The sequence below is a fragment of the Vibrio sp. 1CM23M genome (genome assembly GCF_023161755.1).
Lineage (GTDB): Bacteria > Pseudomonadota > Gammaproteobacteria > Enterobacterales > Vibrionaceae > Vibrio > Vibrio coralliirubri.
Genome location: NZ_JALNTR010000008.1, coordinates 1 through 57,671 on the forward strand (window position 1 = coordinate 1; position 57,671 = coordinate 57,671).

Sequence of the window (57,671 nt, forward strand, 5' to 3'; positions counted from 1 at the left end):
GGTGAATAGCGCAGCTTGGTAGCGCATCTGGTTTGGGACCAGAGGGTCGGGGGTTCGAATCCCTCTTCACCGACCACCTTAAGAAGCCCTAGTCGAAAGACTAGGGCTTTTTTTACATCTGAAATTTAGATAACTTGAACAGAGTGGGGTTCGCCTGATGTTCAAAGAATGCCTCTTCACCGATCACTTAAGAAGCCTCAGTCGAAAGATTGGGGCTTTTTTACATCTGTCGTTTTAGTTTTTATCGATTTTGAATGTTGAGATCTTACCGGCTTCGGCACTTTGTCTGGTGTCGCCTCTGTCTCCCCCCTTCTTATATAAGACAGATTAATATCGATCTGCTTGATTATGGTGCTGATACGGAGTTGCTTTCTTTATCAAATGTGCAGATCTATATCTAATTTTATATAAATTACACGCTCAATAATTCGACATATTAATGGGTTTGGTCTAAAGACTTTTATGAAAAGTGAAATCTAACCCTAAATTTGCTCACTAAGGCCTGAATTTGACAGCTTTCTACGCATTTGGTCGTTCAAAAACTCCTCTGATTTATTAGGCCTTTTGTTTATCTGTTTTGTATTTACCAAAATAATAAAGATGGTTAAATGTATGGTTAATTAACGTGTATCTGGTTGTTTTATTTGTTCAAATTAACAAAATTAGCATTTGTTTCTATAGTGTTAATTGTTTTTTAGAATAATTATTTGTTTTTAGTGACTGGTAGTGAGATCTGCTTTGAAGCACGGCTTTAACTCTACAAGTAAGTAGTGGTAAGGAGTTTGTGAGTATTTATTGCCGATAATATAATGTTGATTTTTCTTACTATATGCTCTTTTGGTGAATAGTTATGTGGCACTTTTGCTTGCTAAGCGTTTAATGTCGACTTTTTATCCTATTTTTGTTGCTTTTCTGTGAATTATTTGCCAAATTGTCAACCGTATAAAATATCAGAACAATATTCTGGTAAGAATGGATTCAATTTTGCAGACAGGGCAGAAAGCTGCCAAAGCAGTAGAGGTCTGGTAATGTCACTTTTAGAAGTAAAAAATCTTCGTATCGAATACCCATCTCGTCATGGAGTTCACGCCGCAGTTAAATCACTTTCGTTCAACATTGAACGTGGTGAGATTGTTGGTGTTGTAGGCGAGTCTGGTGCAGGTAAATCAACAGTAGGTAATGCTGTGATCGATTTGCTGAGCCCTCCTGGCCGCATTGCTAGCGGCGAGGTATTTCTGGATGGCGAAAAAGTCTCTGGTTTATCTCCTGAACAGATGCGTTCTGTTCGCGGCTCAAAGATTGGTTTTATCTTCCAAGACCCAATGACTTCTCTTAACCCTCTATTCACAGTAGAACAGCAGTTAAAAGAGACGATTCATGCCAACATGAAGGTTTCGGATCAAGATGCCTACCAGCGCTCATTAGACTTGATGAACCAAGTGGGTATCCCACAACCAGAAAACCGTTTAAAGCAGTACCCACACCAATTCTCTGGCGGTATGCGTCAGCGTGTGGTTATCGCGATCGCATTGGCAGGTGAACCTGATCTAATCATCGCAGATGAACCAACAACAGCACTGGATGTTTCTATCCAAGACCAGATCTTGGGTTTGATTCGCGACCTATGTATCAAGAAGAACGTAGGTTGTATGTTGGTCACGCACGACATGGGCGTTGTATCAAATGTTACCGACCGCGTAGCCGTTATGTATCGTGGTGATTTAGTTGAGTTTGGCCCAACAGCGAAAGTTCTGGGTACTCCTGAACACCCATACACACACAGTCTTATCTCTGCGGTTCCTCGTTCAGACCGCAAACTCGATCGTTTCCCTCTTGTTAGCTACATCGAAGAAGCACAAGAGATGGAACCACTGGATGTGAAAAACCACTGGTTAGGTCAAAGCCAAGATCACCGTGATTACACAGGTCCACTGTTGAACGTTGAAAACGTAAACTTGCGCTTCACCACTAAAGATTCTTTCTTTGAGAGCCGTCGTGAGTACGTTCAAGCATCCAACAACGTGAGCTTTGAAGTGCATGAAGGTGAGACGTTTGGTTTAGTAGGTGAATCAGGTTCAGGTAAATCAACGATTGCTCGTGTGATTGCTGGCTTGTACGCACCGAATTCAGGCAAGGTAACGTTTGAAGGCGTTGATCTTACTGGTCTTAAATCTGAAAAAGAACGTCGCCCAATGCGCCGCCAAATGCAGATGGTTTTCCAAAACCCTTACACATCAATGAACCCTCGAATGAAGATATTCGACATCATTGCTGAGCCTATCCGATTCCATAAACTTACGCGTAACGAGAATGAAACTCGTCAGATCGTGAACGATCTACTAGAGCACGTTGGTTTGGGCGTAATGGCCGGGGTTAAGTACCCACACGAATTCTCAGGTGGCCAACGTCAGCGTATTTCTATCGCTCGCGCCTTGGCAACTCGCCCTCGTCTTTTGATTTGTGATGAACCTACGTCGGCACTGGATGTGTCGGTACAGGCTCAGATCCTCAACCTATTAAAAGACTTACAAGACGAGCTAAACCTAACCATGCTGTTCATCAGTCACGATTTACCGGTTATTCGCCAAATGTGTGATCGTGTTGGTGTGATGCAAATGGGAGAGCTATTGGAAGTTGCGCCAACCGAGCAGCTATTCCAATCGCCTCAGCATGAATACAGCAAACACCTAATTTCTTTAATGCCTGAATTTACAGGTTTAAGAGAAGAAAAAGCAGTGGCACAAGCCGCGGTATAAAAATCAGCAGGCTGGAGTTTAGCTTGCTAAAAACAATAAACAGACGCAAATACAACAACTAGGGATCTGGATTCCCGCATGAAGGAGTTATGCAATGAAAACCATGAAAAGCAAATTAGCAGTAGCTTTAATGGCAGCTGGCCTAAGCTTTAGTGCAGCAGCAGCAGATATTACCGTTGGCTACGCAGCTGACCCTGTATCACTTGACCCGCACGAGCAGCTGTCTGGTGGCACACTGCAAATGTCTCACATGGTGTTTGACCCTCTAGTACGTTTCACAAAAGAGATGGATTTTGAAGGCCGCCTAGCATCGAGCTGGGAGCGTGTTGATGAAACGACTTTCCGCTTCAACCTACGTAAAGGTGTGAAATTCCACTCTGGTAACGAACTGACTGCTGATGATGTTGTGTGGACTTTTGAACGTCTACAAGCTTCTCCAGACTTTAAGTCTATCTTCACGCCATACGAAAAAATGGTAAAAGTGGATGACTACACAGTTGAGCTTATTTCTAAAGCGGCTTACCCACTAGTACTACAAACAGCAACGTACATCTTCCCTATGGACAGCAAGTTCTACTCTGGCCAAACAGCGGAAGGTAAAGACAAGTCTGAGCTAGTTAAGCACGGTAACTCGTTTGCTTCGACTAACGTTTCAGGTACTGGTCCGTTCATCGTAACGCAGCGTGAGCAGGGCGTTAAAGTAACGTTCGAACGTTTCAACGATTACTGGGATACAGAAACTGAAGGCAACGTAGACAAGCTAACACTTGTGCCAATCAAAGAAGACGCAACACGTGTTGCAGCACTTCTTTCTGGTGACGTAGATATGATTCACCCAGTAGCACCAAACGATCACAAGCGCGTTAAAAACGCTAAGAACATCGATCTAGTAACGCTACCTGGTACTCGTATCATCACGTTCCAAATGAACCAAAACAGCAACGAAGCTCTTAAAGATGTTCGCGTTCGTCAGGCGATTGTTCACGCAATCAACAACGAAGGCATCGTTAAGAAGATCATGAAAGGCTTCGCAACAGCCGCTGGTCAGCAAAGCCCAACAGGCTACGCGGGTCACAACGAAGACCTAGTTCCTCGTTACGATCTGAAAAAAGCGAAAGAGCTGATGAAAGAAGCGGGCTACGAAGATGGCTTTACACTAACTATGATGGCACCAAACAACCGTTACGTGAACGATGCGAAAGTAGCGCAAGCGTCTGCGGCAATGCTATCTAAGATTGGTATCAAAGTTGATCTTAAGACTATGCCTAAAGCACAGTACTGGCCTGAGTTTGACCTATGTTCAGCAGACATGATGATGATCGGCTGGCACTCAGATACAGAAGATTCAGCTAACTTCAACGAGTTCCTAACTATGACTCGTAACGAAGAAACTGGCCGTGGTCAATACAACTGTTCTGGTTACTCAAACCCAGAAATGGATGCGATTGTAGAAGCTTCTAACACTGAAACTGACCCAGTTAAGCGTGCTGAAATGCTGAAAGGCGTTGAAGCAACACTTTACAACGACGCAGCATTCGTACCTCTACACTGGCAGAGTGAAGCGTGGGGCGCGAAGTCTAACGTAGGTGCAGCAGACGTAGTAAACCCAATGGTTATGCCTTACTTCGGCGACCTAGTTGTAAAATAATCTAGCTTGCTAGAATTGAGAGCCTGAAGCTTTTCAGGCTCTCAAATTATTAAGAAATAGATTTAAGTTTCGGTATTTGGTCTTCCTTCAGTCTGGCTAAATACCTTTTTTAAGACTGAATTTTGTTATCTAGTCGCGGATTTCGATTAGATAGTCATGGATAGATAAGGGGCAAGGAATGGTTACGTTTCTGGTCAAGCGCCTGTTTCAGGCACTGATAGTGATGTTTGTGATCAGTTTGGTGGCGTTTGCCATTCAGGATAACCTGGGCGACCCGTTGCGTGAGTTAGTCGGTCAATCTGTTTCAGAATCGGAGCGTCAAGCGCTGCGTGATGAACTCGGCTTAAATGATCCCTTCATTACAAAATACACTCGCTTTGTGGGCGCAGCTCTACAAGGTGATCTTGGTACTTCATATTTCTTTAAACGCCCTGCTGTGGACGTAATCTTAGACAAATTGGTCGCGACGCTTGAACTTGTGTTTGGCGCTTCTCTGATCATTGTTTGTCTGTCGATTCCACTCGGCGTTTATTCTGCAATACACCCAAAAAGCTTCTTCACTAAACTGGTGATGGCGGGCAGTAGTATCGGTATCTCGGTACCTGTTTTCTTAACCGCAATCATGCTGATGTATGTGTTCTCTATTGAGCTCGGTTGGCTGCCGTCATTCGGACGTGGTGATACCGCAAACTGGTTTGGTTGGGAGTCTGGCTTCTTAACGCTAGATGGTCTTGCGCACTTAGTGCTGCCGAGTATTGCTCTGGCATCTATCATGCTGCCGCTGTTCATTCGTCTAGTACGTTCTGAAATGCTCGAGGTTCTTAGCTCTGAGTACATCAAGTTTGGTAAAGCAAAAGGCCTCGCGCTGAACAAGATTTACTACCAACACGCTTTGAAGAACACAATGCTACCTGTACTAACGGTAGGTGGTGTTCAAATCGGTACTATGGTGGCATACACCATTCTGACTGAAACTGTATTCCAGTGGCCGGGGACCGGCTTCCTATTCCTTGAAGCGATTAACCGAGTGGATACTCCACTGATTACCGCATACGTTATTTTCGTTGGCCTGATCTTCGTAGTAACAAACACCATTGTTGACCTGCTTTACGGCATCATTAACCCAACAGTGAACATTACAGGGAAAGGAGCATAACCATGGAACACACAACAACAGCTCCATCTCGTTGGGAGCGATTCAAGCAGTCAGACATTCTGTACTACTTCTTACGTGATAAAGTGGCAATGGTGAGCTTCGCTATCTTTGCAGCTTTCCTTGTTATGGCATTAGCGGCACCGATTCTAGCGCCAACAGACCCGTATGACGTGACGTCTATCGACATCATGGATTCTGAGTTGCCACCATCTTGGATGGAAGACGGCGAAGAACGCTTCCTACTGGGTACTGATGAGCAAGGTCGTGACATCTTATCTACGATGCTTTACGGCTCGCGTCTGTCATTGACGATCGGTTTCCTAGCGGTAGGTCTTCAGCTGACTCTCGGTATCATCATTGGCTTGTCTGCAGGTTACTTCGGTGGTCGTATTGATAGCTTCCTGATGCGTTTTGCCGATGTTCAGCTTTCGTTCTCAACCATGATGGTTGCGATCATTGTCTCGGCCATCTTTAAGGCGAGTTTCGGTAGTGACTTCTACGCGCAATATGCGGTTGTTATGCTGGTGGTGATCATCGGTATTGCTGAATGGCCGCAGTATGCTCGTACGATTCGTGCATCTGTATTGGCAGAGAAGAAGAAAGAGTACGTAGAAGCGGCACGTGTGATGGGCTTTAGAGCGCCTCGAATCATGTTCCGTCATATTCTGCCTAACTGTTTATCACCGATTTTGGTTATCTCTACGGTACAGGTGGCAAATGCCATCATGTCAGAAGCGGCACTTTCTTTCCTAGGTTTAGGTCTTCCGGTAGACCAACCGTCACTCGGTGCCCTGATCAGTACTGGTTTTAACTACATTTTCTCAGGAGCATGGTGGATCACAGCATTCCCAGGTGTGCTTTTGGTAACATTGGTTCTCGTTATTAACCTATTAGGCGACTGGTTACGCGACGTGTTTAACCCGAAAATTTATAAAGGGTGATAGCCCGGTTTGATTTTTAGTAAAAAAAGTCACTAAATTAAGAGCCGTAAGCAATTACGGCTCTTTTTTTGCTTAATGGATCTGGAACTTAGTATCATTGATAGTGTCAATAATACTTAAAATGGAATTCATGTTTTATCGACATAGATTCGGTAATAATTAGCCCGCAAGGGTTTAAGTGGTGGTTATGAAATTGACAATGAATGCTGTATGTCGTGCTGTGACGAGAAATTATCGTATGGGGCTTATCGCTGCATCTCTTTTGGTATCGAGCCAAGTGAATGCAGAGTCGGTTCTATGTGATGCAACTCAGGCAAGCACCAACCAATTACCACAGCTAGAGCAATCATGTCCGATCGGCAAGGGTGTATGGGGCAGTAAAGCGCCTAAACGTCATTCAGATAACGAACTGTTTTGGGTTCAATGTGGCCTGCTGAACAAGCCTTTGTCACTGAGCCGAGCAAAACCTCTGTATGAGAAGATCTCGACCAATGTTTGGATGAAGCCGGAAGGCGGAGACTACCGTTGCTTAATCGGACCTTACTCTACCTTCTCGGATGCGAGAAAAGACCTAACTCAGGTACGTAAGGTTCCTGGTTACGGTGAAGCCTTTATTCGAATGGTTGATAAGTCGAAAACTTCATCACAGCCTATTGTGGCAAAACCAGCAGAGCCAAAAATGGTTAAGCCTAAGGCTCCTGCAAAAGTAGAAGCTAAGCCTGCCCCGAAACCTGTGGCTGCTAAGCAAGCGGCGGCGGTAACGAGTGCGGCAGCTATTCAGACGCTACCAAGCGGTAATGCGAGTTCAGACAATGATCTAGAGATCGAGATTCGCGTGAAAGCAGACGTTGCGGGTAGCCAATATGCGATTCCTTACCTTTTAGACCATCAACAACAGTTCTACATGGAGCAAGGTAAGCCTTGGAGCCGCCTAGACTATGACAGCGCTGAATTGGTGTGTAATCAGGTCAACATGAAGCTGATGAGTGAAAAGCAATGGCAGAGCATCTTGAACTCAAAGGTTATGGAAAAACAGAACTGGCCAATGCATCTCCCTTATTGGGGCGCAGATAAGAAAGGTCTGTTTACCAACGGTAACGTCAATCAATTGAAAGGTTCTTCGCTGCTTAACGTGATGTGCGTTAAGTAGCGACGACCGTTGTTATACCAAATAAGCCTCAGCCATTGCTGGGGCTTTGTTGTTTATACACCCTTCTTTTTCAACATAGGTTTGACTTATAGACTCTCGTTCTTCAAGACGAATTTGATTAAAAGTCGCTAAAAATTGTTCAAATAGCGCGGTTGATGCGTAGAAAACCATAACTCAAGCAATAAGGTGATTGAGATTATGAGTTTAAAAAAACGATTAGAAGACGTGGCTCCACGCTTTGAAGCCGGAGGTAAGTACGAAAAACTCTACCCAGTGTATGAAGCTTTCGCGACAATATTCTATACACCCGGAAACGTAAACCACGGCATAACCCATGTTCGTGACAGCATTGACCTAAAGCGCATCATGATTCTGGTGTGGTTAGCGACCTTTCCTGCGATGTTCTGGGGGATGTATAACGTCGGACACCAGAGTGTCTCGGCACTCACATCCAGTTATCAATTAAATGAGCTTGCCTCTGTTATTGAAAGCAGCTGGCGTCTGTCGTGGGCATTTGGTGATGCGCAGTCATTGATGGCAAGTGGCTGGGCAAGTCAGATGTTGCTTGGTGCACTCTATTTTCTACCCGTTTATGCCACGGTGTTTGTGGTCGGTGGTTTTTGGGAGGTGTTGTTTGCCGTTGTACGTAAGCACGAAGTTAATGAAGGCTTCTTTGTTAGCTCTGTGCTGTTTGCACTCATCCTCCCGCCAACCATCCCGCTTTGGCAAGCCGCTTTAGGTATCACCTTTGGTATCGTTGTCGCCAAAGAGCTGTTCGGTGGTACAGGACGAAACTTCTTGAATCCAGCCCTTGCAGGCCGCGCGTTTCTCTATTTCGCCTATCCAGCCAACATGTCGGGTGGGCTTGTGTGGGTTGCCGCTGACGGCTATTCAGGCGCGACACCGCTGAGTCAATGGTATGAAGGTGGCAGTTCGTCACTGATCAACAACATGACTGGTGAGGCGATCACTTGGATGGATGCCTTTATCGGTAATATTCCAGGTTCGATGGGTGAGGTGTCGTCACTGCTTATCATGCTGACGGGGTTGATTCTGATAGCGATGAAGATAGCTTCTTGGCGCATTGTCGCCGGTGTGATTGTTGGTCTCGTCGTGACATCTAGCTTGATGAATTGGATAGGGTCAGAGACTAACTCGATGTTTTCGATGCCTTTCTATTGGCACTTCGTGTTAGGTGGTGTCGCGTTTGGTACTTTCTTTATGGCGACAGACCCGGTTTCCGCGGCGTTCACTAATCAGAGTAAGTGGGCCTATGGTATTTTGATCGGCGTGATGACAGTCGGTATTCGAGTGCTTAATCCAGCCTACCCAGAGGGCATTATGCTGGCTATCTTGTTCGCCAACCTGTTTGCTCCGCTATTCGACTTTGTAGTGAAAGAGCAGAACATTAAACGAAGACTTAAACGGACATCGCGCTAATCTAAGTGGTTAAAAGTGAAAGTGACTCCCATAAGAAAGGCTTGCATTGATGCAAGCCTTTCAATTTTTATCGCGATCGATTTGAGGTTGATTTAACTCCACTTCAAATCAATCTCGAAAGGCTGTGTGCTACCACAATGCTCACCGCACATCTCGTCGTAAGCACTGTTATGAACCAGCATTGCTGATGCGACACCTTGGTCGCTAAAGTGATCACGAGCTTGGTTAACACTCAAAAACTTCATAGGATGCTGGTGGTCATCTTTGATTAATTGCTTTTGCTCGCCAATAACTTGGTAAGCCAAGTAGATCCCGCCTTCGAATGATTCAATTAGTAGATTCATAACAAACTCCATTTTTGTTCTAGATAGGTCTTTGTTGTGGTATCTACGTTGATAGTTGTTTGAAGGTTCATGTGGAGTAAGAATGAAAAAACCAGAAGCACGGCTTCTGGTTTTTGATTAAGTCATCAAACTAATTCAGTGATTAGTTGATTTTCTGCATGATGCTAACACGACCATCGGTGTTACCTGTGTTATCCATCTTGCGACGGATAAGTAGGCCTTCATCCCAGTTGGTGCCAGCTGGTTGGTATTCCCACTTTACGAAGTACTCATTATCGCTATCACAAGTATTGTCCTCAGGAATGCTTGAATCTGGGTCAAAATCATCTTGGTCGCAGAAACGAACTACTGTGTTCAGTTCTGTTAGTGTTGCTTTTGAAGCTCGGTCTGTTTGACCAAACCACCAGTAATCGATAGCGCCTAACTCCGCGTAGGTTGCATCAAACTGCCCCATATCTTCTGGTGAAGATTGGCCGCCGTTTTCGCTGCCACACTCAAAACCTGATGTAGTTACTTTTGTTGTGCCGAACACCATGGTACTTACGGCAACTTCGCCATTGTCACAGTACTCTGTCGTTTGCCATGTACCTGTGAAATCCACGTAACGTTCAGAATCTTTTGCTGGAATTTCGTAGTAGTACGCAACACGCTCTGTTACGCGAGATGGGTTATTGCTAGCGTTGCTACCCAGAGTTTCTTTCTTAACGATCTCAGAATAAATGCCTGTTACAGGATCGAAAGAGCCAGAAGTAGTATCACGAATCCAGTTTGATGTGTTGCTGTCTTCATCTTTGTCATCCCAGACATTGTTTGCTGTGTAGTGATTCAAGTCTGATGCTTTTTGTGCATCAAATGGCTTCCATCCTTCGATGTCAGCGGCTGTGAACTCTTCGTCAGCGGTTGTTGATTTTGCTAAGTCTCGCAGTTTGTAGGCAAAAGCATCATCGAGAACATATGCAGTATCAGGTGTAAGGTCGCCATTCTCATGGTCTATTTGGTTATCACCATCAATATCACAACCTTTCCTTTCTGTATCTTCTTCTTCGATCCATTGGTTTGTCGCATCAGAAACACATGTTAGGTACTGTTCAGCAAAGCTTTCTGATAACGAATAGTCGTTAGATCCCGTAAGCATCGTTACTGAGTCCGCAGAGTTCACTTTGAACGTCATCTCGGTCATGCCGCGAGTACGCTTGAACATTTCCTCTTCCATTAGCTTGTCAGCGTGGACGTAGGTGAATTGGTCTGAATTCTGGGTTACATCAATGTAACGAACGAATTTACCAGCAGTGATAAATGGGTTTGCAGAGTCATCACCGCGTTCCATTGAGCCAAACGCAGACTGCATATGCGTTAGAGCATCGCTTTCTGAAGTGATATTTGCAGCTTCTACGCCCATCGCATCTAGGAAAGCAATCACGCTTGCACGGTCATCAAGACTTAGATCTTTCATCTTCGCTAACGTAGCTGCATCAGGAGCACGCAGCACATCTGGAATTGTCAGTATTTCATCTGAAGTGTTACCAAACTGGTTATCCAGAGATTGAAGTAAAATTGCTAGGTTAAGTGCGCGAGCGTATTTACCTGCCGCTTCAAATGGAGTCAGTACATCACGATTTGATGCTGCGCCTACTTTTAAGCCGTTTTCACCACCAATGAAGAAGGTCACAGTGTCGTTAGTTTTAGCGGTAAATTCGCCTTCGCTATTTGTAACACCGTTTAAGCCAGAACTGGTGTTGTAGTAGATACCTTCAACAGCAGCATCGATAAATTTGTTGGTTGTTGTTGATGGTTCTATCGGTGTTGTGACACCTGAATTAGAACTGTCGCTACCACAACCTGTTAAAGCCACTGCAATCGCTGCTGCGAGAATACTCACTTTTTTCATTACTCGTACATCCTTTATGTAATAGAATTATTTGTTATTTTTATGCGTGTGATTTTATAGTGCGCGATTGTAGTGTGATATTCATTCCAAGTTAAGTGTGTGAAATGCTGTTCGGTTAATAAATATTCAAACCATACGGTAAAAAACACAAAAAGCCGACAGATGTCAGGTTTTTCATAATATCACTTTGACTTACAAGAGCTTAGTTTGAACTGTGCCCCTGTTACAAGGCACGAAATTTGAGTGAAATACCGTAAATTATTTTCAATAAATTGGGTTGTGCTGCGTGTTTACTTTCCTCGTTAACCAACAGCGAGAGAACTTTAAATCCTTTTCAATTAGGCTGTCGCTACAAGCTAGTAGCTGGCTAATTTCTTGAGTTTGAAGCCCCATAAGGTATTTCAGTTTGAATGCTTGTGATTGCCTTGGGTAATTTAAAGTAAAGTGGTCAACAGCCTTATCCATAATGATTAGCTGCTCGAAATGCCTTTCTTCTTGAGGAGGAACTTTTGTGGGGAGTTGGCGTTTCTGTGCTTGTTGACGTCGAGCGTTATCGATGAGTATTTGTCGCATGATTTTTGCTGCCATTAACAGAAAATCACGAGTGTCTTTTATTGATTGAGTATCAGCAAAAGAGAGCTTTAGGTAAGCATCGTGAACTAACGCCGTTGTGTTGTTGATGTTATTCCAAGACACCCAACAGTTTTGCTCATGCTTGATTGTGCTCCTCTTTCTCTCTTTTTGAGCGAGATCGTAGAGGTGGGCGTAAGCGAAGCGATAGAGTTTCTGTTCTGCCCATTTATGCCCCGCTTTCCAATCTCTGATGATCGACTCCATATCAGTCAGTTGGTTACTCATGGTTAGCAGTTTCCTTTTGTTGATTTTGTCCTAGTTGTTTGTGGGGCAATTATTCGTAACAGTTTCATCTTTGTTTTTGTTGGTATACCAGGATCGCCTAAAACCGCTTTATGGGTATGTTTTAGTACTGTATTGATCGATGCTTTCGACTTAGGGCTCTCTTTTATTTGAGAAAGCGTTCGGACAAATTGCCTTGTGACTCTTTCTGAAGCGCGCTTTTCTATCTGAAGTTGTTGGTTTTTTTTGATCAAAGGCGTGTAGAAACCTACACCACACCAAATGAGCACAGTAGATAAGGCACATTGAATTGGACTGCGTTGGCATAGCTTCAGAGCGGAATAAAATGGTTGGTCTTGATATGCGGAGATTGGACGACAAGCGATTAGCTGCGTAATGTCGTTGTAGAGTTCATTGGTGCTCGAATAGCGTAGTAAGGCGTGGCGTCGTGTCGCTTTTTGAATTATGCAGTTTAGATCCCCCTGGCTTATCGGTAGTTTAGGAAACATGAAGTTTAAGATCTTTCCTAGAGCGTAAATATCGCATTGGACTGTGGGAGGGCTTCCGCTGATTTGCTCTGGACTAGCGTAGTCATGACTGTAGGCATTGATTGTGAGTGGGTGAGTTGATAACTGGTCACTGATTCCTCTCATTAAATTAAAGTCGAGTATCTTTGGGTTCCCCTCACAATCGATTAATATATTTTCTGGCTTTAAGTCGGTATGCAGCACTTGGTGCCTATGGGCATGTGAGATAGCCGCACACACCTTTAAAAATAGATTGAGCTTTTTTGGGGAACTCAGGTTGTAGGTCGCAAGGTACTCGTTCAACGTGCAACCTTTAATATGTTCCATAACGATGTAGACAGACCCTTCATGTGTCCCTCCATCGATCACCTTGGTTATATATGGGTGATTCAACGTCGCAAGCGCTTGTGCTTCTTGAAACAGATACTCTTTATCTATGAGGTGAGATAAAGCGGGTTGAATGAGTTTTATGGCAAGATCTTGATGGAATGTCTTATCCACTCGAGTAGCAGCATAGACAATACCAATACCGCCACGACCTATTTCGTAAGATAGGTGGTATTTATCAATGTATGTATCAGAGAAGTTAGCTTTTTTGTCGGTAGCTTGAAGTGCGCTTACACCAAAGATGTGTGTAAGAGGCTCTAGATCTGACGAGCAGAGAAGGGGATAAATCTTGTTATACAGTTCGACTTGGTGTGATTTTAATTCTTTTAGGTATTTTGTTTTTTCTGCCTCAGATAGGTCCAATAATTGATAAAAAAGATCGGTTATATGGGTGTTGGCTACTGACATTGTCGCTTGTTCAAGAATTATTATGAACGGGATTCTATAAGTACGAGCTATAGATTTTGCTGAGATTTGACAATCTTTTATAATTTTTTATATATCAGTGCTTTGTGCGTTCTTTTTTTGTTCAATCTGGTTAATAAAAAGCAGGCTTAAGCCTGCTTCTATCTTTAATCTTATGATCTGCGATTAACGCATGGTCACAAATTCTTCGCTGCCCGTTGGGTGAATTGCCACAACAGAGTCGAAGTCTGCTTTGGTTGCGCCCATCTTCATTGCAACGCCGAAGCCTTGAATCATTTCATCAACCGTGAAGCCGATGCCGTGTAGGCCAACTACAGTCTCTTCTTCGCCAGCACATACTAGCTTCATCTTACAAGGTTGACGGTGCTTGGTTACTGCTGTGTACATTGCCGTGAAGCCCGACGTGTAAACCTTGATGTTGTCTTTGCCGTATTGCTCTTCAGCTTCTTGAGTCGTTAGACCAATTGTGCCGATAGGTGGGTGGCTGAATACAACCGTAGGCACTAGCTTGTAGTCCATTTTCGCGTTGGTTTGGCCGTTGAATAGGCGCTCTGAAAGCTGACGACCTGCTTTAACAGCAACAGGTGTTAGCTCGATGCCACCTTCCATGATGTCACCAACACAGTAGATGCCAGGAACGTTGGTTGCTTGGAACTCGTCTACTTTGATGTAGCCACGGTCGTTCGTTGCAACGCCAGTTGATGCTAGGTTGATAGCGTCAGTTGCTGGGTGGCGACCGATAGCCCAGATTAGGTGGTCAACGTTTTGAGTGTTGCCGTTCTCTAGGTGCAGAGTCAATGTGCCGTCTGCTTCTTTTACTACTTCTTTTGGAACAGAGTGTGTATGCAGTGTTGGGCCTTCCGCTTCCATTACTTCAACCAATGTCTCGATGATCATTGGGTCGAAGCTACGAAGTGGTGACTCTTTACGACAGAACAGGTGTGTTTCTGTGCCAAGTGCGCTTAGTACGCCTGCGATTTCTACTGCGATGTAGCCTGCACCGATAACAGCAACACGTTTAGGTTGCTCCATTAGGTCGAAGAAGCCATTTGAATCGATGCCGTATTCTGCGCCTGGGATGTTTGGAATGGTTGGACGACCACCAACTGCGATCAGGATGTGGTCAGCTGTGTAGTGTTCACCGTTAACTTCAACAGTCTTCTCGTCAACGAACTTAGCAAAGCCTTTGATTACGTTTACTTTGTTGTTACCAAGAACGCGATCGTAAGATTGGTGGATACGACCAATGTACGCTTGGCGGTTTTCCACTAATTTGCTCCAGTTGAAGCCTTTTACGTCAACGTCGAAGCCGTAATCTTCAGAGTATAGGTTGATAGCTTCAGCAACTTGAGCGCCGTGCCACATTACCTTTTTAGGAACACAACCAACGTTTACACAAGTACCACCAAGGTCTTGAGCTTCGATAAGTGCAACCTTTGCACCGTGCATTGCTGCGCGGTTTGCTGATGCGATGCCGCCTGAACCGCCGCCGATACAGATGTAATCAAAATGAGTCGCCATTACTTTCTCCATTTATTGAAGGCTGTGGGTACAGTGAGCGCACTGAACACCTACGTCCTATAGATTCTTAAATTGTCTAATTATTATATTGAGGGCAGATCGGTTGAACTCAATCTCCCTGCTTAAAATTTATTCGTGTACGTCACAATCTGCTGAATATTCGTCAGAGCATGACGTTAAGTTCGAGATTACTCGGGTACGATCCACTCTACTTTGAAGTGACCGGTCGCCGGCGCAATTGCTTCCTTCAAGAATGGAAGAATCTCTTTCATTTGGCTTTCTAGCTTCCAAGGCGGGTTAATCACGATCATGCCTGATGCTGTCATGCCACGCTCGTTGGTGTCTGGTGATACGCCAAGTTCGATTTGTAGAATCTTGTTGATGCCTAAGCCTTCGAGACCTTCGATCATATCTTCGATATCACAGCGATTTACTACCGGGTACCAAATTGCGTAGATACCTGTTGCCCAACGCTTATGGCTTTGAGCGATTGCTGTCACAACATCACGATACTCTTTTGCCAGCTCGTAAGGCGGGTCGATCAGCACTAAACCACGACGCTCTTTTGGTGGCAGGCTGCCCTTTAAGCGCTTAAACCCATCTTCTTTATAGATAGATACCTGACGATCGCGGTGAAACTCTTGCTCAAGCAGCGGGTGATCGGCTGGGTGAAGCTCAGTCAGTACCATGCGGTCTTGGTCACGTAGGTGTGCACGTGCAACACGTGGAGAACCTGGGTAGTAACGCAGTTTCTCGCCATTATTGAGAATGGAAATAGACTCAAGGTAGCTTTGAATGTCTTCAGGAAGATTTTGCTGTTCCCAAACGCGTGCAATACCTTGTTTGTATTCACCGGTTTTTTCAGACCATTCATGCGTTAAGTCGTAACGACCTACACCAGAGTGAGTGTCATGATAAACAAAAGGCTTATCCTTCTGTTTCAAAGAATTAAGAATAAGGCTCTGTACGATATGCTTTACTACGTCGGCATGGTTACCTGCGTGGAAGCTGTGGCGATAACTTAACAAATTAAACTCTCGTAACACTCTCGAATTAGAGTGTGGTTAGTGTAGGTGGGGTTAATCAGACTATTATAACCCTCAATGGACTATAAATTCTCGAACAATTCAGGAACCGTCGCTAGCAATATGCAGTTAGTTATTGGTTCTACTATTGAAATTTGCCTTGTTGGGCACTATTTAATAAGTATTCGCAGGTGATTTTTTAGGGCGAACTTTAGCCTGATGACTGTAAGACGACCTCATTACAAAAAAGACGAAAGTCTCTAAAGCCAAAGGAATGTTTATATGTCTAATCCGCTATTAACCTTCACGGACTTACCTCCGTTTTCACAGATCAAGCCAGAGCACGTAAAGCCAGCCGTTGAGCAAGTGATTGAAGCGTGTCGCAACAAGATAGAACAAGTACTTGAAGGTAATACTTCACCAAGCTGGGACAGCCTGGTTGCTCCAATTGAAGAAGTGGATGATCGTTTAGGTCGCATTTGGTCACCTGTAAGCCATATGAACTCTGTCGTGAACAGTGACGAATTGCGTGAAGCGTATGAGAGCTGCTTACCTGTGCTGTCTGAATACGGCACTTGGGTTGGCCAACACAAAGGCTTGTTCGAAGCGTATAAAGCGATCAAGGCGAGTGAAGAATTTTCTGCACTGAACCGAGCTCAACAAAAAACCATTACCGACGCACTGCGTGATTTCGAATTGTCGGGCATTGGCTTGCCTGCAGACGAACAGCATCGTTACGGCGAGATCAGTAAGCGTCAATCGGAGCTAGGCTCTCAATTTTCAAACAACGTACTTGATGCAACCATGGGTTGGATCAAGCAGATCACAGATGTCGCTGAACTGGCAGGTATGCCTGAATCAGCACTGGCGGCAGCTCAAGCGGCGGCTGAGTCTAAAGAGCAACAAGGTTACTTACTAACTCTGGATATCCCATCATACCTACCTGTGATGACTTACTGTGATAACCAAGAACTGCGTAAAGAGCTTTATGAAGCATACGTAACGCGCGCTTCAGATCGCGGTCCAAACGCAGGTAAGTGGGACAACACTGAGATCATCACCGAGCAACTTAAGCTGCGCCACGAGATCGCACGCATGCTAGGTTTCAGCACCTACAGCGAAAAATCACTGTCGACGAAAATGGCAGAAACGCCAGACCAAGTGCTTGGTTTCTTAAACGACCTAGCAGTAAAAGCTAAACCGCAAGGTGAACGCGAAGTAGAAGAGCTACGCCAGTTTGCTGAGAAAGAGTTTGGTGTTTCTGAATTGAATCTTTGGGACATCGCTTATTACAGCGAGAAACAAAAACAGAACTTGTTCGAGATCTCTGATGAAGAGCTTCGCCCTTACTTCCCTGAATCTAATGTGGTTTCAGGTCTGTTTGAGGTACTGAACCGCGTGTTTGGTATGTCGGTAACAGAGCGTGAAGGTGTAGACACTTGGCATGAGTCTGTGCGTTTCTTTGATATCTTTGATGCGACCGGAACACTGCGTGGTAGCTTCTACCTAGACCTATACGCACGTGAACACAAACGTGGTGGCGCTTGGATGGATGACTGTCGTGGTCGTCGTATTACTGAATCTGGTGAGCTGCAAACGCCAGTTGCTTACCTAACGTGTAACTTCAACAAGCCTGTTGGTGATAAGCCAGCACTGTTTACTCACGATGAAGTGGTAACCTTATTCCACGAATTCGGTCACGGCATTCACCACATGCTGACGCAAGTAGAAGCGGGCGCAGTTGCGGGTATTAATGGCGTGCCTTGGGATGCGGTTGAATTACCAAGTCAGTTCCTAGAGAACTGGTGTTGGGAAGAAGAAGCGCTGTCGTTCATCTCTGGTCACTTCGAAACGGGTGAAGCGCTACCAAAAGAGATGTTAGAGAAGATGCTAGCGGCGAAGAACTTCCAATCTGCGATGTTTATCCTGCGTCAGCTAGAGCTTGGTTTGTTCGATTTCACGCTGCACACAGAGTACGACCCTGAAATCGGCGCTCGCGTACTAGAAACGCTAGCGGATGTTAAGTCTAAGGTATCGGTACTGCCAAGCCTAGATTGGAACCGTTTCTCACACAGCTTTGGTCACATCTTTGCTGGTGGCTACAGTGCGGGCTACTACAGCTACCTGTGGGCAGAAGTGCTATCGGCAGATGCGTTCTCAGCATTTGAAGAGGAAGGTATCTTCAATACTGAAACCGGTAATCGTTTCTTGAATAACATCCTTGAAATGGGTGGCAGTGAAGAGCCAATGGAGCTGTTCAAACGCTTCCGTGGTCGTGAGCCACAAATCGACGCAATGCTGCGTCACGCGGGAATCAACGCATAATCAAGGTAACTATCTAGTTTATTGCGAGATAATTGCGAAAAGAGCCTCTAGTTAGAGGCTCTTTTTTTGTCTGTGCTTAATGCCAAACAAGGCGAATCAATGTTATGGATTCACATTGCGGTTGATAGGGTTCTGCAATGAAATCAGTGTTTCTGTCGACTGAACTTCATCGATCGCTTGCAGCTTATCGATCAATACAAACTGCAGCTCTTCTATCGACTTACACATCAGCTTTACAAAGATATTGTAAGCACCAGTGGTGTAGTACGCCTCAACCACTTCGTCTAAGGCATTCAGCTTAGCAATCGCCGAGTGGTAATCTTTGGCAGCATTAAGGTTGATGCCAATAAAGCAACACACGTCGTAACCCAGCTTTTTGGTGTTTACCACAACTTCTGTTCGCTCAATAATGTCTGCCGATCTCATCTTTTCGATGCGAACGTGAATCGTCGCAGGGCTGACATCGAACTGCTTTGCCATTTCAGCATAAGGAGTACGTGCATCTTCCATCAAGGTTTTGAGAATGGCACGGTCTAGATCATCTAGACGGGCTGTAGTTGTGGACATGCATAATCCTTAGGTTGAATGAAAAACATACCGGCTTGAGTACACATCATAGCCAAGGGTGATAATATTAGCAGTAACTATAGGGTTAGGGTGAATTCAGTGCGATTTTCGTTATTTTTTATTGTGATGTGTTGGAGTGTTTTTGCTTCAGCTCAGGCAAAAGATGTGTTGGTTATTCACTCTTATCATCAAGGCTTTTTCTGGACAGATGATTTCCATAAAGGATTATCCGATGAGCTCGATCGTGATGGGCTGTCATATCGTGTCGTTTACCTTGATAGCAAACGTACTCAAAATCCTGAATACCTTGAGCGTGTCTACCAGCTTTATCACACCAAGTTAATGCATGAAGAATTCGCTGCAGTTGTGGTGAGTGATAATAACGCGCTCAATCTAATGAAGCGTCTCGCGCCCGATCTCAAAGATACGCCCGTCATCTTTGGCGGTATCAACAATTTCTCCCCTCAAATGATTGAAGGCTTAAATGCTACTGGCATTACTGAAGACATCGATCTGGTTGGCAACATCGAGCTGATCAAGCGTCTTCAAGCGACCGTAAAGAAGATCTACATTGTTACCGATCATTCTGTCACGGGTGAGGCAATTCGTTCTCAAATTGATCTGTTCATCAAAACCCATCCGGATTTTTCTGACCTCGTTGAGCACTATGTGCCGGATTCCTACCAAGAGTTAATGACCTTTTCGCAACGTGCCGACCTAGGCAAGAGCTTGCTGTTTTGGGCGTACTACCGCGATGCACAAGGTAGAGTGAGTAGCGATGAAGATTGGCGACAACTGAATATCAAAACTCAAATGCCACTGTACATGGTGCACGATCTAGGGCTAGGTTTTGGGGCGATTGGTGGTGTGATTCAAAGTGGTGAAACGCAAGGCCGAGACACGGGGCGCGTGCTGTTGAGCGTGCTGAACAATCCTAAGGCTCCATTGCCATTGGTGGTTGCTGGCGCGCCAGAAATCAAACTCGATTATCAACAGATCTCACGTTGGGATTTGGGTGCAGAGAATGAAGCCTCAGTAACTTTCCTCAATAAGCCGAAGTCATTTCTAGTGCGCTACCGCGATGAAATTCGCACCATAGGTTTGCTGTTTTTGGTGATGTCGTGTGTCATCGCGACTTTGGTGTATTACCTCAATCGCCTTAAAAAAAGTGAACGTGCCAGCCGAAAAAGTCAGCTGCTGCTTGAGTCGATATTCGACCAAAGCCTGCAGTTCATGGGGATCATTGATAAGGGTGGTGTGCTGCTGTCGAGTAACAGCAAGCTACATGAGCTGCTTTATAACCAAGGCTATAAACTCGGAACGCCGCTGCAACAACACCAACATTGGGAAAGCTCTGCGCGAGAAGTGCTAGCCGACTATTTCACCACAAAAAGTGAGCACCCAGCCTTACGATTTGAAGCCGAGGTGTGGTGTCGAGATCGCGGTGCGATGGTGTTGGATATTTCATTGAAGCCGATGCCGGGCAGTGAAGACGAAGACATTCAGTTTCTCTTTGAGGCGCGCGACGTGACCTCACGTAAGCTTGCTGAGAATAAGCTGTTCCAACGTGAAGCAAACTTGAAGCTGTATTACGACAAACAGCCGGTGATGATGATTACGCTCGATGGCAATAATCGCATTCAACAAGTGAACCAGTTTGCCGAAGAGCTTTTGGGTTACCCACTCGATCAGTTGTTGGGCCATCGTCCTAGAGAATTCTATGTTGATGATAATGCGATGATTCCTCGCCATATCTTGCTGCAACCACAGCATAAGATTCGTGGTGTGTGGCGTCGTGATATCGAATATCGGCATGCCGACGGCAGCAAGATTTGGATTCGTGAAAATATCCGCCCGTTAGTGGAGTCTGATCAGCTGTTGATTGTGGGTGAAGACATCACCGAAACGCACGAGCTTTCTGAAAAATTAGAATATCAGGCTCGCTATGACCTGCTGACTGACACCTTTAACCGCAACCACTTTGAGCAAGAGCTGCAAAAAGCGCTTAAAGAGGTTGAGAGTCACATGCGAACTCACGCAATGTTGTTCCTAGATTTGGATCAGTTAAAGGTCTTGAACGACACCGCAGGACATGAAGCGGGTGATGCTGCGATCTTGTTTAGCGCCAAGTTGCTAGAAGACGTGCTGCCTTACAATGCGGTGTTAGCGCGAATGGGTGGTGATGAGTTTGCTGTATTAATGAAAGACTGTACTGAGCGAGATGCGGTTAATGTGTGTCGCAGTATTATCTCGATGATGAGTGAGAATCCATTCTTGTGGGATGATATTCGACTCAACCTGACGTGTTCTATCGGTATTCGATTGATTGACCATACTGCGGCTTCACCGCAGATGGTGCATGCTCAGGCGGATGCAGCTTGTCATGCCGCTAAAGAAGAAGGTCGCAATCGCTATCATCTTTACCATCAAGATGATGAAGACCTGCGTCGTCGTCATCTAGAGATGGAGTGCGTCAACCTCGTGCATGAGGCCTTGGCTAACGATCGTTTAGAGCTGTTTGCTCAGCGAATTCTTGGCCTAGATGAAGACAGCGATAAAATGCACTTTGAAATCTTGGTGCGCATCAAGAACATCCAAGGGGAATACATCTCTCCGGGGATTTTCATGCCGGCCTCAGAGCGTTATAACATCGCGCATTTGATTGATCGCCAAGTCGTCAGTCAAACCTTGAATTGGTTGGAGCAACGCCCTGAGGTTATTGAGGGACTCGGGATGTGTTCAATCAACCTTTCTGGTCACTCGATGGGTAATCGTGAGTTTGTCGAGTTCTTGATCGATAGCCTGAGCGATTCATCGATACCGTGTCATAAGGTTTGTTTAGAGATCACCGAAACGGCGGCCATGAGTAACATGAAGCAGGCGATCAAGTTCTTCACTCGAATCAAAGAGCTTGGCTGCATGATTGCATTGGATGATTTTGGCTCAGGGCTATCGTCATTTGGTTATCTGAAAAAACTGCCCGTCGATATTGTGAAGATCGATGGCCTGTTTGTACGTGATATTGATGTCAATGAGATGGACCATGTGATGGTTCGCTCGATCAATGATCTCGCCAAACAGATGGGTAAGCACACCGTGGCTGAGTTCGTTGAAAATACCCAGATCATCGACAAGCTGATCGAGTTGGGTGTGAACTACGCGCAGGGCTACATCATAGGCCGACCTAAACCACTCGCGGAGCTTGTTGAAGAGTTAAGACAAGAACGAGAGACAGAGCCATTGGTTTAGGTAAGCCAACTTTAGCTGTGAATACTTTTCACCGCTAATATGTATTGTTGAGGCAATCAGGTAAACTGGTTGCCTCTTTTGTTTTGAATACTACTGTCTGTTGGAGACGACCTTGCAACTACAACTGATTTGCGAAGATGCTACCCAAATCGATCATTTGAATGACTTAGCGACCCGCTGGAACTTATCTCATGATGAAAGCAGCGATTTTGCTTTGGTACTGACTAGTGAGCGACTTGAGCTACGTAAAGTCGATGAACCGAAGCTTGGCGCTATCTTTGTTGATTTAGTGGGAGGCGCTGTTGGTCACCGACGTAAGTTTGGTGGCGGTAAAGGTCAGGCGATTGCCAAAGCAGCGGGTTTAAACAAAGGCGCAACGCCAACTATTCTTGATGGTACTGCAGGCTTAGGGCGCGATGCGTTTGTGTTGGCTTCTCTAGGTTGTAAGGTGCAAATGGTCGAGCGTCATCCAGTTGTGGCTGCACTGCTTGATGATGGCTTGCAGCGAGCGCAACAAGACCCAGACATCGGTGGTTGGGTAAGTGAGCGTATGAAGCTGATTCACGCATCCAGTCACGATGCGTTGGATAAGCTCAGCAACGATCCTGACTTCGAACAGCCAGACGTGGTGTACCTCGACCCAATGTACCCACACCCAGAGAACAAAAAGAAATCGGCTCTAGTCAAAAAAGAGATGCGCGTATTCCAATCTTTAGTGGGTGCTGATCTGGATGCTGATGGTCTATTTGAGCCGGCGATGAAGTTGGCATCGAAGCGAGTTGTGGTTAAAAGACCAGATTACGCAGCTTGGTTAGACGAGCAAAAACCGAGCATGGCGATCGAAACCAAAAAGAACCGTTTTGACGTCTATGTGAAAGCATCAATGACTTAGCGGAAGCATCAATAACTTAGCAACACGCTAAGAAAATTTCCCGTCATAAATACGATAAATTGCCATTTAACACTTGCGATAGTCGCGTTACGGATGTATATCTAACTAAGAATCATTATTATTCTTAGCTGGAGTTGTAGCATGGCTAAACGCTTTTGTAAGTTAAACCGTCGAGATATCACTGAACACTTGGGCGAGATCCACAGCTTGGTGACTGAACCTAAGTTCGTGTGTCGTTCTTGCGCGCGTTCTTCGGCGGATCAAGCGAATCTATGCAAACCAACCGCAATTCCACCTCTTGGTTGTCAAAACAAACCCGTTGAAGAGAAAGTCGCATGCGGCCTGCTAGCGGAAACATTACCTGCACCAGAACTGTCGCTTGCGGAAATCAACGAGGCAATTGAACCGAGCGTACAAATGTTCGATCCAGCCGCCGCTGATATTGCCCCTGAGCTTGCCAAAAAAGAAGTCGCACAGAAAAAAGCCAAGCTGAAAAAACTGATGGCGAAGGCGAGCGGTGATGAGAAAGCTGAACTCAAACAAGCGAAGAAAGCGGCTAAGAAACAAGAGAAGTACAACAAAAAGCTCGCGAAGATGATTAAGAAGCAGCAAAAGCTGTTTAAGAAAAGCCAGAAACTGGAAAGTGATCTTGAACGCATCAACCTACAACTTGATGATGTTGCCTTCACTGAAACCAAGACTCAAGTAGTGAGCCATAATCACATCCATTGATGCTGATTCGAATGGTTTATTGCTACAGCGATGATTTAAAAAGAGCGACCTTAGGGTCGCTCTTTTGCTTTTTGGGGTTATCCGAGCTAGCTCACGCAGCTCGTTCAAATCAGCTAAGCATTGCTTGCAGATCTTGCTACGCGCTTCTTTACCCACGTCTCATTGACGAATAAAGAGAATAAGATAACGGCGCCACCAATAGACAAGCGAACCAAATCGACATCTCTGTTCCAAATCAGGATATTCACCACCAGGCCAGCAGGAACCAAGGCATTGTTCATCACTGCCAGCGCGCCAGCATTCACCATGCACGCACCTTTATTCCACATAAAGTAACCCAGCCCCGAAGCAATCAAGCCAAGGTAGATCAGGATTCCCCATTGAAGTGTGGTGGTGGGCAGTTTCTCTGGGTTACCTAGTAGCATGAAAGCCACTGACGCGACACATAGCGCCCCTAAGTAGAAGTAACCAAATACGGTTCGCTGAGGTAACTTGGTCGATTCCTTCTCCATCACCACCTTGTAGCCCACCTGACCAATAGCAAAGCACAGGTTCGCGCCTTGCACGACGAGGAAGCCAACCAAAAAGTTTTCGTTGATACCTGCGAATTTAATGAATACTGCGCCTAATACCGCAATTGCCGCCGTCACTAGGTACCACGGAGAGAATTGCCCTTTGAGAAAGTCATAAATCAGAGTGACGTAAATTGGCGTGAAAACGGTAAACAAAAGGACTTCAGGAACGGATAGCAGTAAGAAAGATTGATAGTAGAAGCAGTACATCAGGCCAAGCTGGATACCACCAATTGCCATCAATTTAGCGATCAGCTTACGCGATACGCCGCGAAACTTTAGGAAAGGAAGAAATACGACGCCAGCAAGGGCAACACGCATTAAAACAGAGAACCAAGAATCAACCTGACCCGCAAGGTAAACGCCGATCAGGCTAAAGGAGAAGGCCCATAGGAGGGTAACACCAGCTAAATAGCTCATAGTAAAACTTCGTTAATAAGATATGAGTTGTATGTTACCTAACCTTAAATCATTAGTCTTCTGAATCTCTTAGAGGCACGACCAGCATATCAACCGGAGAGGCGTTGATCAGTTGGCGTGTTGAAGAGAGCAGCTTGCTCCAAAAGTCTTGATGGTGACCGCAAACCACGAGATCAACATTGAACTCGTTGATGGTGTCACACAGCTCATGACTCAAATCACCACTGCCTACTAGGGTATGGGTGATCGGGTATTGTGCGTGCTCCGCAAAATTTTGCAGCTGAATACGAGACGCTTCCATCGCGTTGTGCTGGGTTTCGGCCATGTTGATATCAATCAGGCCAGTGTAGAGCTCCGCGTAGTTAATATCGATATGGATAAAAGAGACTTTGGCTTCCAATGGCTTTGCCAATGCTACCGCTTTATCCACAATTAATTTGCTGTCTTCTGATAAATCGACTGCGACCAAAATATGTTTGTAACTCATATCGCTACCTCCTTTATTCATTGTCTGTTTAAAGATTAGCACTATGCGATGGCTTTTTTTGCTGAAGTGATCTCATATCCACTGTCTTGCGTAATGACAGCTCGAAATATTGGTTAACTAATGGCCTGCGAGATATTCATTAAATAGTGATATAGTAGAGAAAATTGAGGATGTAATTAGGAGTCTTAAATGCTGTCAAAAACTATGGTTGAGCAACTGAATGATCAAATTAACCTAGAATTTTTCTCATCCAATCTATACTTACAAATGAGTGCTTGGTGTGAAGACAAAGGATTTGAAGGTGCAGCAGAGTTTCTGCGTGTTCATGCAGTAGAAGAAATGGAACATATGCAGCGTCTTTTCACTTACGTAAGCGAAACAGGTGCAATGCCAATTCTGGGTGCGATTGAAGCACCGAAACACGAATTCGAAAGCCTTGGCGCAGTGTTCCGTGAAACTTATGAACATGAGCAGATGATTACTGAAAAGATCAATAAACTGGCTCACGTTGCTTTCAGCACACAAGACTACTCAACCTTTAACTTCCTGCAATGGTACGTTGCAGAGCAACACGAAGAAGAGAAGTTGTTTAAAGGTGTATTGGATAAGCTAGAACTTGTTGGTGAAGACGGTAAAGCACTGTTCTTTATTGATAAAGACCTAGCGCAATTGGCAAAAGATGGTTCATCTTCAATTATGGAAGCTCCTGCCGTTTAGGTAGTACGAGAAAGACACTGATTATCTTTTTCTTTTGAGTTTTCTTATGAAGATGTAGGGAGGAAAGGATGATCAGCGGCGACACTATTCTATTTGCACTAATGGTTGTGACTTGCGTGAACTGGGCGCGTTATTTTACTGCGCTAAGAACGCTCATTTATATTATGCGAGAAGCGCATCCTCTACTTTATCAACAAGTAGACGGAGGCGGTTTTTTCACAACCCATGGCAATATGACCAAACAGGTTCGCCTGTTCAGTTACATCAAAAGCAAAGAGTATCACCATCATCATGACGAAGTTTTTACTTCGAAGTGCGATCGCGTAAGACAGTTATTCATACTCTCTTCTGCTCTGCTAGGTGTAACCTTGCTGTCTTCTTTCATCGTCTAAGTTTTTTAGTACGTGTGAAGTAGAGTTTAGGTTTTGGTGTGAGGCTTTGGTTGTTGGTTCGCTAAGCCAAGTAGTGGTTTTGCTGCTGTCTGCAAATTGTACAATTGAACATCAATTGCAAAGTTTAAAATTGCCGCTAAAATAGCGAGCAATTAGTAAGGATGTGCTGTTTATGCACATCCTTTTTTATTGATGGCATTTCGAGAACAGGGCGTACTCGGGCTGCAAAAGTGAAGAAAAGCAGAACCACATGAGTGAAAAATTTGATGTAATCGTAATTGGTGCGGGCGCCGCGGGCTTAATGTGTGCTGCGGAAGCTGGTAAACGCGGCCGACGAGTGCTGGTGGTTGATCATGCAAAGAAACCAGGCAGAAAAATTTTAATCTCAGGTGGCGGCCGTTGTAACTTCACTAACTATGATGTTTCAGCCAACAACTTCCTGTGTAACAACCCTCACTTTGTGAAGTCAGCTTTATCTCAATACACCAACTGGGATTTTATCTCGATGGTGAGCAAGTACGGTATAGAGTTCGAAGAGCGAGACCACGGCCAGTTGTTTTGTGTGAATGACCACACCGCAAAAGACATCGTGAGCATGTTGCTTGAAGAGTGTAAGCTGGCGAAAGTTGAACAGCGCTACCGTTGTGACGTTCACTCCATCGAAAAGACCGATTCTGGCTTCAAGATGCATCTCAATACCGACCAAGTTGAGTGTGACTCACTGGTGGTAGCGACCGGTGGTTTGTCGATGCCTAAGCTGGGCGCAACGCCATTTGGTTACAAGATTGCAGAGCAATTTGGTTTGTCTGTGATGCCAACTACCGCAGGCTTGGTGCCATTCACTCTGCATAAAGAAGATAAAGAAGCTTTCGCAGAGCTTTCTGGTATCGCAATTCCTGCCGAGATCACCGCGCAAGACGGAACCTTGTTCAAAGAAGCATTGTTGTTTACTCACCGCGGCCTATCGGGTCCTTCAGTACTGCAAATTTCTTCGTTCTGGAAAGCGGGTCAGTCGGTTTCGATTAATCTAGTTCCAGAAGTAGACGTTGCCGAGCTACTTGAAAATTCTCGCGAGAAACACCCAAATCAAAGCCTGAAAAATACCTTAGCGAAAGCATTACCAAAGCGTTTTGTTGAGGTGTTGATTGACCGTAAAGAGCTGGAAGACAAGCCGCTTAAACAGTTCAATGAAAAGCGGCTTAGTGGCATTGTTGAGCACCTAGAGAACTGGAAAATTGCGCCAAATGGCACTGAAGGCTACCGAACGGCCGAAGTAACTCTAGGTGGCGTGGACACCAATCACCTATCTTCAAAAACCATGGAATGTAAGAGCGTCTCTGGCCTCTACTTCATCGGTGAAGTGATGGACGTAACAGGCTGGCTTGGAGGTTATAACTTCCAGTGGTGCTGGAGTTCTGGCTTTGCAGCAGGTCAGTGGGTTTAAGCTTTTAGCTTACTCACTAGATTTTAAATTATATAAAAATGGCGAGTCATACGACTCGCCATTTTTGTATCTAACATTGTGTTCTAGCTCTAGATTCGACTTTATCGATAGCTTTTCGTGCTCAATCGAATCTTTTAGCGCTTATTTATGCAACTTTGTTTTTTGAAAACTTGATCTGTTGAATCACCAAGCCAGCAATGATCAGCACTAAACCAAACAGTGTCGCAGGGTGAATCTCTTCGCCAATGATGGTTGAAAGTAGCATCAGTGAGATAAATGGTGAGGCAAAAATCAGGTTGCTGATACGCGCCGTATTGTTGGTTAGCTTGAGTGCTGATAGCCACAATACAAAGGTAATGCCCATCTCGAACAGACCAACGTAAGTCACCGCCATCCAACCCTTCGCCGTAATTTGGCTAAAGCTTTCGCCCTCAAAAAGGGTTAAACCGATCGCAAATGGTAATGCCACTAAGAAACCAAGCAGCACGCCAACCACTGGGTCAGCCTTGTTTTTGGTGTTGAGAATCCAATATCCCGCCCAAAGCAGAGTAGAAAGCAGTGCCAGTGCCACACCTAATGGGCTATCGAACTGCATGCCTAATACATCGCCTTTGGTCGCAATAACCACCACACCCGCATAGCTGAAGGTACACGCAATCCAGTCTTGCTTACGAATCTTTTGCCCCAGAAAAACCGCCGCCATTAAGGTTAGCGTGATAGCCCAGCTGTAGTTGATGGCTTGAGCTTGAGAAGCGGGCAGCAGGTCGTAGGCTTTGAATAGAATCAGGTAATAAGCCAATGGGTTAACCAAGCCGAGAAGCAGGTAATACCAAGGGTTTGAAAGGAACGTTGTACTCAGCTGAGAAAGCTTGCCTTGAAAAGCGCAGACTGCGATCAGTGCAATCGACGACACAATACTGGCGATGGTCAGCATTTGAATAGGTGAAAACTCAGCAAGGGTCAGCTTAAAAGCAGTAGCGACCGTTGACCACAGCAGTACAGCGGAAAGGCCAAAGCCCAAGGCACGACGTTCGTTCATGGCAACTCATTCTAATTTGATGGGACAGAATACGGAGCGCCTAGTCTATCTGTCGAATTTTAATACGGCAAACTGGACATTTATCCAGTATCAAAATACCATTTAATGAGTTATTTCCAATTAGGCTAAATCATTATCATGCAATGGATTATCGAACATCAGGCAACGCTTATTGCTGCAATTTCTGGCGCGCTCGTCAGCGGCGGTGTCGTGGGTTGGTGGATTAAACAAAAGCTCTCTTTTCAGCAGCGATTGCTCGAGCAGCAGCTAGAGTCCGATCGTTTGTTGCATGAATCTCAGCAAGCTCAGCTCAAATTATCACTCGCAGAGGCGCAACAAGAACTCAATGAGTTAGATGATGACCGAGACAAAGCGGCATTCGAACTCAAGCAGGCGCACGGTAAGGTGATGGCTGCGATGGAAAAGCTGCGCTACTTTGAGGCAGTCAAGCAAGAGCGCCAGCAGTACGCCGATGAGATCAATGTACTTAAGGATCATAAGTCTGAATTAGAAGCCGAGCTGCGCGAGCAAGAAGCAAGGCATGACCAAGAAAACCTCGCCAATAGCGAAAAGCTGCAGTTGCTAGAACAAGCCGAGTCTCGACTTAAGCAGCAGTTTGAATTGTTAGCGAACCAATTGTTTGAAACCAAAACCGCTAAGGTCGATCAGCAGAACAAGCAAAGCTTAGAAGGTTTGTTGTCTCCATTGAGAGAGCAGTTGGAAGGCTTCAAGAAGCAGGTTAACGATAGCTTCAGCCAAGAAGCCAAAGAGCGCCATACCTTAGTACATGAACTTAAAAACCTACAACGCCTCAATGAAAGCATGACACGTGAAGCGGTGAACCTGACTCAAGCGTTAAAGGGTGATAACAAACAACAAGGTAACTGGGGCGAGGTGGTGCTGGCACGGGTGCTTGCTGAATCAGGACTGCGCGAAGGACATGAATACCAAACGCAAGTGAACCTGCAAAACGATGCGGGCAAGCGTTATCAACCGGATGTGATTGTGCATCTGCCACAAGATAAGCAAGTGGTGGTCGATTCCAAAATGGCGTTGGTGGCCTTTGAGCGCTACTTCAATGCCGAAACCGACCAGCAGCGTGATGCTGCATTGCGTGATCACTTGGTGTCGTTAAGAGCGCACATCAAAGGTTTGAGCCAGAAAGATTATCATCAGCTTAAAGGCATCCAAAGCTTGGATTATGTGTTGATGTTTATCCCGGTTGAGCCAGCATTCCAAGTGGCGATTCAGGCGGATCCTAGCTTGGTGAAAGATGCGATGGAGCAAAACATCATCTTGGTCAGCCCAACTACTTTGCTGGTGGCACTGCGTACCATTGATAACCTGTGGCGCAACGACAGACAGAACCAGAACGCACAAGTTATCGCGGAACGTGCGAGCAAGCTTTACGACAAGCTGCGCCTGTTTGTTGATGATATGGAAGGCCTTGGCAGCTCACTTGATAGAGCCAACCAAAGCTACCAAGGGGCGATGAATAAGCTAGTGACGGGGCGGGGCAACGTGATTCGTCAGGCAGAAAGCTTCAAGCAATTGGGTGTTGAAGTGAAGAAACCGATCTCGATTGGTTTGGCTGAAATGGCGCAAAATGAGGCTTTTTCAGAAAATGCCTCCTTAGTAGAAAGACAACCTGCTGAGGATAAAGTAAACTAATCGGCCGCAGCGCCTCTAAACACAAAGAGCGCTGTCGATGAGAACTTACCATGGTAGATAACAGCATTATGGACACAAGCGTGCAGACAAATTCAGCAGTAGAGTCAGAAACCACACACTTTGGTTTCGAAACAGTCGCAAAAGACGAAAAAGTCGCGAAAGTAGCAGAGGTATTTCACTCTGTAGCCGCTAAATACGACATCATGAATGACTTAATGTCGGGTGGTGTTCACCGCTTGTGGAAGCGATTCACGATTGATTGCAGTGGCGTTCGCCCGGGTCAACGTATCCTAGACCTTGGTGGTGGTACCGGTGACCTGACTGCGAAGTTCTCGCGTATCGTTGGTGAAAAAGGCCACGTGGTTCTTGCTGATATTAACAACTCAATGCTGAATGTTGGCCGTGATAAGCTACGTGATAGCGGTATTGTTGGCAACGTACATTACGTTCAAGCAAACGCTGAAGAGCTGCCTTTCCCAGACAACTACTTCGATTGCATTACCATTAGCTTCTGTCTGCGTAATGTCACCGATAAAGACCAAGCGCTACGTTCAATGTACCGTGTGCTTAAGCCGGGTGGTCGTCTGTTGGTTCTTGAGTTTTCTAAGCCAGTACTTGAGCCGCTATCAAAGGTTTACGATGCCTACTCTTTCCACCTGTTGCCAAAAATGGGTGAGCTGATTGCTAACGATGCAGACAGCTATCGTTACCTTGCAGAATCTATCCGCATGCACCCTAACCAAGAAACCTTGGAAGGCATGATGCAGGAAGCGGGTTTCGAGAATACTAAATACTTCAACCTAACGGGCGGCATTGTTGCGCTGCACCGCGGTTACAAGTTCTAGTCGAACTTGGTAGCAGGCTCTTAGGGCGTGCTAAACAATAAGAATAAAGACAGAACGGATAGGTTAAGGCTTATCCGTTTTCAAAGGTAAGGACAGTCATGCCATTTGATCCATTGGTAACCGCGGTTATTGAAACCTCTTTAAATACTTTCGTGAACGATGATCCAGCCTTGGTTCGTCGTTTGTCTCGTTTAAAGGGGCAGATCATTCAAGTTAATTTGAAAGAGTTGAATAAAACGCTCACTTTTGTTTTCAGCCAACAAATCGATGTGTTGTCGGAATACGAAGGGCAGCCTGATTGCTACCTATCTTTGAACCTATCGGTGTTACCGGAACTGCGTGAGCAATCGAACATCACCAAGCTGATCAAGCAAGATAAGCTGATCTTAGAGGGTGATATTCAACTGGCACAGAAATTTGCTCAGCTGATGACAGACTGCAAGCCTGATTTGGAAGAGTGGTTATCGCGCGTAACGGGTGATGTGGTTGCGCATACCTTGGTGCAAGGCGTTAAAAACGTCGGTGGCTTTGTGGCAAAACAGGCGACTAAGCATCAAAACCATGTTGCTCAAGTTCTGACTGAAGAGTGGAAGATCGCACCTGCACCGTTAGAAGTCGCGCATTTTTGCGACCAAGTTGATGACGTAAAAAGCTCTGCTGCTCGTCTTGAAGCTAAGTTGAACGCTCTGTTGGAGAAAGCATGACCCCAGCAGAACTGAAACGTCTTTATCATATTATCAAAGTACAGTTGGAATTCGGCCTTGATGAGTTGATGCCGGAACACCAACTGACTAAAGCCCCTTTGTTGGCGCGAAAGTCACTGTTTTGGCTCAAGAACAAGCATCAAGATAAAGAGTTGGGTCATCGCTTGCGCCTTGCACTGCAAGAACTTGGCCCAGTGTGGATCAAGTTTGGACAGATGATGTCGACACGTCGTGATCTGTTCCCTCCTCATATCGCCGATCAGTTGGCGTTGTTGCAAGACCAAGTTGCGCCGTTTGATGGACAACTGGCGAAGCAAGATATGGAGAAGGCGCTCGGTGGCAGTTTAGATAACTGGTTTACCGACTTTGATATCGAGCCGCTGGCTTCTGCTTCTATCGCTCAGGTGCATACCGCAAAGCTTAAAGAGAGCGGTCGTGAGATTGTTCTGAAGGTAATTCGACCTGATATTCGCCCGGTGATTGACGCAGATCTAAAACTGATGCACCGAATGGCGCGTATAGTCGCTAAGTCGCTTCCTGAAGCACGTCGTTTGAAACCGGTTGAAGTGGTTCACGAGTACGAGAAAACGTTACTTGATGAATTGGATCTGCGCCGAGAGGCAGCCAATGCCATTCAACTGCGACGTAATTTTGAAGGCAGTGAAGAGCTGTATGTTCCAGAGGTTATCCCTGATCTAAGCAGCGAAACCCTGATGGTGTCAGAGCGTATCTACGGTATTCAAGTCTCCGATATTGAGACGCTAGAAGCCAACGGCACCAACATGAAATTGCTTGCGGAACGCGGTGTGACGGTATTCTTTACCCAAGTATTCCGAGACAGCTTTTTCCATGCAGACATGCACCCGGGCAACGTATTCGTTAACCCAGAGAATCCAGATAACCCTCAGTGGATTGGTTTGGATTGTGGCATTGTCGGCACGCTCAACAGCGAAGACAAGCGTTATTTAGCCGAGAACTTGCTGGCTTTCTTCAATCGAGATTACCGTAAAGTTGCTGAGCTACATGTGGATTCGGGGTGGGTGCCACACGACACTAACGTCAATGATTTTGAGTTCGCGATCCGTATGGTGTGTGAGCCAATTTTTGCAAAACCACTTGGCGAGATCTCATTTGGCCATGTGTTGCTAAACTTATTTAATACAGCAAGACGTTTCAACATGGAGGTTCAGCCTCAGTTGGTACTTCTGCAGAAGACCTTGTTGTATGTGGAAGGCCTAGGTCGTCAGTTGTATCCGCAACTTGATTTGTGGGCAACCGCCAAGCCTTTCCTTGAAACCTGGATGATGAATCAGGTGGGGCCGCAAGCTGTGATCAACGCAGTAAAAGAGCGCGCGCCATTCTGGGCAGAAAAACTGCCAGAGCTGCCAGAGCTACTTTATGACAGCTTGCGCCAAGGTAAAGCGATGAACCACAGAATGGATCAGCTTTATCAAGGCTACCGAGATAGTAAGCGTCAGCAAGCAACTGGAAAGTTTTTGTTTGGCGTTGGAGCCACTTTAGTCGTATGCTCCGCAATATTAGTTTCAAGCCCTTATGAGCAGCTATCTATGGGCTGTGGCATCGCAGGTGTCACATTTTGGTTGCTTAGTTGGCGAGCTTACCGTCGTTAGACAGTAGACTCTCTTAATATTTTTATGTGTAGACAGACCCGAGGACAATGACAATGGGTGGTATCAGTATTTGGCAACTTCTAATCATTGCTGTAATTGTAATTTTGCTATTCGGAACAAAGAAACTGCGCGGTATGGGTGGTGACTTAGGTTCAGCGGTTAAAGGCTTCAAAAAAGCGATGAGCGATGAAGACAAGCCTGCAGATAAGAAAGATGCAGACTTCGAACCAAAGAATATTGAACAGCAGAAGACAGAAGCTCACGCTGAAACAACTGCTGAAACAAAGAAAGACAAAGAGCAGGCGTAAATCGTGTTTGATATCGGTTTTTGGGAACTGGTATTAATATCTGTCGTTGGGTTAGTGGTTTTAGGGCCTGAGCGTTTGCCCGTGGCGATTCGCAGTATTTCCAAGTTTGTTGGACAAGCGAAAAGCATGGCAAACAGTGTGAAAGATGAACTTTCTCATGAGCTTAAGGTGCAAGAGCTGCAAGAAAACCTACGCAAGGCGGAAAAAATGGGTATGGAAGATTTATCTCCAGACCTTAAAGCGTCAGTCGATGAACTCAAGCAGGCCGCTGCTGAGGTTCAACGTCCGTATGCTAAGCCTGAGTCTGATAAGCCAAGTGAGACTAAACCTAGTGTCACGGAAACTGTGGAATCTGAAACCATTCAGGTCAACAGCGAAGCTTCAGCACCGTCAGATAAGAAAGCCGAATAGTCTCGCAAGGAGGAGTCGCCGGATACTTGATTCGCTAGATGTTTAAATAGATAGCTATTCAAGTAAATAACTATTCAAGTGGATACCAATTCAACTGGATAGATACACGCGCGGCTCCTTTTCGATCTTCCTGTTTAAGAGGTTTGACATGTCTTCGACTGAGCAGACACAGCCTTTAATTAGCCACCTTCTAGAACTACGTAATCGCCTACTACGTGCGATTGTCGCGGTGCTAGTGATATTTGTCGGGCTAATTTATTTTGCTAATGATATTTATGAATTCGTATCAGCACCTTTGGTAGATCGTCTACCGGAAGGGGCGACGATGATCGCAACCGATGTTGCATCGCCATTTTTTACACCACTGAAATTAACCTTGATCGCGTCTATATTCCTCGCGGTTCCGTTTATTTTGTATCAGGTGTGGGCTTTTGTTGCTCCGGGTTTATACAAGCATGAAAAACGCTTGATCATGCCGCTATTGGCTTCAAGTTCATTGCTGTTTTACTGTGGTGTGGCGTTCGCTTACTTCATTGTATTCCCGTTAGTATTTGGCTTTTTTACGGCCATATCGTTAGGGGGAGTAGAGTTCGCAACCGACATCTCAAGCTATCTTGATTTTGTACTCGCGCTGTTCTTTGCTTTTGGTATTGCCTTTGAAGTGCCAGTTGCGATTATCTTGTTGTGTTGGACAGGTGCAACAACGCCTAAATCTCTGTCTGAAAAGCGTCCTTACATTGTTGTGGGTGCTTTCATCATCGGTATGATGCTGACACCACCAGATATGATCTCGCAAACACTGTTGGCGATTCCAATGTGTATTCTGTTTGAGATTGGTCTGTTCTTCGCACGTTTTTATACGCGTAAGCCAGATGCGGATGAAGAGGAAGAAGCTGAATCTTGATTCGGAATGCTTCAGTAAAAATCACATAATAAAAAAGCGGCCTAGAGCCGCTTTTTTATTATGTCTGTTTATCGAATCTTTAACTGATAGCCACAGTTCTGACATATATAGAGCTCTTTGATGCCCAAAATTTTATGCCATAGGGTTCGATGTTGACGTTGTAAGTGTTGTGAATGGTCACACATAATCAACTACCTCCATATGCAGGCGGTTGATACTATACATGTCACTTAGCTTTCTCAAATAAATTCAGGAAAAATCCGTAATAATTACTTATTAATAGATTTATCATAAATTAAACAATGTCTTAGCATTTGTGGTGGTTATGTTTTCGACTTCTTCAAGGGTAATTCCGCGTAATTCGGCGATGCGTTTTGCTACTAATTCTGTGTAGGCTGGTTCATTGCGTTTACCGCGATTCGGTGTTGGTGCCAAGTATGGGCAATCTGTCTCTAGGATGACGTAATCCATATCGAGATGTGGGATCACCTTGTCCATCCCTGAATTCTTAAAGGTCGAAACGCCGCCTAAACCTAAATGAAAGCCTAGCTCGTTGATCGCTTGAGCTTCCTCTAAGCTGCTACCAAAGCAGTGGAATACCCCGCGTAAGCTGCCATCTTGTTCTTTACGAAGTAGGGCAAGTGTCTCTTCAATGGAATCACGAGTATGGATCACCACAGGTAGATCAAGCTCTTTTGCCCACTGCAGTTGAGTCACAAACGCCATCTCTTGTTCAGCCTTGAAGGTTTTATCCCAGTACAAGTCGATACCAATCTCACCCACGGCGATAAAGTCATGCTTATCAAACCAAGCTCGAATGGTTTTTAGGGTTTGCTCGATATTCGCATCCACATAACAAGGGTGTAAGCCCATCATTGAACGGCACACATCAGGAAACTGAGCTTCCGTCGCTAACATTGGCTCGATAGATTCTAAATCGATGTTCGGCAATAGAATGGTATCAATCCCTTGAGTCAGTGCACGCTGCACAACTTGTTCGCGGTCTTCATCGAATTCACTAGCGTAAATATGAGCATGGGTGTCGATCATTGTTTTGTCCTGAAAGCGGTCTTTACTGAGTTGTCATGAGTATACGGCAGTGTGAGGAGAAGGTCATTTTTTGCCATTTATCCCTATTTTTGAGTGGGTTTCATATTTTACTGCTAGCGTCCTGAGCCATCAGTGATATGCTTTTGCCTGTATTTAGCACTTTTCATATCTAAGTATTTCGGTGCTTAGACTAGGCAAGGAGAATCTAGTGTCTGTTTCAATTCAAGGTCAATTCCCAGGTCGCCGTATGCGCCGTATGCGTAAGCACGACTTTAGCCGTCGCCTAATGGCAGAAAATCAATTGTCTGTGGATGATCTAATCTACCCAATGTTTATCCTGATGGGTAAAGACCGCCGCGAGCCTGTCGAGTCAATGCCAGGTGTTGAACGCTTGTCGATCGATTACATGCTCGAGGAAGCAGATTACCTGTCAAAGCTGGGTGTTCCTGCGATTGCTCTATTTCCAGTCGTGAACCAAGACGCTAAAAGTTTATGCGCAGCTGAAGCTCATAACTCAGAAGGTTTGGTGCAGCGCGCTGTACGTTTACTAAAAGAGCATGTGCCAAACATTGGCGTTATTACTGACGTAGCACTAGACCCGTTCACCACTCACGGCCAAGACGGCATCATCGATGAAGATGGTTACGTGATGAATGACGAGACGACTGAAGTGTTGATCAAGCAAGCATTATCACACGCTGAAGCAGGTGCTGACGTGGTTGCACCGTCAGATATGATGGATGGTCGCATTGGTAAGATCCGTGAAGCGTTAGAAGAAGCAGGTCATATTCATACTCAAATTATGGCGTACTCCGCGAAATACGCATCGTGCTACTACGGTCCATTCCGCGATGCAGTCGGCAGTGCTTCGAACCTGAAAGGTGGTAACAAGAAGAACTACCAGATGGATCCAGCCAACAGCGATGAAGCGATTCACGAAGTCGCGATGGATCTTAATGAAGGTGCGGACATGGTGATGGTTAAGCCTGGCATGCCTTACCTAGATATCGTGCGCCGTGTGAAGCATGAACTTCAAGCGCCGACATTTGCCTACCAAGTGTCTGGTGAGTATGCGATGCACAAAGCAGCGATCCAAAACGGTTGGCTTAAAGAGCGTGAAACCGTCATGGAATCACTGCTGTGCTTTAAGCGCGCTGGTGCTGATGGCATTCTTACTTACTTCGCTAAAGATGTGGCTGAGTGGCTTGCAGAAGACAATGCACAAGCCGCAGAGCACTTAAAAGAAAAGTAATCGGTAGAGTTCACTTAAGTGATCAGTAAAGGGTTGGCCATTGTGCCAGCCCTTTCGTTTATAAGGATGAATAAGATGTCAGTTGTCGTACGTGAAGGTTCTTTAGAAGAAGTGGTGTCTGTGGTTGAGCAGATCTCTGAGTTCGCTAAAAAAGAGAGTGTCGCTTCTCTGTCAGAGCGGCTGGCAGGGAAAAAGAACCTTATCTTAGTGGCTGAAGAAGCTGGCGTGTTGCTTGGCTTTAAGATCGGCTATGAATTGGATCAAGATACTTTTTACAGCTGGTTTGGTGGCGTGTCACCGCTCGCGAGGAACAAAGGCGTTGCACAGGCGCAATTAGACGTTCAGGAACAGTGGGCGAAAGAGCAGGGCTACAGACAGTTAAAGGTTAAGTCTCGTAACCAGTTCCCTGCAATGTTGCGCCTGTTATTGAGAAACGGTTACCTAATCGAAAGATTTGAAGAAAAAGAAGACATTAATGAGCATAGAATTCATTTTTTGAAGCAAATTTAAGCACTGCTGTTAACGGTTTATAAATTAAATGAGATTTATTATCATTTAAGTGTTGACTATTAAATGAGAATCATTATTATTAACTTCGTCTTAGGGAATGAGGAAATGTTCACAAGGATGTTAAGTACTCAAGTATCTACTTGGTTACCCAACAGAATTCTCGCGAACTTGTACTAAGTTCTTTTTGACACGACATTGCTCACATTGCTTCCAGTGTAATTTATAGCTTTTAGGTAAAGCTGTGGTATTCAATTTGAATGGCTTTACTGGTTTTTGCTAGGCGACATCTTCGGGTGTCGCTTTTTTTATACCTACTATTTCAACAAGATGCATATTTAGTGGCACGTGTTTTTATGAATAAAACGCCATCAGCATTCTTTTCCACAACGCAAGATCGAGAAAAGATCGTTGATCATCTGTTCGATCTGTAAAATTATTCTTTATTTTCAATTGTTTATTGGTGTTTTTTGAGTTGTTCACCGTAGTTCTCAACAGGGTGGATAAATAATATAAACAGAGTTATCCACAGAACGCTTGCGTCTAAGAACAAAAAATAACAACAAATCGATTATAACGAACACAACCGAGTGAACGGATACAGATCGACAACGTGGAATCCAACCAACAGACGTGGCATTCTTAACAGATAATTTCTGTACTTACTGGATACACAAACATTATGGCTCGTATTCCTGATAATCCATTGATTCTGATCGATGGCTCTTCTTACCTATATCGCGCGTTCCATGCTTACCCTGGCACAATGAGCAATGGTGATATCCCAACTAACGCTGTTTACGGTGTAGTTAACATGCTGCGCAGCATGATGCGTCAATTTGCTTCTGATCGTATTGCGGTAATTTTTGATGCGAAAGGAAAGACGTTCCGTGATGACATGTACCCAGAGTACAAGGCAAATCGTCCACCTATGCCTGATGATCTTCGTTGCCAGATTGAGCCTTTGCACAATGTGATTCGTGCAATGGGTTTGCCACTTATCTCTATTCCCGGCGTTGAAGCGGATGACGTGATCGGTACGCTTGCTTCTCAAGCTTCTGCGATGGGTATGCCTGTGCTTATTAGTACTGGCGATAAAGATATGGCGCAGCTTGTCGATGATAACGTTACTCTGATTAACACCATGACCAACGTGGTAATGGATCGTGAAGGCGTGATTGAGAAGTTTGGCATCCCACCAGAGCTGATTATCGACTACCTTGCGCTGATGGGCGATAAAGTCGATAACATCCCTGGTGTTCCGGGTGTCGGTGACAAGACAGCGACCGCTCTGCTGCAAGGCATTGGTAGCATCGAAAAACTGTACCAAAACCTGGATGATATTGCCGCTCTTGGCTTCCGTGGTTCAAAAACCATGGCTAAGAAGCTGATTGATAATAAAGACAACGCTGAGATGTCTTACGAGCTTGCAACGATCAAACTGGATGTTGAGCTTGAAGAGACGCCTGAGTCATTAGTAAAAGCCCAACCAAACACGGATGAGCTGATTAAGCTATACGGTCAACTGGTCTTCAAGTCTTGGTTGAACGAGCTACTTGAAGGTGGCAGTGGTGTGGTTGAGGCGGATGAAAAGTCGGGCGCAGTGCGTAGCAATACGGCATCAACCACTTCTACCGTAGAAATGAACACCTCTGCCGTGACGATTGATCGCAGCAACTACGAAACTATCCTCGATGAAGCGTCATTCAATGTTTGGCTAGAGAAACTGAAAGCGGCTGAAGTGTTTGCTTTCGATACTGAGACAGACAACCTAGATTACATGGTGGCGAACCTCGTTGGCCTGTCATTCGCGACTGAAGAAGGCGTTGCCGCTTACGTGCCGGTTGCTCATGATTACCTAGATGCACCGCAGCAGTTGGATCGTGATTGGGTACTTGAACAGCTTAAGTCGATTCTTGAAGATGATGCACAAGCGAAAGTCGGTCAGAACCTGAAGTACGATATGAGTGTGCTAGCGCGCTACGGTATCGAGATGAAAGGCATCAAACACGACACCATGTTGGCGTCTTACGTTTTCAATAGCGTAGGTGGCAAGCATGATATGGACAGCCTAGCGCTGCGTTTCCTTCAGCACAGCTGCATCTCATTTGAGCAAATCGCAGGTAAAGGTAAGAAACAGCTTACTTTCAACCAGATTGAGCTGGGTGAAGCGTCTCCATACGCAGCAGAAGATGCTGACGTGACACTACGTCTTCATAACCGTTTGATGGAAAACATTGAACAAGATGAAAAGCTAAAAGCCATCTATGAAGAAATCGAAGTACCACTGATCCCTGTAATGTCTCGCATTGAACGTACCGGCGTATTCATCGATGACATGTTGCTGGGCGCTCAATCGCAAGAGATTGCGGTTCGTCTGGATGAGCTAGAACAGAAAGCCTACGAGATTGCTGAGCAAGAGTTCAACATGAACTCGCCAAAACAGCTGCAAGCGATCCTGTTTGAAAAAATGGGTCTGCCTGTTATCAAGAAAACGCCATCAGGTGCACCTTCAACCAACGAAGAAGTGCTGCAAGAGTTGGCTCTTGATTACCCGCTACCTAAGCTGATCATTGAGTATCGTGGCCTTGCGAAACTGAAGTCTACCTACACAGATAAACTGCCGAAGATGATCAACGCTGAAACGGGTCGTGTTCATACGTCTTATCACCAAGCGGTGACAGCAACGGGTCGTTTGTCTTCAACAGATCCAAACCTACAGAACATCCCAATTCGTAATGAAGAAGGTCGTCGTATCCGCCAAGCATTCGTTGCACAACATGGTTGGAAGATTCTAGCGGTCGATTACTCTCAAATTGAATTGCGTATCATGGCGCACCTATCGGGTGATAAAGCGCTTCTGGAAGCATTCCAACAAGGCAAAGATATCCACGCGGCAACGGCTGCTGAGATCATTGGTGTTGATATTGAGCAGGTAACGACTGAGCAGCGTCGTCGTGCTAAAGCCGTTAACTTCGGTCTGATCTACGGTATGAGTGCCTTTGGCTTGGCTAAGCAACTGGGTATTCCTCGTGGCGAAGCACAGCACTACATGGATACTTACTTCGAGCGTTACCCTGGCGTAATGCAGTATATGGAAGACACACGCAGCGCTGCTTCAGAGCAAGGCTTCGTTGAAACCATTTACGGTCGTCGTCTGCACCTTCCTGAGATTCAATCTCGTAATGGCATGCGTCGTAAGGCTGCTGAACGCGCGGCGATCAACGCGCCAATGCAAGGCACGGCAGCAGACATCATTAAGAAAGCGATGTTGTTGGTGGATGAGTGGATTCAAGCGGAAGGCGATGGTCGTGTGAAACTGCTTATGCAGGTACACGATGAATTGGTGTTTGAAGTGGAAGAGTCATCTTTAGCCGAAATTGAAAGTAAAGTACAACAATTGATGGAATCCGCTGCAGAGCTAGAAGTGCCGCTTGTCGCGGAAGCTGGCCACGGTGACAACTGGGATCAAGCCCACTAATCAGTTTTTGACCTTAATAAGCAAATTAGTATGAGCCAGTGCACAAACACTGGCTTTTTTTTGTCTCAAATAAAGTTAAGTCGCAATAAGAATTTAGGTGTTTTAATAAAACATTCATGAAAAAAAACTACAAAAGTTGTTTTCATTTCTGAGCAATTGTTGTACATTAAATCTCGTAGGGTACAGAGGTAAGATGTTCTATCTTTCAGACCTTTTGTTTCACGTTATTGGATTAGGCTGATTCAGCCGCCCCAGTCAGTATTTGACTGGGGCGTTTTTTCTTGTGCGAAAGAAAAATATTTCCAACCTACCATTCCCCCGTAAAACCTCTCATTTTTAGCGCCTTTTATTACACTTTCTCAAGCACAGTGATAAACCCCTGATTTGCCTTAGATCTGGAATTCGATCAGCGTTTGGTAATTTAAATCCGTCTCTAAGTCGATTGTTTTATCACTTGAAATAACTTTTATTTTACAAGTTATCGATAAAGGATTGATGACTCACGCCTTATTTATCAGTGTATTGAGTCGGTGAATGCTCAATGTAATCCATGATTTTCTGTTGTTTCTCGGTGCTGTATTTCAGTGCTTCGGCGGTGATCTGGATGGATTGCGCCATCGAAGAGATATTGTTGGTCGCTTTTACCAAGGTTTGCTGCATGGGTTTCAGGATAAGCAGATAGATAGCGGTCAAAGCGATAATAATCACACCGATAACGGCTGCCAGCGCAATGATGATCTTGGTCTGAATGTCATCCAAAAGCACTTGGCTGGTTTGTTTAAAGGCGAGTCGAGATTGGTCTAAGGCCTGTGGCAGTTGATTGAGGGATGTCTTGGTGGAGCTCGCAAGCTTATTGATGCTTTCAACGGTTTGATTGAGGGCTTGTTGCTGGTCGTCGCTTAGATTGGGGTTGTTGACTATCGCCTGCAAAGATTGCGATATCACCTCAAGAGACTCACTCGCATCTTGGGCGTACTTTTCCATGCCATCTAGGTCTAATGTCATATCGACATTGATCAGTGGGGCTTGTTCTTGTTCTGCTTCAGAGGCAAACCCTGTCAGTGAGACCAACATAAGTGCAATGATGGCCAATGGTGTTTTCCACATGAGTATTCCTTTCTCATTGTTCTGATTATTTAGATGTGTCTTTTAGTATGGTTCACTTCTATTGGTTTTAGTGGCTAAATCCGATCTTTAACACTAAAAACTTAGGCTTAACTCACTAATTTTTGGGCAAAAAAATACCCCACCTATATAAGGAGGGGCATTGATAAGGCTAAATCACCTGTTGTAAGTGCTCTAACCTGTAGCGATAAGTAGAGGAACTACTCTGAGTCGTTATGCTCTTCGTCCGCTAACTCATCAATGATTTGATCAGCAAGCGCTGGAGCAAACCACTCATCCATCTTGGCACGCAGTTGGTCTACGCCGATGCCCTTCATTGAAGAGAACACATCAACCGCAACATCACCACCGAAAGATTTTGCATCGTTACGGATTTTCAGTAGCTGTGCTTTACGCGCACCACTTTTCAGTTTGTCTGCTTTTGTTAACAAAACCTGTACTGGGATGCGGCTATCGATAGCCCAGTAGATCATTTGTTGGTCAAGGTCTTTCATTGGGTGACGGATATCCATCAATACCACTAAACCTTTCAGGCTTTCACGTCGTTGTAGGTATTCACCTAGCGACTTCTGCCATTTTTTCTTCATCTCAAGAGGTACTTGAGCAAAGCCATATCCAGGTAAATCGACGATATGACAACCGTCCGTTACCTTAAATAGGTTGATTAGCTGAGTTCGACCGGGTGTTTTACTGGTTTTCGCCAAGCTTTTTTGGTTTGTAACGCGATTTAGCGCGCTAGATTTACCAGCATTGGAGCGTCCTGCAAACGCAATTTCGATCCCTTCGTCTTCTGGTAAATGACGAATATCAGGTGCACTGGTAATGAAATGCGTGTTTTGATAATGAATTTTTACGCTCACTGTTAACTCCATCTCGACTTTGTGTAGTCGATTGATTACTTTTTTGTGAATTTGTGTAAAATAACCGTGCTCGGCATAAGGTCGCCTATTGTACCATGAGTGGCAACATAGAGTGGTACTGGAAGCTTGATAATTATAATGGAATGTCATGAAGAAATTAGCGCTAATTTTGAGTCTTTTAGCCAGCTGCTCAGTATGGGCTCAAGGTAGTATTGAAGCTGGTAAAGCCAAATCACAAACATGTGTTGCCTGCCACGGTGCTGACGGCAACAGTCTGATCACTCAGTACCCTAAGCTGGCCGGTCAACATGAGAAGTATCTAGAGAAGCAGTTAAAAGAGCTTAAGCTAGGTATGACAAGTGGTGGTAAGCAAGGTCGTTACGAACCTGTAATGGGTGCAATGGCGATGCCTTTATCTGAAGAAGATATGGCTGACCTAGCGGCATACTACGCCTCTCTACCTATCTCTAGTAACTCTACTCCTGAAAATGTAGTAGATGAAGGTAAGGTTCTTTACACAGCGGGTAACGCAGAACGCGGCGTAACGGCGTGTATTGCTTGTCACGGTCCTCGTGGTAATGGTACCGAACTTTCTGGTTTCCCTAAGATTTCAGGTCAGCACGCAGATTACATCAAGGCTCAACTTGAAAAATTCCGCGATGGTGACCGTAATAACGACATGAATGCGATGATGCGTGATGTAGCCAAAAAGTTAACAGACGCTGATATTGATACCTTATCGAAGTACGTTGGTGGTTTACACTAATTTGTCGGTTCCTTGCTCTTAGCCAGAGCAAAGGGATGTACGTTCGAGCGAGATTGAAGAGACGCCCCGATCAGTAATGGTCGGGGCGTTTTCTTTTGTATTGGTTTTATTAATGCATTTTGTATTTATGTCTGATTTATCAATGTGTGATCGATTTGTGTACAAAAGTGTGAAGTCGCACTCTTGTAGTCTTTTTGTAACACGGTAAAGTAACCGCCATCAGCTAGGAGCTGACTTAGATATGGATGATCATCTAGTCTAACGGTATAGACAGAAACGGATCAGGCTAGGACAGCCCAGCAACAAGGTGTTAGAAAAGGATAGCCAAAACTCATCAGGACGATGAACAACAAACAAATTTGGCATGGAAAGCACCAATAACAAATGGAGATTTGTGTACCAAGTTGAGTATGCAAATTTTGGCCGATATAGGCAGATTTAGAGAGCGATAGGTTTTCCTATCGCTTTTTTTATTGATTTGATGAAAAAACACCCAATACCTCTCCACTATAAACTCAGTTTCTGGTATGTTTCGCATCCCTGTTTAAGGATGTGCTATGTATACTTGTCCCTTATGCCATCACCAAGGCGTGAATCACTATTTTGAAGACAAACGCAGAGCCTATCTGCAGTGTCAGCAATGTGAACTGGTATTTGTTAAACCTGAACAAAGGTTAGAAGCAAAAGAAGAAAAAGCACACTATGATCTCCATGAGAACGATCCTAGTGATGCAGGCTATCGCCGCTTTTTATCTCGCATCGCGGATCCGCTAACAGACAAAATTTCATCTAACTCACAAGGGTTGGATTTTGGTTGTGGCCCAGGCCCTACGCTATCTATTATGTTAGAAGAAGCCGGACACACCATGGAGTTGTACGATATCTATTACCACCCAGAACCCTCTGTGTTGGAAAAAACGTATGACTTTATGACTGCCACGGAGGTGATAGAGCATCTTTATCACCCAGACAAAGTGTGGCAGCAATGGTTGAATTTAGTTAAACCCAAGGGCTGGATTGGTCTTATGACTAAACTAGTAATAGACGTAGACGCGTTTGCTGGTTGGCACTACAAGAATGACCCGACACATGTCGTCTTCTTTAGTCGTCAAACATTCCAGTTTTTGGCAGAGCGGGATAAGCTCGAACTAGAATTTTTTGGAAATGATGTAATTTTACTGAGGAAAGTGCAGTAATGGGTCGTAGTAAGAAATCAAGAAAGCCGGGAGCACTTGGCGCTCCGGAGCCTATGGTTACTCGTAACCGTAGTGAATCTGATGTTGAAGGTCGTGAACGTAAGCGTGTTAAAAAGCGTAAAGGCCTGAAGTCTGGCAGCCGTCACTCAGATGGTAGCGAAGCAAAACAGCGTAAAGCTGCACAAGCTCGTGATCCACGTTTAGGCAGCAAGAAAAAAATTCCGCTGATCGTTGAACCAGCGAAGAAGCCGACGAAACAAGAGCGCAAGCTATCTAACGAACAAGAGTTAGAGATGCTTGAGAATGATGCTCAACTGAACACACTGCTAGATCGTATCGAAAATGGTGAAAACCTAGGTGCTGGTCTACAGAAGTTTGTTGATGAGAAACTTGATCGTATCGAACACCTAATGGGCCGCTTAGGTCTACTAGAGCCAGAAGACGATGAAGAAGAGATCTTCGAAGAAGCACCGGTTGCCTCTAAGAAGAAAGCGAGCTCTGACGAAGACTTGCTATCTCAATTCGAAGATTTCGATTTAGACAGCTTTAAAGGTTAATAGCCAATGAACGTAACCTTATTAGCAATTGCTGGTGGAATTATCATTCTCGGCTTGGGCTCTTACGCAGGTTACCTTCTACTTCAAGTGAAGAAGCAGACGGAGTTGCAAAAGCAGCATCAAGCACTAGCCATTGAAAAACGTAACGCGACGATTTACGAAAACGTAAATACTTTGTGCTTAGCGGGCATTCAAGGGCAATGTGACTTACCTGAGATCAGTATCCGAGTGTGTATCATTATGGATAATGTTCAGGGTGATGAGCGTGTCGATTTTGATTCTGAGTATCCTGCTCTTTCTGAGCTGTACCATATCGTAAAAGATATGGCTCGCGGAGAGGCAAGACAGGAACTGACGAAGAAAGAACGCATGCAGCAGAATCTCACGCGCCATAAGGCAGAGACTCGCTTGAATGATGCGGTCATTGAAGATCTGAAAAGGTTGCAAGAGAAGGTTAAACCTCTCAACAACCAAATCAACATTCAGATGATCTAGTCGCTAAGACTTTTAAAATAGAGGCTTGTTTAATACAGGGTGTTTTTGAGATACCTTATCTTTATAGATAGTGTTAAATGAGCCTTCTTACCTTTTGCGTCTCGTTAATCCCGACGCTTTGTTAGTGATCAAGCTAGCAGTTCTGAGTTTTTGTCTAAAAAATTGATTTTGTCTTGGAACGACCTTACAGGTCGTGTGGCAAAATAACCCGTCTATATTTTAATGTATGTAAAATGATTTGAGAGACCTTAGGTTCTCGCGGATCTAAATTGGAAATACCGCTATGTCGAGCAAGCCAGTAACAACGAATCAGCAAATCGTTTGGGATCAAGAGATCTTAAACAAGTACAACTATTCGGGACCTCGTTACACCTCATACCCAACTGCGTTGGAGTTTCATGAAGCGTTTACCGTCGCTGATTACGACATGGCGTGTACTCAATATCCTGAGCGTCCACTCTCTCTTTACGTGCATATCCCGTTCTGTCACAAGCTTTGTTACTACTGTGGTTGTAATAAAGTCATTACTCGTCACTCGCATAAAGCGGATGAGTATCTTGATGTGATTGAACATGAAATCCGCCAACGCGCCTCTTTATTGAATGGCCGTGAAGTGACGCAATTGCACTTCGGTGGTGGTACGCCAACGTTCTTGACCAAGACACAAATTACTCGCTTAATGATGATTCTACGTGATGAGTTTAACTTCACCGCTGACGCTGAAATCAGTATCGAAGTTGACCCGCGTGAGATTGAGCTAGACGTACTCGACCATCTACGTAACGAAGGCTTTAACCGCCTGAGTATTGGTGTTCAAGACTTCAATAAAGAAGTACAGAAGCTGGTTAACCGTGAGCAAGATGAAGAGTTCATCATTGCAATGGTTCAACGTGCCAAAGAATTAGGCTTCCGCTCAACTAACCTTGATTTGATCTACGGCCTACCAAAGCAGACTCAAGCTTTGTTCGCTGAAACATTGAAGCAAGTGCTAGAGATGAAACCAGGTCGTTTATCGGTATTTAACTACGCACACATGCCTCAGCTGTTTGCTGCGCAGCGTAAGATTAAAGACGAAGACCTACCAGAAGCGAAAGAGAAAATGGCTATCTTACAAGATACCATCGAGACGCTAACGGGGGCGGGTTACCAGTTCATCGGTATGGACCACTTTGCTCTGCCTGAAGACGAGCTAGCGGTAGCACAGCGTGAAGGCATTCTGCATCGTAACTTCCAAGGCTACACCACCCAAGGTGAAGCGGACCTAATTGGTTTCGGTGTTTCTGCTATCTCTATGGTCGGTGATGCTTACGCTCAAAACCAGAAAGAGCTGAAGAAGTACTACGCTCAGGTGAATGACCTGCGCCATGCACTTTGGAAAGGTGTGGCACTAGACAGTGATGACCTTCTGCGTCGTGAAGTGATCAAGCAGCTTATCTGTAACTTTAAGCTTGATAAGACCATGATCGAATCTGAGTTCTCGGTTAACTTTAATCGCTACTTCAAAGAAGATTTAGAGCTTCTACAAACCTTCATCAACGATGATTTGGTTGAAGTCGATGACAAAGAAATCCGCGTTACTCTGCGTGGCCGCTTGCTGATCCGTAACATCTGTATGTGTTTTGATAAATACTTACGTGCAAAGGCTCGCCAGCAGCAATTTTCTCGCGTGATCTAATCGCTCGATAGAGAATAGAACAATAAAAAATGCCAGCATCATGCTGGCATTTTTGTATCTGACTCATTCGATTTCTGCCTGATTTAGGTGAGGCTCTCAGTGGTATTTTGTTTGACCTTGGCACTTTGCTTGGAGTTACTGAGGTCGGTAGGCCATTGATCAAACGGAACTGGGCGACTGTATAAGAACCCTTGAGCAAGCGGGCACTGCAGCTGCTTGAGAAGTTCAGCCTGTTGCTGTGTTTCAACGCCCTCAGCGACCAAGCTTACTTTGAAACCTTTAGTGATGTTAACGATGGCCGCGACGATGGAGCTGTCGAGATTCTCTTTGCTGAGCTTACTAACGAAGCTACGATCGATCTTCAGGCAATCAAATGGCAGTTTTTGCAGATAGGCTAGGGAAGAGTAGCCAGTACCAAAATCATCAATTGCGATTGAGACCCCTAACGCTTTGAGCGTCAGCATGTTATCGATGATGGTCGGATCGTTATCGACGATGCGTGATTCGGTGATCTCTAGTGTCAAGTTGCTTGCTGGCAGTTTGGTGTCTCTTAGCGTGCCTTTTACTTGTTCCACAAAGCCATTTTCGCTTAGCTGATCGACTGATAGATTGACGTGAATCGAGAAGTCTTTACTCCACTTTCCTGACTCAATCGCGATGGCTGTATCTCGACAGGACTTATGCAGAATTTGTTTTCCGATATCGTAAATGAGCCCGCTCTCTTCCGCGAGAGGAATGAACTCGAGCGGCGAGATCACCCCTTCATCGGTTATCCAACGAGCTAAAGCTTCTGCACCTATGGTTGAGCCAGATTCTAGATCAATAATAGGCTGATAAAACGGTTCGAACTGTTGAAGCTCAATTGCTCGGTTCATCCGCGCTAGCATCTTGGTGCGATGTCTCGATGCTTTGCCCATCTCCGGGCTGTAAATGCTGACACTGGTTTTGTCTTGTTTCGCGTTGCTCAATGCAATGCTGCTATTGCGTAGCAGGAGTGTAATGTCGTAGAGATTCGAGACATTCACTATCCCCATCGATACCTTAATCACCACGCTTTCTGATTCCATTGAAAATGGGGAAGCGAAGGTTTGAAGTAAGCGGTTAGTCAGCAGCTGAACATCATCGCTTTGCGTTACGTTTGGTGCGTAAATGGCAAACTCATCACCACCAGTGCGAGCCAACAGGTAGTCGGATGGCAGTGTGCCTCTTAAACGAGCGGCCGCAATGATAAGCAGCTGGTCACCATTGTAATGACCTAGGCTGTCATTGATGTCTCGGAAGCGATCAATACCAATCAAATACAGCGTGCCTTTTTCGTTGTCAGGGTGTTTCTTGGCCGCATCAATAAAGCCTTCACGGCTGTATAGCTTGGTTAATGAGTCATAGGTAAGCTGAGACTGCAAGGCGTGAAACGAGGCCTTTAAGTTGTTGGCCATTTCATTGAACGACTCCACCAACATGCTGGTTTCATAGATATGCCCCGTCTTTGGCATGCTCGTGTCCCAATCGCCTTTAGCAAGGCGTTTGGCTGCATCTGCTGTCGAGGTGATGGGTTGGGTTACGCGATTAAAGGCAACTAACCCTGCAATGACTCCAAGGCAACTCAGTGCTAGCCCGAGCAACCAACTGTTTCTTTGATTTTCTGGTAATTCACCGAGCAGATTACTTTCAGGAATCGACACTCCAATAAACCACGTGAGGCCATGTTCATCTTCGTAAGGGGTGATTTGGTTGAAGTAGCGTTCGTTGTCTAGGCGAAAGCTAAAGCGCTGCTCGCCCAAATTATCGATTAGGTGGAATTGGTCTACGTAACTGGCGCTTTCACGTATTACGGGGTTAGCACTCTCTGTTGCCAGTAAGCGTTGGCCTTTGTTAGTTTTTCCTGTGCCCCATGAGACGACACTGCCTCCACCTGAGTGCGCGACCAAGCGTTGCTGTTTATCGATGATGTAAACAGAGGCATCCGTTCTATCTTTGAGTTTTCTGAGAAACGCATTGAAGGTATTGATCTTGATGTCGCTGACGACGACAGCTTTGAATTCATTATCATCATAGATAGGCGCGAGAGCAGATAAGGTGATTTCTTGGCGTTCGTCAGCATTGGCATAAATTGGTGACCATAACGGTTTTTTCTGTGTCGCAACGGGTGTATACCAAGGACGAATTCTTGGATCGTAACCTGAAATTACCGATCGAATGTCTTCACTAATCTTGCTGCCACGGTAAATGACCAACTGATCATTGGTGCGTTCGTCTTGCACCATCAAGGTGTAGCCTTTGTTGGCTTCTTTTCGGAAACCGACGTAGTTACCATCTTCAGAACCAAAGCCGATCACATCGAGTTGAGGTACAGCAGTGTAATGGTCTGAAAACGTATAAAAAATATAGTCTTGGACCTTGCTGAGATTACCTGCTTGATAAAGGTGGTGGTAGCCGATGTTATGGCTGAGCGAGAGGTTCGCGTGAAATGGCTTTTCTAAAAAATTAGACAGGCTTTGATGAACATTGTCAGTCAGTGATGTTAGTTGGCGTGCACTAACATCACTCACCATCTCTTTGTAGCTTAGCTTTTGAGTGAAAACCATTACGCCCATAGTGAACAGAAAAATCATCACGAATGGCAGAACCACTGCGGTTCTCAAAGTAATTTGTGTTTTCAAAGACATCTTTAGCTACAACTTTGGTGAATAGTGTACTGTAATTGTACCGACACTATTCAAACCAAGCGACACTTTTTTGGTTAAAAAGTAGCTGCATCGAGAGTCATATAAGGTCTAGTACAGTTCTTTGAGTTTACGAGTTAGGGTGTTTCTTCCCCATCCCAAAACCTTAGCTGCATCCTGTTTATGACCATTAGTATGGTGGAGTGCAGCCTCTAGCAGTATACGTTCAAACTCTGGCAGAGCATAAGTCAGCAGCTCTTTTTCTCCTGAATCAAGCGCACACTTTGCCCAATTAGCGAGCAGCTGTTGCCAGTTATCTCCAGTTCCTGAGGTTGTCACCACCTTTTCTTCCAACAGCTCTGGTGGCAGGTCCGAAGGAAGAATTTCGCTGCCGCTCGCCATCACGGTAAGCCAGCGACAAATGTTCTCAAGCTGACGCACGTTACCCGGCCAATTGAGCTGGTTGAGCTTCAAAATGGTCTCAGGATGTAGCGTCTTCACTTCAACACCGAGCTCTTCGGCGGCGGATGCTAGGAAGTGATGAGTCAGCTTTTCAATGTCTTGTTTACGTTCACGAAGTGCCGGTATATGGATTCGGATAACGTTGAGTCGGTGGAAAAGGTCTTCACGGAAGTCGCCTTCATGCACCAAACGCTCAAGATCTTGGTGGGTTGCGGCAACGATACGAACGTCAACCTTAACCGCAGAGTGTCCACCCACACGATAAAATTGGCCATCAGAAAGCACACGTAGCAAGCGAGTCTGAATATCGAGTGGCATGTCGCCGATCTCATCAAGAAACAGGGTGCCGCCGTTGGCTTGTTCGAAGCGTCCTTGGCGAACGCTGTTAGCACCGGTAAAGGCACCTTTTTCGTGGCCAAACAGTTCAGATTCGATCAGATCTTTGGGGATAGCAGCCATGTTCAAGGCAATGAAAGGCTTCTTGGCTCTTGGGCTGTGACGATGCAGAGCGTGAGCGACCAATTCTTTACCGGTACCCGATTCACCATTGATCAGCACGGATATGGATGAGCGAGACAAGCGGCCAATCGCTCGGAAAACCTCCTGCATTGCCGGTGCTTCACCGATGATTTCTGGCGCGTTGGTGTCTTCAGCGACTTCACTGGCTTGCTCGCGTTTCTGTTCTTGGCTGTGTGCGATTGCTCGCTCTACTAGAGTCAGTGTCTCATCAATATCGAACGGCTTTGGTAGATATTCAAAGGCGCCCTTTTGATAAGCATTCACCGCCGCATCAAGGTCTGAGTGCGCGGTCATAATGATCACGGGCAGGTCGGGAGAGCGCTGGTGAACTTGGTGTAACAGCTCAATCCCGTCAATGCCGGGCATGCGAATATCAGACACCAATACGTCCGGTGTCTCACGCTCAAGCGCAAGTAACACGCTCTCAGCATCAGCAAATGTTTCACACTTAATATCCGCAGATGAAAGTGTTTTCTCTACTACCCAGCGGATAGAGCTGTCGTCATCGACGACCCAAACGTATCCCTTACTCATAATTCAATTCCTTTGCAGCCAAATCTATTGTGATAATCATTGTTGTTTTTATGATGTCTTAATCTTTGTGTTACCGAGTTAAGCCTTTCATCTCGCTGTCCAATCACGAGGTTCTTGTGACCTAAATCGGTAGGTAAATCGTGAATGTGGTGTTGCCCGGCCAGCTTTCAACATCAATTTTCCCATTGTGTTGATCGATCAGGTTTTGAGAAATCGATAGCCCCAGCCCTGTTCCACCTTCTCGTCCGCTGACCATTGGGTAAAACAAGGTATCTTTTAAATCATCGGGGATGCCCGGACCGTTATCGCTGATCTCAATACGAGCTGCGAGTTTGTGTCGCTGCCCGTGAATATTTGCTTGATGCACCGTTCTGGTGCGAATGGTGATTTTGCCAGAATCTTGAGTCTTTAGAATCTGCGCTGCATTGCTCACGATATTGAGCATCGCTTGTTCAACCTGTGCCGAATCCATCAAGATGTCCGGTAGGCTCGGGTCGTAATCCCTTTCGATGGCGAGCGTTGAACCCGATTCGAGCTCTACGAGCTGCCTGACTTTCTCAAGTATCTGGTGAAGGTTCTCTTCTGATTTAGTCCCCGGCTTCTGTGGGCCAAGCAGACGGTCGACTAATGCTCTTAAGCGGTCGGCTTGCTCAATAATGATCTGCGTATATTCATTAAGAGACTGATCAGGAAGCATTTTCCCAAGTAACTGCGCCGCACCTCTTAAGCCACCTAGTGGATTTTTGATCTCATGTGCTAACCCGCGTACCAGCAACTTAGCCGCTTGTTGTTGTGCATGTTGGTTGAGCTCTTGGCTAAGGCGTCTTTGCTGGTCTATCTTGCGCATCTCAACCAATAACAGCGTCTCTCGCTGCCAAGATATTGGGCTAACCGTGACTTCAAGCATCAGTGGGCGGTTATCAACAACGAAGGTAACGTCACTGTCGGTAATGCTCTGGCCACTTTGTAGCGGTTGGGTCAGAAGCGCCAAATCAAGTGAAGCGTGTTGGATAAGTTGGCTCAGTGGATGATCAACAATGCGTCGCGCGCTTTGTGAAAAGAGTTGTTCAGCCGCCGGATTGGCGTATCGCACATAGAGTTGCTCATCGAGCATCAATGTCGAAGTCACCATATTGTCGAGAATGGCGCTGGAAAGATGATGTGTATCTATGCTGTCGCTTTTGGCTGATCGATTCACTATTTCGTCCTTGAACTGGTGTTTTTCTCACTGCACCAAATTGGTGCGCAGCTAAGTTCAAGTATGGCGCATATCAACCAGAAGCTAAAGATAATTCATTAGAGTCGCTGAAAGCTGCTTCGATTAGGTGAAAAGTAGAGGTTATTTGGCCTCTTTTAACACATTGGCCTACTTGAGCGTCGCTCGATGTAAATACACGGTGACTGGACTAGTAGATGCAATAAGCTTGCCGCTTCTATGTGCTTGAATTGCAATGGTGTGAGTACCTCGATCGATACCTTTTAATTCCCAAATAGGTTGGGTCTGTGGGGCGCCATATCGACGGCCATCGAGTATCAATTGTAATTGCTCCCCGATACCAAGTTTTCGGTTGAGCTCTATCTGAATCGGGATTAAGCCGCGGTTGTTGCGAATGGTTTGATCATGAACTGGAGTCAGCATGGTGAGGGCTAATTGAGTGGGAACCTCGCGCTCTGTGGTTTCGGTTTCTGCCTGGGTTTTAGCTGGCGTTTTAGTTGTAGAGGAAGTAGCGGCGTCAACCGGAGTCGAGGCCTCAAATTTAGGGGCGGGTGCTGAAGCTTGCACATCTGGCAGGCGAAGAGCCTCGGCATCTTGAGCACTAGGGTTATCACTAAAGTGGAGCACGCCATCTTCATCTACCCAGGTATACACCGTTTGAGCAGAGCACGAGAGCGTGACTGTTAACCCGATCAGGAACAGTATGTTTTTCATATCTTTAGCCTCTTTTCACCGCTAGGTAATTTCACGTTTGGCGTTGGTTTTGTTATCGGTTTTTTTGAATTTAGCGCGACAGCCTCTGAGGGCTTTTGTCTAAGGTATGGTACGAGGAAGCAGGGGGAGGGAGAATATAAAAAAGGCCCGCCTGCGAGGCGAGCCTAATATTTAGTCAGCGATTCTTACAAGTTTCAGTAAGAAATGGCTTATCTCTACAGGAGATTAAACTGAGTAGTACAGTTCAAACTCAAGTGGGTGTGTAGCCATGTTCACGCGTTGTACGTCGTCAGATTTCAGAGTGATGTAAGAATCGATGAAATCGTCAGAGAATACGCCGCCAGCTGTTAGGAACTCACGGTCTTCGCTAAGCGCTGCTAGAGCTTCTTGTAGAGATTCTGCAACTGTTGGGATTTCAGCTGCTTCTTCTGCAGGAAGGTCGTATAGATCTTTATCCATAGCTTCGCCTGGGTGAATCTTGTTCTTGATGCCGTCAAGGCCAGCCATAAGCATTGCTGAGTAGCATAGGTATGGGTTAGCTGCTGGGTCACCAAAACGTAGCTCGATACGACGTGCTTTAGGGCTTGGTACTACTGGGATACGGATAGAAGCAGAACGGTTACGTGCTGAGTAAGCAAGCATTACAGGTGCTTCGAAACCAGGTACAAGACGCTTGTACGAGTTAGTTGATGGGTTAGCAAACGCGTTGATTGCACGAGCGTGCTTGATTACACCACCGATGTAGTAAAGAGCCATTTCAGATAGGCCGCCGTACTTATCACCAGCAAACAGGTTAACGCCGTCTTTTGCTAGAGATTGGTGAACGTGCATACCAGAACCGTTGTCACCAACTAGTGGCTTAGGCATGAATGTCGCTGTTTTACCAAATGCGTGAGCAACGTTGTGTACAACGTACTTGTAGATTTGAGTTTCATCAGCTTTCGCTGTTAGCGTGTTGAAGCGAGTTGCGATTTCGTTTTGACCCGCAGTTGCTACTTCGTGGTGGTGAGCTTCAACAACTAGGCCCATCTCTTCCATTACTAGACACATTGCTGAACGGATGTCTTGAGATGAATCTACTGGAGCTACTGGGAAGTAACCGCCTTTAACGCCAGGACGGTGACCTTTGTTACCGCCTTCGATGTCAGAACCTGTGTTCCAAGCTGCTTCTACGTCATCGATCTTGAAGAAAGAACCAGACATGTCGTTTGAGAACTTAACGTCATCAAATAGGAAGAATTCTGGCTCTGGACCAACTAGAACTGTGTCTGCGATACCTGTAGAACGTAGGTACTCTTCAGAACGTTTAGCGATAGAGCGTGGGTCACGGTCGTAGCCTTGCATTGTTGCAGGCTCAAGGATGTCACAACGGATATTTAGCGTTGCGTCTTCTGTGAATGGGTCCAGTACAGCAGATGCTGCGTCTGGCATCATTACCATGTCAGATTCGTTAATGCCTTTCCAACCAGCTACTGAAGAGCCGTCAAACATTTTGCCTTCTTCGAAGAAGTCTGCATCAACTTGGTGAGAAGGAATAGAGATATGCTGCTCTTTACCTTTTGTATCAGTAAAACGTAAGTCGATAAATTTAACTTCGTTCTCTTGGATCAGGGATAGTACATTTTCTACTGACATCTTGGATAACCTCCAGTGTTATTAATTCGGTATTAGCTCGATTCGGTTGAAACTAGCATTGATTAATGTCTATAAGTGCATTAATCGATGCTGATTTATCTATTGCCAAAAACGTGCCAAAAAAATTATTCCATTAATTTCAATGATTTACTTGTTTTGTGGTTTTGCTTAATCTGGTTTTTGCACCAAAATGATCTCTAGTTGCACCTTGTTGGTGCAGTGGTTTGTCTATGCACCAATATGAGACATAAGCGAGCACCATTCAGCAATGAATTGCCTAAGTTGTCAATCCACTTTTGTTATTTTGCGGGAGATTTGGCTCGCCACTCGCAGGTGATACTTTTTTAGAGTCCTACGAATTTGGCTGCTCAACACTGTACTGAATCAAAGTTAAGCGGATATGAATCGCTAATAAAGAAAAAAGCCTTGGTTCAGATCACATATTTCTGGGTTTTTGTCTAGAATCTGGTATATTATTGACCGTTTTTTAAATCAAGCTAGCGGTTATTATCCAAACTTTTGAGATAAGTGACGGCTACTTTTATGAGTGAATCGAGAATCCATGTCTACTCCACAGATTGATAAGTTAAGAAATATCGCGATCATCGCGCACGTTGACCACGGTAAAACGACTTTGGTTGATAAACTGCTACAACAGTCAGGCACTCTTGAGTCTCGTGGTGAAGCTGAAGAGCGTGTCATGGATTCGAATGACATCGAAAAAGAGCGTGGCATTACCATTCTTGCTAAGAACACAGCAATCAACTGGAATGATTACCGCATCAACATCGTAGATACTCCGGGACACGCGGACTTCGGTGGTGAAGTTGAGCGTATCATGTCTATGGTTGACTCTGTTCTGCTTATCGTTGACGCAGTTGATGGCCCAATGCCTCAAACTCGTTTCGTAACGCAAAAAGCATTCGCACACGGTCTTAAGCCAATCGTTGTAATCAACAAGATTGACCGCCCAGGCGCTCGTCCTGATTGGGTTATGGATCAAGTATTCGACCTTTTCGACAACCTAGGTGCTACTGATGAGCAACTAGACTTCACAGTTGTTTACGCTTCAGCTCTAAACGGTTGGGCAACAATGACTGAAGGCGAAACTGGCGAGAACATGGAACCATTGTTCCAAGCTGTTGTTGATACAGTAGACGCGCCTGCAGTTGACCTTGACGGTCCACTACAAATGCAAATTTCGCAACTTGATTACAGCTCTTACGTAGGTGTTATCGGTGTTGCTCGTGTTACTCGTGGTTCTGTTAAACCAAACCAACAAGTAACTATCGTAAATGCAGAAGGCAAAAAACGTAACGGTAAAGTAGGTACAGTTCTTGGTTACCTAGGTCTTGACCGTCACGAAGTTGAGCAAGCTAACGCTGGCGACATCATTGCAATCACTGGTCTTGGTGAGCTGAAAATTTCAGACACTATCTGTGACGTAAACAATGTTGAAGCAATGACTCCGCTTTCTGTTGATGAACCAACAGTAACAATGACGTTCCAAGTAAACACTTCTCCGTTCGCGGGTAAAGAAGGTAAGTTCGTTACTTCTCGTAACATCCTTGAGCGTCTAGAGAAAGAACT

47 protein-coding genes (1 of these 47 running past the window's edge) are annotated in these 57,671 nt (G+C 45.3%); 29 read left to right on the forward strand and 18 right to left on the reverse strand.

Annotated features, from left to right (window positions below; genetic code table 11):
* Positions 1–1,028: 1,028 nt before the first annotated feature.
* The 6 genes from MSG35_RS19055 to MSG35_RS19080 all read left to right on the forward strand — a co-directional run bounded on the left by MSG35_RS19055 (position 1,029) and on the right by MSG35_RS19080 (position 9,091).
* Entirely contained in the window at positions 1,029–2,756 is a 1,728-nt protein-coding gene (locus MSG35_RS19055; protein WP_248384767.1) for an ABC transporter ATP-binding protein, read from the forward strand.
* A gap of 94 nt (positions 2,757–2,850) precedes the next feature.
* Complete coding sequence (locus tag MSG35_RS19060; protein WP_048607508.1) at positions 2,851–4,404, forward strand: ABC transporter substrate-binding protein; 1,554 nt, start codon at positions 2,851–2,853, stop codon at positions 4,402–4,404.
* 178 nt (positions 4,405–4,582) lie between these two features.
* On the forward strand, positions 4,583–5,560 hold the full coding sequence (locus MSG35_RS19065) for an ABC transporter permease (protein WP_048612413.1): 978 nt from the start codon (positions 4,583–4,585) through the stop codon (positions 5,558–5,560).
* Between the two features lie 2 nt (positions 5,561–5,562).
* Entirely contained in the window at positions 5,563–6,501 is a 939-nt protein-coding gene (locus MSG35_RS19070; protein WP_048607511.1) for an ABC transporter permease, read from the forward strand.
* Between the two features lie 187 nt (positions 6,502–6,688).
* Positions 6,689–7,651 carry an SPOR domain-containing protein gene (locus MSG35_RS19075; protein ID WP_248384768.1) on the forward strand — a complete coding sequence of 321 codons (963 nt, stop codon included), beginning with the start codon at positions 6,689–6,691 and terminating at the stop codon, positions 7,649–7,651.
* 198 nt (positions 7,652–7,849) lie between these two features.
* Positions 7,850–9,091, forward strand: coding sequence for an NADH:ubiquinone reductase (Na(+)-transporting) subunit B (locus tag MSG35_RS19080; protein ID WP_248384769.1), 1,242 nt, complete (start codon positions 7,850–7,852; stop codon positions 9,089–9,091).
* 92 nt (positions 9,092–9,183) lie between these two features.
* Here MSG35_RS19080 and MSG35_RS19085 read toward each other — a convergent pair whose 3' ends face one another.
* From MSG35_RS19085 to MSG35_RS19110, 6 genes are all read right to left on the reverse strand, one after another.
* On the reverse strand, positions 9,184–9,447 hold the full coding sequence (locus MSG35_RS19085; RefSeq protein WP_348983489.1) for a DUF6482 family protein: 264 nt from the start codon (positions 9,445–9,447) through the stop codon (positions 9,184–9,186).
* 130 nt (positions 9,448–9,577) lie between these two features.
* Positions 9,578–11,323, reverse strand: coding sequence for a hypothetical protein (locus MSG35_RS19090; protein ID WP_248384770.1), 1,746 nt, complete (start codon positions 11,321–11,323; stop codon positions 9,578–9,580).
* A gap of 264 nt (positions 11,324–11,587) precedes the next feature.
* Entirely contained in the window at positions 11,588–12,181 is a 594-nt protein-coding gene (locus tag MSG35_RS19095) for an ECF-type sigma factor (protein WP_248384771.1), read from the reverse strand.
* Positions 12,182–12,183: 2 nt separating this feature from the next.
* The gene (locus tag MSG35_RS19100) at positions 12,184–13,500 is read right to left on the reverse strand and encodes a serine/threonine-protein kinase (protein ID WP_248384772.1); all 1,317 of its coding nucleotides are present in this window, start codon (positions 13,498–13,500) and stop codon (positions 12,184–12,186) included.
* Positions 13,501–13,683: 183 nt separating this feature from the next.
* A complete protein-coding gene (gene gorA / locus MSG35_RS19105) occupies positions 13,684–15,039 on the reverse strand; it encodes a glutathione-disulfide reductase (RefSeq protein WP_048612423.1) in 1,356 nt (451 codons plus the stop codon).
* A gap of 188 nt (positions 15,040–15,227) precedes the next feature.
* Entirely contained in the window at positions 15,228–16,067 is an 840-nt protein-coding gene (locus MSG35_RS19110; RefSeq protein WP_017065664.1) for a 23S rRNA (adenine(2030)-N(6))-methyltransferase RlmJ, read from the reverse strand.
* A 279-nt stretch (positions 16,068–16,346) separates the two neighbouring features.
* Here MSG35_RS19110 and prlC point away from each other — a divergent pair, with 279 nt between their 5' ends.
* Positions 16,347–18,389 (forward strand): oligopeptidase A, encoded by a 2,043-nt coding sequence (prlC, locus tag MSG35_RS19115; protein ID WP_248384773.1) that lies wholly within the window; start codon positions 16,347–16,349, stop codon positions 18,387–18,389.
* Positions 18,390–18,491: 102 nt separating this feature from the next.
* Here the strand turns inward: prlC and asnC are convergent, their stop codons facing one another.
* On the reverse strand, positions 18,492–18,956 hold the full coding sequence (asnC, locus tag MSG35_RS19120) for a transcriptional regulator AsnC (protein WP_008218581.1): 465 nt from the start codon (positions 18,954–18,956) through the stop codon (positions 18,492–18,494).
* 126 nt (positions 18,957–19,082) lie between these two features.
* Here asnC and MSG35_RS19125 point away from each other — a divergent pair, with 126 nt between their 5' ends.
* The 3 genes from MSG35_RS19125 (at position 19,083) to MSG35_RS19135 (ending at position 23,829) form a co-directional block, all read left to right on the forward strand.
* Positions 19,083–22,205 (forward strand): EAL domain-containing protein, encoded by a 3,123-nt coding sequence (locus MSG35_RS19125; RefSeq protein ID WP_248384868.1) that lies wholly within the window; start codon positions 19,083–19,085, stop codon positions 22,203–22,205.
* 112 nt (positions 22,206–22,317) lie between these two features.
* A complete protein-coding gene (locus tag MSG35_RS19130) occupies positions 22,318–23,097 on the forward strand; it encodes a class I SAM-dependent methyltransferase (protein WP_017060146.1) in 780 nt (259 codons plus the stop codon).
* Between the two features lie 141 nt (positions 23,098–23,238).
* A complete protein-coding gene (locus MSG35_RS19135) occupies positions 23,239–23,829 on the forward strand; it encodes a hypothetical protein (protein ID WP_248384774.1) in 591 nt (196 codons plus the stop codon).
* A 113-nt stretch (positions 23,830–23,942) separates the two neighbouring features.
* Here MSG35_RS19135 and MSG35_RS19140 read toward each other — a convergent pair whose 3' ends face one another.
* Together MSG35_RS19140 and uspA are read right to left on the reverse strand one after the other, a co-directional pair.
* Positions 23,943–24,821, reverse strand: coding sequence for a carboxylate/amino acid/amine transporter (locus MSG35_RS19140; RefSeq protein WP_248384775.1), 879 nt, complete (start codon positions 24,819–24,821; stop codon positions 23,943–23,945).
* Between the two features lie 52 nt (positions 24,822–24,873).
* Positions 24,874–25,308 carry a universal stress protein UspA gene (gene uspA / locus MSG35_RS19145; RefSeq protein ID WP_017060149.1) on the reverse strand — a complete coding sequence of 145 codons (435 nt, stop codon included), beginning with the start codon at positions 25,306–25,308 and terminating at the stop codon, positions 24,874–24,876.
* Positions 25,309–25,497: 189 nt separating this feature from the next.
* On the opposite strand from uspA, the gene ftnA reads away from it, so the two are divergent.
* From ftnA to MSG35_RS19160, 3 genes are all read left to right on the forward strand, one after another.
* Positions 25,498–26,025, forward strand: a complete 528-nt coding sequence (gene ftnA / locus MSG35_RS19150; protein ID WP_017066029.1) for a non-heme ferritin — start codon at positions 25,498–25,500, stop codon at positions 26,023–26,025.
* Between the two features lie 68 nt (positions 26,026–26,093).
* Complete coding sequence (gene uspB, locus MSG35_RS19155; RefSeq protein ID WP_009848060.1) at positions 26,094–26,417, forward strand: universal stress protein UspB; 324 nt, start codon at positions 26,094–26,096, stop codon at positions 26,415–26,417.
* 250 nt (positions 26,418–26,667) lie between these two features.
* The gene (locus MSG35_RS19160) at positions 26,668–27,861 is read left to right on the forward strand and encodes an NAD(P)/FAD-dependent oxidoreductase (protein WP_248384776.1); all 1,194 of its coding nucleotides are present in this window, start codon (positions 26,668–26,670) and stop codon (positions 27,859–27,861) included.
* Between the two features lie 145 nt (positions 27,862–28,006).
* Here the strand turns inward: MSG35_RS19160 and MSG35_RS19165 are convergent, their stop codons facing one another.
* Complete coding sequence (locus MSG35_RS19165; RefSeq protein ID WP_248384777.1) at positions 28,007–28,900, reverse strand: DMT family transporter; 894 nt, start codon at positions 28,898–28,900, stop codon at positions 28,007–28,009.
* A gap of 138 nt (positions 28,901–29,038) precedes the next feature.
* Here MSG35_RS19165 and rmuC point away from each other — a divergent pair, with 138 nt between their 5' ends.
* The 7 genes from rmuC (at position 29,039) to tatC (ending at position 35,374) form a co-directional block, all read left to right on the forward strand.
* Positions 29,039–30,571 (forward strand): DNA recombination protein RmuC, encoded by a 1,533-nt coding sequence (gene rmuC / locus MSG35_RS19170; RefSeq protein ID WP_019826535.1) that lies wholly within the window; start codon positions 29,039–29,041, stop codon positions 30,569–30,571.
* Between the two features lie 65 nt (positions 30,572–30,636).
* Positions 30,637–31,416, forward strand: a complete 780-nt coding sequence (ubiE, locus tag MSG35_RS19175) for a bifunctional demethylmenaquinone methyltransferase/2-methoxy-6-polyprenyl-1,4-benzoquinol methylase UbiE (RefSeq protein WP_026012235.1) — start codon at positions 30,637–30,639, stop codon at positions 31,414–31,416.
* A 98-nt stretch (positions 31,417–31,514) separates the two neighbouring features.
* Positions 31,515–32,120, forward strand: a complete 606-nt coding sequence (locus MSG35_RS19180) for an SCP2 domain-containing protein (RefSeq protein WP_017063051.1) — start codon at positions 31,515–31,517, stop codon at positions 32,118–32,120.
* The gene (ubiB, locus tag MSG35_RS19185; RefSeq protein ID WP_248384778.1) at positions 32,117–33,751 is read left to right on the forward strand and encodes a ubiquinone biosynthesis regulatory protein kinase UbiB; all 1,635 of its coding nucleotides are present in this window, start codon (positions 32,117–32,119) and stop codon (positions 33,749–33,751) included. Before MSG35_RS19180 ends, ubiB begins: the two co-directional genes overlap by 4 nt.
* A 53-nt stretch (positions 33,752–33,804) precedes the next feature.
* Positions 33,805–34,059 (forward strand): Sec-independent protein translocase subunit TatA, encoded by a 255-nt coding sequence (gene tatA / locus MSG35_RS19190; protein WP_017060154.1) that lies wholly within the window; start codon positions 33,805–33,807, stop codon positions 34,057–34,059.
* Positions 34,060–34,062: 3 nt separating this feature from the next.
* Positions 34,063–34,470, forward strand: coding sequence for a Sec-independent protein translocase protein TatB (gene tatB, locus MSG35_RS19195; RefSeq protein WP_048612432.1), 408 nt, complete (start codon positions 34,063–34,065; stop codon positions 34,468–34,470).
* A gap of 148 nt (positions 34,471–34,618) precedes the next feature.
* Positions 34,619–35,374 carry a twin-arginine translocase subunit TatC gene (tatC, locus tag MSG35_RS19200; protein WP_248384779.1) on the forward strand — a complete coding sequence of 252 codons (756 nt, stop codon included), beginning with the start codon at positions 34,619–34,621 and terminating at the stop codon, positions 35,372–35,374.
* Positions 35,375–35,662: 288 nt separating this feature from the next.
* Here tatC and MSG35_RS19205 read toward each other — a convergent pair whose 3' ends face one another.
* Entirely contained in the window at positions 35,663–36,424 is a 762-nt protein-coding gene (locus MSG35_RS19205) for a TatD family hydrolase (protein WP_248384780.1), read from the reverse strand.
* A 208-nt stretch (positions 36,425–36,632) separates the two neighbouring features.
* Here MSG35_RS19205 and hemB point away from each other — a divergent pair, with 208 nt between their 5' ends.
* The 3 genes from hemB (at position 36,633) to polA (ending at position 41,664) form a co-directional block, all read left to right on the forward strand.
* Positions 36,633–37,676 (forward strand): porphobilinogen synthase, encoded by a 1,044-nt coding sequence (gene hemB, locus MSG35_RS19210; protein ID WP_017060158.1) that lies wholly within the window; start codon positions 36,633–36,635, stop codon positions 37,674–37,676.
* 75 nt (positions 37,677–37,751) lie between these two features.
* Positions 37,752–38,186, forward strand: a complete 435-nt coding sequence (locus MSG35_RS19215) for a GNAT family N-acetyltransferase (RefSeq protein ID WP_248384781.1) — start codon at positions 37,752–37,754, stop codon at positions 38,184–38,186.
* A gap of 679 nt (positions 38,187–38,865) precedes the next feature.
* Complete coding sequence (gene polA, locus MSG35_RS19220; protein WP_248384782.1) at positions 38,866–41,664, forward strand: DNA polymerase I; 2,799 nt, start codon at positions 38,866–38,868, stop codon at positions 41,662–41,664.
* A gap of 507 nt (positions 41,665–42,171) precedes the next feature.
* Here the strand turns inward: polA and MSG35_RS19225 are convergent.
* Together MSG35_RS19225 and yihA are read right to left on the reverse strand one after the other, a co-directional pair.
* Positions 42,172–42,771, reverse strand: a complete 600-nt coding sequence (locus tag MSG35_RS19225; protein ID WP_248368857.1) for a GTP-binding protein — start codon at positions 42,769–42,771, stop codon at positions 42,172–42,174.
* Positions 42,772–42,989: 218 nt separating this feature from the next.
* Entirely contained in the window at positions 42,990–43,649 is a 660-nt protein-coding gene (gene yihA, locus MSG35_RS19230) for a ribosome biogenesis GTP-binding protein YihA/YsxC (RefSeq protein WP_017060162.1), read from the reverse strand.
* Between the two features lie 148 nt (positions 43,650–43,797).
* On the opposite strand from yihA, the gene MSG35_RS19235 reads away from it, so the two are divergent.
* The 5 genes from MSG35_RS19235 (at position 43,798) to hemN (ending at position 48,338) form a co-directional block, all read left to right on the forward strand.
* Positions 43,798–44,415: a c-type cytochrome gene (locus MSG35_RS19235; RefSeq protein WP_012602993.1), complete on the forward strand. Its 618-nt coding sequence runs from the start codon at positions 43,798–43,800 to the stop codon at positions 44,413–44,415.
* A 557-nt stretch (positions 44,416–44,972) separates the two neighbouring features.
* Positions 44,973–45,611 carry a class I SAM-dependent methyltransferase gene (locus MSG35_RS19240; RefSeq protein WP_019826511.1) on the forward strand — a complete coding sequence of 213 codons (639 nt, stop codon included), beginning with the start codon at positions 44,973–44,975 and terminating at the stop codon, positions 45,609–45,611.
* Positions 45,611–46,168, forward strand: coding sequence for a Der GTPase-activating protein YihI (gene yihI, locus MSG35_RS19245; protein WP_017060163.1), 558 nt, complete (start codon positions 45,611–45,613; stop codon positions 46,166–46,168). Before MSG35_RS19240 ends, yihI begins: the two co-directional genes overlap by 1 nt.
* Before the next feature lie 6 nt (positions 46,169–46,174).
* On the forward strand, positions 46,175–46,663 hold the full coding sequence (locus MSG35_RS19250) for a DUF2489 domain-containing protein (RefSeq protein WP_017060164.1): 489 nt from the start codon (positions 46,175–46,177) through the stop codon (positions 46,661–46,663).
* Between the two features lie 283 nt (positions 46,664–46,946).
* On the forward strand, positions 46,947–48,338 hold the full coding sequence (hemN, locus tag MSG35_RS19255; protein WP_050648426.1) for an oxygen-independent coproporphyrinogen III oxidase: 1,392 nt from the start codon (positions 46,947–46,949) through the stop codon (positions 48,336–48,338).
* Between the two features lie 83 nt (positions 48,339–48,421).
* On the opposite strand, the gene MSG35_RS19260 is transcribed toward hemN, so the two are convergent.
* From MSG35_RS19260 to glnA, 5 genes are all read right to left on the reverse strand, one after another.
* Positions 48,422–51,004 (reverse strand): GGDEF and EAL domain-containing protein, encoded by a 2,583-nt coding sequence (locus tag MSG35_RS19260; protein ID WP_248384783.1) that lies wholly within the window; start codon positions 51,002–51,004, stop codon positions 48,422–48,424.
* Positions 51,005–51,112: 108 nt separating this feature from the next.
* Positions 51,113–52,516 (reverse strand): nitrogen regulation protein NR(I), encoded by a 1,404-nt coding sequence (gene glnG / locus MSG35_RS19265; RefSeq protein ID WP_017059224.1) that lies wholly within the window; start codon positions 52,514–52,516, stop codon positions 51,113–51,115.
* A 121-nt stretch (positions 52,517–52,637) separates the two neighbouring features.
* A complete protein-coding gene (gene glnL / locus MSG35_RS19270) occupies positions 52,638–53,714 on the reverse strand; it encodes a nitrogen regulation protein NR(II) (protein ID WP_019826501.1) in 1,077 nt (358 codons plus the stop codon).
* 168 nt (positions 53,715–53,882) lie between these two features.
* Positions 53,883–54,446, reverse strand: coding sequence for a DUF4124 domain-containing protein (locus tag MSG35_RS19275; RefSeq protein ID WP_248384784.1), 564 nt, complete (start codon positions 54,444–54,446; stop codon positions 53,883–53,885).
* A gap of 225 nt (positions 54,447–54,671) precedes the next feature.
* Positions 54,672–56,081 carry a glutamate--ammonia ligase gene (gene glnA / locus MSG35_RS19280; protein WP_019826498.1) on the reverse strand — a complete coding sequence of 470 codons (1,410 nt, stop codon included), beginning with the start codon at positions 56,079–56,081 and terminating at the stop codon, positions 54,672–54,674.
* Positions 56,082–56,643: 562 nt separating this feature from the next.
* Here glnA and typA point away from each other — a divergent pair.
* A protein-coding gene (gene typA / locus MSG35_RS19285; protein ID WP_017059220.1) for a translational GTPase TypA crosses the window boundary here: on the forward strand, positions 56,644–57,671 show its 5' portion. Its footprint extends 808 nt past the window's final position; 1,028 of the gene's 1,836 nt are visible here — the first part of the coding sequence; its start codon is at positions 56,644–56,646; its stop codon lies off the right edge, out of view.

What these genes read in the sequence shown, in the direction of transcription:
- MSG35_RS19055 (WP_248384767.1), top strand. Translation starts at nt 1,029, where the DNA reads ATGTCACTTTTAGAAGTAAAAAATCTTCGTATCGAATACCCATCTCGT.
- MSG35_RS19060 (WP_048607508.1), top strand. Translation starts at nt 2,851, where the DNA reads ATGAAAACCATGAAAAGCAAATTAGCAGTAGCTTTAATGGCAGCTGGC.
- MSG35_RS19065 (WP_048612413.1), top strand. Translation starts at nt 4,583, where the DNA reads ATGGTTACGTTTCTGGTCAAGCGCCTGTTTCAGGCACTGATAGTGATG.
- MSG35_RS19070 (WP_048607511.1), top strand. Translation starts at nt 5,563, where the DNA reads ATGGAACACACAACAACAGCTCCATCTCGTTGGGAGCGATTCAAGCAG.
- MSG35_RS19075 (WP_248384768.1), top strand. Translation starts at nt 6,689, where the DNA reads ATGAAATTGACAATGAATGCTGTATGTCGTGCTGTGACGAGAAATTAT.
- MSG35_RS19080 (WP_248384769.1), top strand. Translation starts at nt 7,850, where the DNA reads ATGAGTTTAAAAAAACGATTAGAAGACGTGGCTCCACGCTTTGAAGCC.
- MSG35_RS19085 (WP_348983489.1), bottom strand. Translation starts at nt 9,447, where the DNA reads ATGGAGTTTGTTATGAATCTACTAATTGAATCATTCGAAGGCGGGATC.
- MSG35_RS19090 (WP_248384770.1), bottom strand. Translation starts at nt 11,323, where the DNA reads ATGAAAAAAGTGAGTATTCTCGCAGCAGCGATTGCAGTGGCTTTAACA.
- MSG35_RS19095 (WP_248384771.1), bottom strand. Translation starts at nt 12,181, where the DNA reads ATGAGTAACCAACTGACTGATATGGAGTCGATCATCAGAGATTGGAAA.
- MSG35_RS19100 (WP_248384772.1), bottom strand. Translation starts at nt 13,500, where the DNA reads ATGTCAGTAGCCAACACCCATATAACCGATCTTTTTTATCAATTATTG.
- gorA (WP_048612423.1), bottom strand. Translation starts at nt 15,039, where the DNA reads ATGGCGACTCATTTTGATTACATCTGTATCGGCGGCGGTTCAGGCGGC.
- prlC (WP_248384773.1), top strand. Translation starts at nt 16,347, where the DNA reads ATGTCTAATCCGCTATTAACCTTCACGGACTTACCTCCGTTTTCACAG.
- asnC (WP_008218581.1), bottom strand. Translation starts at nt 18,956, where the DNA reads ATGTCCACAACTACAGCCCGTCTAGATGATCTAGACCGTGCCATTCTC.
- MSG35_RS19125 (WP_248384868.1), top strand. Translation starts at nt 19,083, where the DNA reads ATGTGTTGGAGTGTTTTTGCTTCAGCTCAGGCAAAAGATGTGTTGGTT.
- MSG35_RS19135 (WP_248384774.1), top strand. Translation starts at nt 23,239, where the DNA reads ATGGCTAAACGCTTTTGTAAGTTAAACCGTCGAGATATCACTGAACAC.
- MSG35_RS19140 (WP_248384775.1), bottom strand. Translation starts at nt 24,821, where the DNA reads ATGAGCTATTTAGCTGGTGTTACCCTCCTATGGGCCTTCTCCTTTAGC.
- uspA (WP_017060149.1), bottom strand. Translation starts at nt 25,308, where the DNA reads ATGAGTTACAAACATATTTTGGTCGCAGTCGATTTATCAGAAGACAGC.
- ftnA (WP_017066029.1), top strand. Translation starts at nt 25,498, where the DNA reads ATGCTGTCAAAAACTATGGTTGAGCAACTGAATGATCAAATTAACCTA.
- uspB (WP_009848060.1), top strand. Translation starts at nt 26,094, where the DNA reads ATGATCAGCGGCGACACTATTCTATTTGCACTAATGGTTGTGACTTGC.
- MSG35_RS19160 (WP_248384776.1), top strand. Translation starts at nt 26,668, where the DNA reads ATGAGTGAAAAATTTGATGTAATCGTAATTGGTGCGGGCGCCGCGGGC.
- MSG35_RS19165 (WP_248384777.1), bottom strand. Translation starts at nt 28,900, where the DNA reads ATGAACGAACGTCGTGCCTTGGGCTTTGGCCTTTCCGCTGTACTGCTG.
- rmuC (WP_019826535.1), top strand. Translation starts at nt 29,039, where the DNA reads ATGCAATGGATTATCGAACATCAGGCAACGCTTATTGCTGCAATTTCT.
- MSG35_RS19180 (WP_017063051.1), top strand. Translation starts at nt 31,515, where the DNA reads ATGCCATTTGATCCATTGGTAACCGCGGTTATTGAAACCTCTTTAAAT.
- ubiB (WP_248384778.1), top strand. Translation starts at nt 32,117, where the DNA reads ATGACCCCAGCAGAACTGAAACGTCTTTATCATATTATCAAAGTACAG.
- tatA (WP_017060154.1), top strand. Translation starts at nt 33,805, where the DNA reads ATGGGTGGTATCAGTATTTGGCAACTTCTAATCATTGCTGTAATTGTA.
- tatC (WP_248384779.1), top strand. Translation starts at nt 34,619, where the DNA reads ATGTCTTCGACTGAGCAGACACAGCCTTTAATTAGCCACCTTCTAGAA.
- MSG35_RS19205 (WP_248384780.1), bottom strand. Translation starts at nt 36,424, where the DNA reads ATGATCGACACCCATGCTCATATTTACGCTAGTGAATTCGATGAAGAC.
- MSG35_RS19215 (WP_248384781.1), top strand. Translation starts at nt 37,752, where the DNA reads ATGTCAGTTGTCGTACGTGAAGGTTCTTTAGAAGAAGTGGTGTCTGTG.
- polA (WP_248384782.1), top strand. Translation starts at nt 38,866, where the DNA reads ATGGCTCGTATTCCTGATAATCCATTGATTCTGATCGATGGCTCTTCT.
- MSG35_RS19225 (WP_248368857.1), bottom strand. Translation starts at nt 42,771, where the DNA reads ATGTGGAAAACACCATTGGCCATCATTGCACTTATGTTGGTCTCACTG.
- MSG35_RS19235 (WP_012602993.1), top strand. Translation starts at nt 43,798, where the DNA reads ATGAAGAAATTAGCGCTAATTTTGAGTCTTTTAGCCAGCTGCTCAGTA.
- MSG35_RS19240 (WP_019826511.1), top strand. Translation starts at nt 44,973, where the DNA reads ATGTATACTTGTCCCTTATGCCATCACCAAGGCGTGAATCACTATTTT.
- yihI (WP_017060163.1), top strand. Translation starts at nt 45,611, where the DNA reads ATGGGTCGTAGTAAGAAATCAAGAAAGCCGGGAGCACTTGGCGCTCCG.
- MSG35_RS19250 (WP_017060164.1), top strand. Translation starts at nt 46,175, where the DNA reads ATGAACGTAACCTTATTAGCAATTGCTGGTGGAATTATCATTCTCGGC.
- hemN (WP_050648426.1), top strand. Translation starts at nt 46,947, where the DNA reads ATGTCGAGCAAGCCAGTAACAACGAATCAGCAAATCGTTTGGGATCAA.
- MSG35_RS19260 (WP_248384783.1), bottom strand. Translation starts at nt 51,004, where the DNA reads ATGTCTTTGAAAACACAAATTACTTTGAGAACCGCAGTGGTTCTGCCA.
- glnG (WP_017059224.1), bottom strand. Translation starts at nt 52,516, where the DNA reads ATGAGTAAGGGATACGTTTGGGTCGTCGATGACGACAGCTCTATCCGC.
- MSG35_RS19275 (WP_248384784.1), bottom strand. Translation starts at nt 54,446, where the DNA reads ATGAAAAACATACTGTTCCTGATCGGGTTAACAGTCACGCTCTCGTGC.
- glnA (WP_019826498.1), bottom strand. Translation starts at nt 56,081, where the DNA reads ATGTCAGTAGAAAATGTACTATCCCTGATCCAAGAGAACGAAGTTAAA.